Source organism: Chryseobacterium sp. RLHN22 (genome assembly GCF_051011795.1).
In the GTDB taxonomy this organism is placed as follows: domain Bacteria; phylum Bacteroidota; class Bacteroidia; order Flavobacteriales; family Weeksellaceae; genus Chryseobacterium; species Chryseobacterium zhengzhouense.
Genome location: NZ_JBPCHW010000004.1, coordinates 115,100 through 172,770, shown reverse-complemented (window position 1 = coordinate 172,770; position 57,671 = coordinate 115,100). Strand labels below are relative to the sequence as shown.

The window sequence follows — 57,671 nt, the reverse complement described above, 5'->3', positions numbered from 1 at the left end:
TTTTTCGCTTTAATACTAAAACCATTGGTCGCTAAAGCCAGGTTGTAGTCACGTAAATATTTCACAGACTTCATTTCGGTTTTATCAAAAACTTTTAAACCTTTAGCAACATTAAACCTCAACAATTCATGAGCAAATTTAAAAGCATCAATACTTGCACCCTGTTTTGATAAAATTCCGCCATAGGTATTCTGAAAACTGAATCTTTCCTCAATATCTTCAGTTCCAAGCCAAGCTACGTCAAAACCTGCTTTCTTTCTCGCTTCATACTCTTTTTCAAGCCAGATGGCATCTTTCTTTTTTGAAGCAAAATAAAGTGATTGCTTTCTCTTAAAACCTGAACGGGATTTAATTTCTTTTGTTAGTTTTGAAATCGTATCAATTGATTTTGAACACGCTTTATAGCTTTCTACTGCACCTTTTTCACCAATGAGCTCAATTAATTCATAAAGCGGAACATCAATTTCGTATTGCAGCATTGAGGTTGTTGCAGAAGTACTTCCGTTGCAGACTTCCCTTTTATCAATTAAAATTGTTTGGTATCCGTCTTTTATCATTTGATGGGCAATTAAACTTCCGGTAATCCCGCCACCGATGATGAGAACGTCACATTCTTCATCATTTTTAAGGGACGGATAGGAAGCAACCAGCCCATTTTTCAAAAGCCAGAAAGGTTCGTTAGATTTCAGGTCCATAGAAATTATTTTTCAAAATCTTATCAAGAATTGCGCCTTTAGTACTACAATTATACATTTATGGTTTAATTATTGATAAATTAATTTCACCAAAATCATTTAAAATATAAATTATGATAACGATTATTAATGACGCTCCTGAAAATGTAGCGGCATTCAATGCAACAGGTGATGTGACAAAGGAAGATTTTGAAAATCTTGTAATTCCCTATGTTAAAAGTAAAATAGAACAGTTTAATGAATTGAATTACTTATTGTATCTCGATACAGATTTGAGTAATTTTACAATGGGAGCATGGCTTCAGGATGTTTTTTTAGGGATAAAGAATCTCACCAAATGGAACCGCTGTGCTATTGTAACCGATAAAGAAGGAGTTCAGCATTTCACTGATATTTTCAGTGTATTAATGCCCGGAGAATTTAAATCTTTTCCAAAAGAAAATCTTGATAATGCTTTGTACTGGTGCGAAAACGGTAACGAAGTTGAAAGTTAGTTAGCAAAAAAAAGAGAAGCAACTGCTTCTCTTTTTTTATTTATCACACGGAATGCACTCTACAGAAACATCTTTTTGCGAAGTTTGTACTGAACGGTAGAGATACATATACCGAATGCTTATTATTAATCCAATTAACGTCATAAAAACACCGACTAATGACGGATAATTGTATGAAAATCCGCTTTCCAAAGGAATTCCTCCCAAAAATGCTCCCATTGCATTGGCAATATTAAATGCAGCCTGCATAAAAGCTGCCGCCATCATTTCGCTTTTCGGAGCTGCCTTCATCATCATAATATTAATTGGGGCTGCAACAGACATTGATAATGCGCCGCAGATAAACGTTAATCCTAAAGAAATATATTGATATTCTGACAGGAAAAATACGCCAGCCAAAGAAACCAACATTAGGGTAAGCAATAAAATACAGGTTTTTTCCGGACTTAATCGGTCTGACAAGTATCCGCCGACAAGATTCCCGACTACCATTCCCGCACCGGCAAGAATCATTACATACGCCATGTTACTTTCTGCAATTCCTGATACAACTGTCATTAAAGGTGTGATATAACTAAACCAAGTGAAAAGTCCCCCAAAACCGATTGCCGTAATCGCCAAAACCAACAGTGCCTGTTTTCTTTTTAAAAATTTAATTTCTTCTTTAAAGCGGGTATCCTGATTCGCTTCCATTTGCGGAAGCCAAAGTTTTAAGAATAATAAGGCAAGCAACCCTATTGCTGCAACAATTGCGAAGTACCATCGCCAGTGAAATTCATGACCGATATAAGTTACTAATGGAACCATAGCAAGATTAGCAACAGTCAATCCCGTAAACATCAAGGAGATATAAAATGCTGCTTTGCCTTTTGCCGCCATTCTCGTTGCCACGACCGTTCCTACTCCGAAGAAAGCTCCATGCGGAAGTCCTGAAAGAAAACGGATTATCATCATCGACGTATAATCGGGCATTATTGCTGAAAGTGCATTAAATAATGTGAATATCACCATCAATACCATCAACACTTTTTTTGGTGGAAATTTAACCGAATATCCAATTAAAATCGGTGCTCCCACAACGACTCCAAAAGCATAAGCCGAAATCAGATGTCCCGCTTCAGGAATACTGATTTGTAAACTTCTCGCTAAATCAGGAAGCAATCCCATAATGGTAAATTCTGTTGTTCCGATTCCCAAACCACCGATAGCCAGGGGAATTATTCTCTTATCAATCTGCATTATTTCTTAATTTATAAAAATCCTTTGCTGCAACTTTCATTGCTTCACTTGAAGTTGCAAAATTCGGTTTTAAAATTCAGCTGAACTTTAACAAAAATGACATAAATTTGCTCTCTATTAACTTTTTTAATTCAATTTAAACAAAATATTAATCAAAATAGAACAATGAAAATACAGAAAGAACTCATTCAGTTTGAAGAAGGCAAGTCTTTTAAGCTTTTTTCACCTTCATTAAAAGACTGTTTTTTCTGGCATTATCACCCTGAAATAGAGCTTGTGTATGTAGAAGCCTGCAAAGGAATCCGTCATGTCGGCAAAAATATTTCTGATTTTAAAGACAGCGAACTTTTATTGATTGGTTCAAATGTTCCGCACCTTAATTTTGATTATAAAATTCAGACAGAATGCAGGCAACTGGTTTTACAGATGAGGGAAAACTTTCTCCAGGAGCTTATTTTTCCAATTCCGGAATTTGATAATATTAAAAAGTTGTTGGAGCGCTCTTATCTCGGACTGTCTTTTTCAGGAGAAACAAAAGCTATTGTTGTAGAAAAACTTCATCAGATTAAAAATGAAAATTCGTTCAACTCCTTTATGGGTTTAATTGAGATTTTGCAGATTCTTGCAGGCTCAAATGAAATTAAAGAACTTAATTCTGAAGACACCAGAATAAAGTGGTTTTTGAATGATAAAATCAGAATGGGAACCATTTATGATTATATTCATGAAAATTATGATAAAAGTCCGAATGTAAATATTATTGCTGAAAATGTAAATTTGAGTACACCTGCTTTTTGTCGATATTTTAAAAAGCAAACGAATATGACTTTTACAGATTTTGTGAATAATTACAGACTTAATCAGGCAAAATTATTGCTTCTTCAAAATGAATGCGTGACGGATGTTTGCTTTCAAGTAGGTTTTGAAAGTCTTTCTTACTTCAACAAATTATTTAAAAAATATATTGGTGAAACACCTTCTGCTTTTAAGAAAAAACATTTGAGTAAGGTTGAATAATTTATTTTTTTCGCAGATTTAGCAGATTACGCAGATTTTCTTTGATTTTAAAATATAACGCAAACATCTGCGTAATCTGTAAAATCTGCGAGATATTTATATACTTTATTTATTAACCGAGATTGCTTCATCGAGTCTCTATCTGCCATGACACAAAAAAATCGCTCCAAAAAATTTGAAGCGATCTATATTTTAGTGAATATGTTTTTCTGCGTGATAAGAACTTCTTACCAAAGGCGAGCTTTCAACGTGTCGGAAACCTAAGCTTCTTGCAAAATCCCCAAATTCATCAAACTCTTCAGGAGTAATAAATTTCTTTACAGGAAGATGTTTTTTCGTCGGCTGTAAATATTGGCCTAAAGTAATTACATCAACATTGGCGTTTCTAATGTCTTCAATAGTCTGAAAAACTTCATGTTTTTCTTCACCTAAACCAAGCATTACACCAGTTTTTGTTCTTCTTTGTCCTGCCTCTTTAAGATATCTCAAAACTTCAAGGCTTCTTTCATATTTTGCCTGAATTCTCACTTCTCTCGTTAAACGTTTTACCGTTTCCATATTGTGAGAAATTACTTCCGGAGCTACATCAACTAATCTGTCAAGGTGTTTTGTTATTCCCTGGAAATCCGGAATTAGCGTTTCCATTGTTGTTCCCGGAGAAATTCTTCTTACCGCATTTACAGTTTCACCCCAAAGAATAGAACCCATATCTTTTAAATCATCGCGGTCAACAGAAGTTAAAACAGCATGTTTGATTTTCATTAATTTAATCGAACGTGCTACTTTTTCCGGTTCATCCCAATTCACATCCATTGGTTTTCCGGTTTTTACACCACAAAATCCACAGCTTCTTGTACAGATATTTCCTAAAATCATGAAAGTTGCTGTTCCTTCTCCCCAACATTCACCCATATTCGGGCAGCTTCCGCTTTGGCAAATTGTATTTAATTTATATTTATCAACCAAAGATCTCAATTCTCTGTAGTTCTTTCCGGTAGGAAGTTTTACACGAATCCATTTTGGTTTCTGAACGGTAGTATCCTGAACTAAATTCTCCATTTATTTCTAAAATTGACTTCAAAGTTAGTGAATTTTTTATCGAAACAATCAAAGACACAGATTGATGAAACGTATAATTTTGTATTTTTAAATACCATTTTAAAATTTTATGAAAAACACATTTTGCTTTCTATCAATTATTTTCAGCATATTATGTTTTGGTCAGAAAGAATTTCAACCTAAAAACTCTACTATTAACAAAACTGCTGATGGTGATTTAGACGGAGATAAAATTCCCGAAAAAGTAATTGTTTATGACATTCATACTAATGATGATTCGGGAGATATTCGTGAAATTCAGGTTTTGAAGAAAGTTAATAATAAATGGAAAATTTTAGAAAAATCAAGAAATGCAATTTTGGGAAGTGAAGATGGCGGAGTTATGGGTGATCCTTTTCTGTATTGTAAAATCGAAAAAGGCATTTTAATTATAAACCATTACGGTGGGAGCAGCTGGAAATGGGGTTTTACAGACAAATATAGATTTCAAAACGGGAATTTTGAATTAATTGGACACTTTTCAGAAGGTGGAAGACCGGGAGATTATTGGGTAACGACAGACTTTAATCTATCAACCGGAAAGATTGTTTATAAAAAGGAAGTTCAAAACACAACTATTCCCGAAAATGGAAGGTCTGAAAATGAAACTTACATTAAAAAAGGAGTAAAAATTAGTCTAAAAAATAGAAATGCAACCAATTCAAAACTTAAATTTAAGCTTCCAAAAACAAAAAAAGAGGTTTACATTTAGATATTATCTTCAAACTCATTATTCTTCAACAACTCAGCTAAAACTTTTTTAGCACGCATCACACGAACTTTCGTATTCGCAACTGAGATTCCCAATTCTTCAGCAATTTCCTTAATGCTTTTTTCCTCGAAAAATCTCAATCGGATAATATCCTGATAATTGGCATCTAAAGATTCAATGGTTTTTATGATTTTCTTTTGCTCTTCTTCAGAAATCATCAGTTCTTCTGGAGATTTTGCAAACTGATTTTTTACTTCGTCCAAGTTTTCCGTCGGATCTTGGTTTTCCCTTGATTTTCTTCGCCAAAAATCAATAATTGTATTTTGAGCAATCGTTAAAATCCATGTTTTAAACTGAAAATGCGGGTCATACATATCCAGTTTAGACAAAACCTTTGAAAAAACATTCACCGTGATTTCGTCCGCATCATTTTCGTCACGAACTTTTTTCATCACAAAAGAGAAAACATCCACCCAAAAAACATTGATGAGTTTTGTCTGTGCTTTCTGGTCTTTTTCCTTTGCATTTTGGATAAGAGGAAATAATAGCTCGTCTTTCATTATTAACAAATATAATAATAATTGCGGGAAGTTGGAAGATGGATGCTGGAAGTTTACAACTTTGAAAATAAACTATGACCGAATAATCTTGGATCTCGAACTTTGAATTTTGAATTTTAAACTCGAAACCGCAACTCGCAACCCGATTCAGAACTCGCACGAAATTATTATCTTTGCACCTTAAATTTTAAACTGAAAAAAATAATGAATTCCTTTATTGAAGAATTAAAATGGCGCGGTCTTTTTGCAGATATGATGCCCGGAACAGACGAACAACTGAATAAGGAAATGACAACTGCCTATATCGGTTTCGATCCTACCGCAGATTCTTTGCACATTGGTAGTCTTATTCAGATTAAAATTTTAGCTCATTTTCAGCAGCACGGTCACAAACCCATCGCTTTGGTGGGAGGTGCAACAGGGATGATTGGTGATCCTTCAGGAAAATCTGCAGAAAGAAATCTTTTGGATGAAGCAACACTTTTGCATTATGTTGATTGCCTGAAAAATCAGCTTTCCAGATTTTTGGATTTTTCAGGAAGTGGAGAAAATAAAGCTGAATTGGTAAACAATTACGACTGGATGAAAAATATTTCTTTCCTTGATTTTGCAAAAAATGTCGGGAAAAATATCACTGTAAATTATATGATGGCGAAAGATTCGGTGAAGAAAAGATTCTCAGGAGAATCAGGAGCTGATGGAATGAGTTTTACAGAGTTCACTTACCAGTTGATTCAGGGTTATGACTTTTTACATTTATACCAAAATAACAATGTAAAACTTCAGATGGGTGGTTCCGATCAATGGGGAAATATCACAACGGGTACAGAACTAATTCGTAGAAAAGCGCAGGGAGAAGCTTTTGCATTAACCGTTCCGTTGATTACAAAAGCAGACGGTTCAAAATTTGGAAAATCTGAAAGCGGAGAAAATTACTGGTTAGACAAAAAGAAAACTTCACCTTATAAATTCTATCAATTCTGGTTGAATGCAACCGATGATGATGCTGAAAGATTTATTAAATTCTATACTTTCTTAGGAAAAGAAGAAATTGAAGCATTAATTGAAGATCACAAAACTGCTCCACACGAAAGAAAACTTCAGAAAAAACTGGCTGAAGAAGTTACGGTTTGGGTTCATGGAAAAGAAGAATATGAAAAAGCGTTGAAGGCTTCTGAAATTTTATTCGGTCGTTCTACCGCAGAAGATTTGGTAAGCCTTGATGAAGAAACTTTCCTTGATATTTTTGACGGAGTTCCGCAGAAAGAAGTTGCAAAAGCAGATGTTTTAGGAATTAATATCGTTGATTTACTTTCAGAAAAATCAGGATTTCTAAAGTCTAAAAGTGAGGCAACAAGAGAATTGAAAGGAAATGCAATCTCAGTAAACAAAGAAAAAGTAAACGAAGTTTATACCGCAAACGAAAGCGATTTGATTGACGGTAAATTCTTACTATTACAAAAAGGAAAGAAAAATTATTTTATTGTAAAAGCAATTTAATCTTAAATATATAAAGAATCCGATTCATTTTTTGAATTGGATTCTTTATATATCCATGTGATAATTTTTTAGAATGTATAGCTTGTTGAAGCTGATAAAACCTGACCGCTTGTGACGCTTTCTTTTTTAAGCTCACCGTCTACAAAGATCTGAACTTTTAAAGTTGAAGTAGCATCAACTCCTGTTGCATTAACCACAATATTAGAATTGTAAACTACGCCCTCCGTGTTGATTTCAGGGCTACTCCAAGTCGCTCCGCTTAAACCGTTTACCGTAATAGGATTTCCGTCGATACCATAAACAGCTTTAGTGATATTAACTCCCGACGATGCTTCTGCTTTGAAAACTATTTTTTTTCTCTTAACATCTTCAGAAGTATCATCATTATCTTTGCGACAAGATTCAACAAAACTTAAAACCATAACCGTAATTACAGCAACAAATAATCCTTTAAACAGCTGATTTAATTTTATTTTTTTCATAATTTATTTTTGTTAATCTCATCCGGAATCTCTTCACTGAGCATCCGCAGGAATATGATAGACTAGAATTCTGTCAATCGTCAAATTTAAAAAAAATATTCTACCTTGTTTCAGGTATTTTCCAATTCATTCAGCAATAAAAAAAATCCGACTCGAGATTGAGCCGGATTTCTTTTCATCATCAGTTTAATTTTTAGAATGTATATGCTGCAGATGCCGACAAATATTGTCCGCTTGAAGTACCTTCTTTTTTAAGTTCGCCGTCTACCCAGATCTGAACCTTCAAAGTAGATGAAGCACTTGCTCCGATAGCGTTTACTGCCACATTTGCACTCATTGCTCCGGCTTCAGAAGTAATTTCCGGGCTTGACCATGTGGTACCGCTTAAGCTTGTTGCAGTGGTAGGGTTTCCGTCGATTCCATAAACAGCAATCTCAATATTACTTCCAGCAGATGCTTCCGCTTTGAAAACCACTTTGTGACTTTTTTTTGTTCCCGGAACATTGTCATCGTCATCATTGCTACATGATGTTACAAAGCCAAAAATCAATGCTGCCATCACCACTACAAATGATCCTTTCAAAACGTTTTTCAATTTCATTTTTTTCATAATTTCTCTTGTTAAATATTACTGTTATTTTAGATTCCGTAATCTCTTTGATTTAGTACCTGCAAAACTATGTTTGTCTGAAGCCGTAATCAATCCTTAGAATTAAGTAAAATTTCCTACCCGTTTTTAGGTATTTTTTCGTGTAAATTTTATCACTAAATTGTGGAGTTTTATTTTCAATAATGAAATTGATATAATGAAGAATCACCTCATCACCATTTGTATTTTTTTATCTCTTTGTTTACATTCACAGCAACTTATCCCGCTTAACGAAAAGGCTTATTCAGACAGTCTGAAAAATGTTGTCAACAGCAAAACTGATAACCAATCAAAAGCAACATCATATTTCTTGCTTTCAAGCTTTTACAGAAATACCGATTCACTTGTAAGTAAAAATTATTTACAAAAAGCAAATGCTTTAATTTTAAAAACCCCTTTAAACCAAGCGAAATATCATTATTATGAAGGGCAATATTTTTTAGAACGAAACAAAGAAAAAGCGGCACTCTCTTTTCAAAAAGCCATACAGGAATTTTCTAAAATTAAAACTAAAGAAGCCGACTTCTATATCGCTTCGTCATGGTACAACTATGGAGTTACCCAGAAAAACAAAGAAGGTTACCCTTTCCTGGTGAAAATTTTAGTTGAAAAAAGTATTCCGCAAGTTGAAAAATATAAAAATCACAAAACTTTAGGCCAGCTTTATTCTCAACTTGCTATCATTCTTACCTACAATGCTGAATTTGAAAAAGCTTTTGAATACAATACAAAATCCATTAAACTCTTAGAAAAAAATGCACCTCATTCGCCAGAATTATTTTTTGCTTATTTAAATACCGCAAGTAATTTCTGTTATCAGGCAAAAGGTGACGAAGCAAAAAAGTTTTTAGATAAAGCCGAAAAACTGATCCAGCCTTATCCCGAATCTTCTTCTAATGCTTCTTTTTATTACGGAAAAACACTTTATTTTATTACCAAACAAAAGAATGAAGAAGCACTTCCGATGATTGAAAAAGGGTTGATTTATGCTAAAAAATCGAATCAGAATCTTTTGACACAGATGTTTTATCTCAATAAATATGACATTTTGAGAAAACAAAACAAACTGAATGAAGCAAAAAAAGTTTTGGAAGATATTCTTTCGGAAAAGACCTTGATTATTGATGCAAATAACAGGAAAACGTTTTATAATCAGCTTTCAAGTCTTAATGAACAAATGGGAAATCTTCCTGAAGCTTTGCTTTGGGAAAAGAAATATTCTAAATTAAGTGACAGTTTAAATGCTGAAAATGTAAAAATTGAACTCAATAAACTGGAAACCAAATTCAGAACTGCAGAAAAACAAAAAGAAATTGCCAATCTGAATGCTGAAAAGGCGGAAAAAGAATTAGAAATTAACAAGAAAAACCAATATTTATGGATATTTGGTTTTGCAACATTATTTCTTATCATTTTAATGATTTTCATTTATTTTTACACTAAAAAATTAGCCAAGCAAAAGGAAATCAACCACAATCAAAAGCTAAAGGAAATTGCACAACAGGAAGAATTAAAAATCACAAAAGCAATTCTTGAAGGCGAAGAAAAAGAAAGAGAAAGAGTTGGAAAAGATCTTCACGACGGACTTGGCGGAATGCTTGCAGGAGTAAAAATTAATTTTTCGGCTTGGGCTTCGCAAAATTTAGAAACAAAAAGCAAAGAAAACTTCAATGAAATTCTTAATAAACTTGATAATTCTGTTTCTGAGCTGAGAAATATTTCGAGAAATCTCATGCCGGAATCACTGCTAAAATTCGGTCTGGAAACCGCCTTGAAAGATTTATGCGAATTTTACACCCGAAAAGACCTGTATATTGATTTTCAGGCAATCGACATCAATCCTGAACTTCCTTTGGCTATTCAGATCAATATTTTTAGAATCGTACAGGAAATTTTAGCCAATGCCGTGAAACATGCAGAAGCTGAAAATATATTGTTGCAATGTTCCCAATCGAATGATATTTTTATGATTACTATTGAGGATGACGGCAAAGGTTTTGATGAAGATTCTTATTCGAAGACAAAAAGTATGGGACTTCATAATTTACAAACCCGTGTCGATTATTTAAAAGGAAAAATGGAAATCAATTCAGACCATGAAGGAACGTCAATTAATATAGAACTCAACACCCATGCAATCTCATAAAATAAATATTGTTATTGTAGACGACCATCCTATTGTCATTGAAGGACTGAAAATTATGTTGTCTGACAAACCCTTCTTTCATATTTCTGAAACTTTCACCCACGGTTCCGAAGTGATAAGCTTTGTGAAAAACAATGAGGTTGATATTCTTTTGCTCGATATTTCGCTTCCCGACATCAGCGGAATACAATTGTGTGAAGACATCAAGAAAATTTCTCCCGATACTTCTGTGATTATGTTCAGCAACCGATCGGAACGAAGCATTATTATGCAGTGTATTCAAAACGGAGCAAGTGGTTACTTATTGAAAAATGTTTCCTTAGGAGAATTGATGGACTGTTTTCAGGGCGCGCTTTCCGGAAATATTGTTTTTTGCAATGAAACTAAAAATATCATCAGCAAACCTTCACCTCAGGAATTAACCTCTACTCCACGCCTCACAAAAAGGGAAAAACAGATTCTTCAGTTTTTAGCCAAAGGAAAAACAAGCAATGAGATTGCGAATGAACTTTGTTTAAGTCCGTTGACTGTTGACACGCACCGTAAAAATCTGCTCAATAAGTTTAGTGCAAAAAACTCTGCTGAACTTGTGAATATAGCGATACAGCAGAATATGATTTTGGAATAAAAAAACCTCCGAAAACATCCGGAGGTTTCTAAGAAAAATTAGTGCATGGCTTCACTCAGATCTATTTTCTCTTTGCTTTTTCTTTCTCTCACAAACAAGATGAAAGGTATACAAACGAGAAACGCAATCCCGAGATAAAGAAATACATCCATATAAGAAAGTACGGTTGCCTGTTTTGCCACAGACAGATCCAATACTTTATAAGCAGCATTCAGAGCAGCATCAGGAGTCATTCCTTTTGCCATGAAACTGGCTTTTAAACCATTTATTCTTTGCTGAACATCAAAATCGGTAGAATCTAAATGACTGATTAAATTCACACGGTATTTCTGACTTGCATTGGCAATAAAAGTTGTAATTGCCGCAACTCCGAAAGAACCACCAAGCTGTCGCATCATTCCGGTAAATGCAGCTCCCTGACCAATTTCCTGACCTTTTAAGGTGCTTAATGATAAAGATGTAATCGGAATGAATAGTAAACCCAATCCCATTCCCCGTACAATCAGCATCCAGAAAAAGGCATCTTTTCCGGTATCGGGCGTTAAAATCTTATAGCCCCAGAAACTGTATATAAAGAAAATGAGCAATCCTAAAGAAACGAGAATCTGTTGTTTTGCACCTTTCGTTAAAAGTCTTCCGATAATCGGCATCATAAAAGCAGTTGTTAAAGCTGCCGGAATCATTAAGGCTCCTGACTGAAGGGCCGTCCAACCCAAAATACTTTGCGTATATAAAGGAACAATAAACGTAGAACCATACAAACCGAATCCTAAAACGAAGGACATCACGGTTCCTATCCTTAAATTTCCGTTTTTCAGAACCCTGAGTTCCACAATTGGATATTTGAAGGTAAGTTCGCGCCAGAGGAATAATATAAATCCTAAAACGGCTGTCGAAGTAAATGTTACAATCATTCCGCTTTCAAACCAATCTTCTTCGTGACCTCTTTCCAGAATAAACTGTAGTGAACCGACCGTTAAAGCCAATAAAGCAATTCCAAGCCAATCCACATCGGAAGCTTTTCTTTTTTCTGCAAATTTCGGACTTCTTACAAACTGAAGTGTCATTAAAGTTGCGGCAATCCCAATTGGAATATTAATGTAAAATATATACGGCCAACTGTAATTATCAACAATATACCCTCCTAAAGGCGGACCTAAAGTGGGACCAATAATGACTCCCAAGCCATAAATCGCCTGAGCCATGCTTCTTTTTTCAACCGGATAAGATTCCGTAATAATCGTCTGTGAGGTTACTAATAAGGCTCCTCCCCCGATTCCCTGCATCAGTCTGAAGAAAACAAGTTCCCAGATATTCGTTGCATTACCGCATAAAAATGAAAATACGGTAAATATTATGATGGACGCCGCAAAGTAATTTCTTCTTCCAAACTGTTGTGAAAGCCAGCTCGTCATTGGTACAACGATAACGTTACCAATGGCATAAGCCGTAATCACCCAGCCCACTTCAGATAATGTAGCTCCCAAGTTCCCTTTCATTTCGTTTAAGGCAACGTTTACAATGGTGGAGTCTACAATCTCAAGCAGTGCGCAAAGAATGGCCGTAATCGTAATGATTACTCTTCGGGCTCCATATTCTACTAATGAATCTTGCATAGTTTTTATAATGTAAAAAGTGAATTGTCAATGGTCAATCAACTTCGTTGTCAATTTTACTACTTCATTTCCAACACAACATTAATCTTACTTCATTATCAATTCAAAATTGACTTGCTTCAGCAAATTGACAATTCACTATTTCAATATTATTTTAAAGAAACTTCTGCTTTTACATTCATTCCTGTTCTCAGTTTTTTTGCAATGTCTTTATCAAGATTTACAAAATCGATTTTTACAGGAAGTCTCTGCACCACTTTTACGAAGTTTCCACTTGCGTTATCCGGAGGAAGAATAGAGAATGTAGAACCAGTTGCCGGAGAGAAAGAGCTTACAACACCTTCAAATTCTTTATCGGGGAAAGCATCGATTTCGATTTTTACTTTCTGTCCTTCTACCATTTTATCAACCTGGGTTTCTTTAAAATTGGCCACAACCCATTTTTGATCGTTTTTAACCAAAGCAAACAATTGAGAACCCGCCTGTAAATACTGACCCGCCTGAATCGGAACTTTTCCTACAAAACCATCTTCAGGAGCAACAATTACTGTGTATGATAAATTTAGTCTCGCATTTTCAACATCTACTTCTCTCTGTTTAGCCACAGATCCCGCAACACTGATTTGTTGAGAACTTGCCGCAGTCTGAGAAGAAGCAATATTGGTCTGTTGAGCAATCTGGTTTTTCTGATCTACTAAAACCTGCAGCTGTCTGTCTGCAGACTGTTTTGCTGCCAAAGCCTGCTCATATTGTTGTTCTGTAATCGAGTGATCTTTTACAAGAATTTCATATCTCTTTAAATCCTGTCCGGTTTTCCAAACATTAACTTTTGCTGCTTCAATCTGTGCATTTGCAGTGGTAACTGCTGCCTGAGAAGAACCAATGTTTTTTGAAGTCGCTGTTGTAGTAGCTTCAGCGTTTGAAATATTACTTTTTGCTGTTACCAAAGCTGCTTCTGCCTGTTGAAGAGCCATTTTCTGATCTCTGTTATCCAAAATAACCAAAGTATCTCCTTTTTTCACAAACTGGTTATCTTTTACTTTTACTTCCGTTACATAGCCTGAAATTTTCGAAATCACGGGAGCCAAATTTGATGCAATCTGCGCATCATCAGTTTCTTCATGCACCTGTCCGTAAGAGTAAGATCTGTATCCGAAGATTCCTCCTCCTACTAAAACCACCGCTAAAATAATAGGAAAGACTAAGCTTTTTTTCTTTTTAGGTTCGGTTGCCTGTGTATTATTATTTTCCATTGTGGGTATCGTTCTGTTTTTATTTAATTGTTAAAGTTCCTGTAGTTTGTAATAGTTTTCTGTACGCTAGAGAAGCGTCTGCTTTGGCATTGATTACGCCAACGTTTGCTGCAATCTGTGCTGCGTCTGCATCCAAAAGCTCAGTCATCGTTGCTAAACCATTGTCATATTTATTTTTTGTAATTCTGTAATTTTCGTTGGCCTGTTCGGCAGATTTTTCAAATACAGCGATTCTCTTTTTAGAATAATCGGTATTTTGATATTCCTTGTTTACATCAAGCTTAATATTATCATTAAGCAATTCATTGGTTGCAGACAACTGCATTTCTCTTGCTTTAGATTGTTTTAAAGAAGAGTTTTCTTTCCAAAGATTAGATAGGTTGTAAGAAATTCCTACTCCAACATTTACCGCATTATATAAAGTCAAAAACTTCGGAACATCGGCTGCAACATAACCTCCCGTTAAAGCAATTGAAGGAAGATTTTCTGCTTTCGCCGCTTTCGTTCCCAGTTCTGCTGCTTTTCTCTGTTGTTCTAAAGCCTGAAGATCTTTACGGTTTTCTCTCGCTTCATTCAGATAAAAATCAACGGTTTTTACATCATCAGATTCATCGATATAATTTTGGTCAACTTCGATTTCCGTGGATTCAGGAAGTCCCAAAAGCAAATCCATGTTAATGTTGGCAATATTATAATTGTTTTTTGCTTCCAAAAGCTGCAATTCAATATTTGAAGTCTGAAGATTTGCCTTTAAACGGTCGTTTCTGGCAATCACTCCGTTATTTTCAAGTTTTAAAAACGTTTCGTCTCTTTTTTGAGAAGCAATAAGATTTTCTTCTAAAACTTTAATCGACTGATTTGCTTTAAATAAATTATTGTAAGCCTGTGCAACATTATAAGCAATGGCAATTTTATCGTTTTCAGTGCTTAGTTTTGATGCCTCCACCAAATATTTTGCCGACTGAATGCCGTATTTAATTCTTCCTCCGCTATACAGTGGAACACTCAGATTTGCCGAACCAAATGCAACTTGGTGAACTTCCGGTCCTCCTTCTGATGAAACTCCGGGAATTTTTAAATCAATGGTTGGTTTAATAGGTAGATACATATAACTTCCCGAAACTTTCAGCTCAGGAAGCTGTCTGTTTTTTGCTTCCAGAAGATCAGCCGTGGCTTCTTCAATTTTGGCAGCATCTATTTTTAAACTTTTACTGTTCTGGATGCCAAGCTGAACCGCCTCGTCAAGACTTAACTGCTTTTTCTCCTGAGCATGAGTGTACATCATTCCTGCGAGAAGGGACAATGCAATAACTGAGTTATTTATTCTCTTCATAACCTAAAAGGTCTTTTAGTATATATTTAATATGTTTATTAAGTTCTGAGTAATATTTTTCTTCGAAAACCTCTTCTTCTTCGGTATTATTAAGGAATTCTTTATACATTTCTTTTGCATTGGATGCATAAAATAAAGTTCCGCTTACTGTAGAATGCAACAAATAGATCGGCGGATTTTTGGTAAAAATTCCTTTTTGGATTCCGCTTTCGAGAACTTTAGAATACATCGAGATGAAAGCCATTTTTGTTTCTTTCAGAAACTGAACAATTTGTGGATTTTCTGTATGAAGCTGCTCTCTCTGCATAATTCTGTAAAAACATTTATGATGTCTTACTCTTCCTGCAAACTGATCTACTATTTTTTCAATTTTCTCCCATTCGTTGATATCTGTTCTTTCCAAAATATCTTTTGAAAAAAACTGCCCTTCACTCATTCTGTATTCTACCAATTTCTCATAAAGCTTCTCTTTTGAACCGAAATAATAAGAGATCATCGAAATATTTACGTTGGCTGCCTTAGAAATCTCTCTCGTAGAAGTTCCTTCGAAACCTTTTTCGGCAAAAAGTTTTTCGGCAGCAAATAATATATTTTCTTCTTTTGAAATCATATCTGATAATTTTCGGGTGCAAATGTACAATGCTTTTTTGATAAAATCAAACGATTGATTGAATTTTTAATTTTATTTTAATTCTTAGTATATTTTGAATTAATTTTATATTTACTTAAAATCAATTTTTATGGGCTTTTTCAGTTTTCTTTTCGGCAAAAAAAAACAAACAGAGAAAATCAATTCTTCTGTAGAAGATCAATCATTCAAAATGTCGGAATCCGGAGCAAAGTTCGATGTAGAAATTGTAGAAGCCTATAAAAGATATTATTCGGATCCCGCTTCAGATATCAGTCTTGACAGCAAAGATCAAAACGGAAAAAGTGTCCCGTCATACTTAGCCTATCCTCAAATATTTTCGAAGTGGGCTGAAATTCAGTCTAAATGGGATAGAATGTCTGTACTTTATGAATTTTGGGATCATTCCCAATTGGAAAAATTACAAGACTGGCAAATCATGGAACGCTTTACAAAAGACAGATATGCTACAAAATCTCTGAATTACTTCAGAAAAAAGGTCGAAGTTAAAAATCAGTTGACTGTAGAAGAATTAGTAGCTGCCTCTAAACTTCACAGAATTTTACTGGATAATGATTCTGCAATGATTTACGCAAAAAAAGCCTATGAAAATGCTCCCAACAATGATTTGGCAAAAGTGGAATATGCCAGTGTACTTCATTTATCTAAAGATACCGTAAAAAGGGAAAAAAGCCATCAGATTATTGGTGATGTTCTGGAAAAGAAAATGAAACAAAATGATTCACAAAATATATTTGACTGTTTTATTTTTTCAGAAAATTATTTAGATTCATCGGTTTTTGCAATGGCCTATCTTATTAACAGCGATGCAGATCTTGAAACATGGGATTATGTTGCAGAGGAATATTATTATTGTCCAGTATTTCGTTATGAACACGCCGTAAAATTATCCGAATCTGAAAATACAGGTCTGCGCGCACTTGCCAAACTCACTTCTTTAAGTCAGGAATTCCCTTGGTTTACAACTGCACTGCAGTCTACAATAAAAAATATAGAATCGATGCGCATTCAGCTTGGTAAAAACGATTTTATGGAAAAGGAATATTTAGAGTTCAAAAATAATCTTCAGCAATAATTTAAAATTTAAGATTAAGAATTCTTGTGAATATACCTTGAAAGCTTTATTCCTAAATCAGTCCAGACAATTTTAGGGTTTCCGTTTCTTGTTAAATGAAGATCCGCATCGTTAATTTCATCTAAAATACTGATGATATTTGCTCCACTGATGAATTTTGAAAAACCTTCCCAATTGAAGCCGTTTGCCTCGATTTTTTTGTAAACCAAATCCTGCGACTGATAGTTCTGCAACAAAGCCAATCTGAAAATCTCCGAAGCATAATTAAGAAAATTTTTCTGCTTTTCTCTATTCCAGCCGGCAATTTCTCTTGCCCACAGAATAATATTTTTAAGAAATTCAGGTTTCTTTTTTACCATAAATGCATCACGAACCCATTGTACAAAAAGCTTTTCAAACTCCGGATTTTTATTTTCCGATTTTAAAAAATTAATAGCATCATTAAGATTTCCTTGCGCCTGATGAACAATTTCTTTTATTTTTTCTGTTGAAATCTGAAAATTATTCTTCAGATAAGCTTCTATATCTTCATCATTGATTCTCGGAACTTCGATCAGCTGAGTTCTTGATAAAATGGTAGGTAAAATATCGTCTGTACTTTCTGCCGTAAGAAGAATAATCGTTTTTGCAGGTGGCTCTTCAAGAAATTTCAGGAATTTATTCGATGCAGCAACATTCATTTTATCGGCTCTCCAAACAATCAGAATTTTTGTGCCGCCTTCAAAACTTTTTAGAGCAAATTTTTGATTCTGGTCATCAACTTCATCCGCTGAAATAAAAAATTGCTTATTTTCAGATTCCAAATGAGTCGTCCAGTCATCAAAACTTGCATAGGGAGAATTAAGAATCATTTCACGGAAGTCATCAAACCTGTTTTTGCTGACCGCCGTTTTTCCTTCTGTAAACACGGGAAAGCTGAAATGCAAATCAAGGTGATTAAGATGCTCAACTTTAGAAGCAGCATGCTCACTTTCGTTTTTCAGAATCTCTCTTGCGTAAGCTAAAACCAATGGCAAAGTACCATAACCTTCTTTTCCGATGAAAAGCTGGGCGTGGCTCACACGGTTTTCGGTGATGCTGTCTTTCAGTAATTTTTTAAGATTTTCCTGTCCGGCAATGTTTTCCCAATTCATGCTTCAAAGATAAGAATTTTTAGAACGGATAATTTACCAATGGGCAATTTTGCTTTGCAAGTTAATTGTCAATTTACTCTAAACATTTTCTGTTATTAAATATTAGAAATTCATTATTCACAGTAAAGCTGATTCACTATTTAACATATACAATTCGCACCAAAATCCCCCTTAACAAACTTTAACCTCAGTAAATTTTTACAATTCATTAATATTTAAGATATTTGCGCATTATTTTAAAAATATAGAATGAAAAAAATTCTTGTAGTATCATTTATTTCGGTTGGGTATTTCCTGAACGCACAGAGTTTAAGTAACTCTCCTTATGCAGTTTATGGAATTGGAGATGTAAAATATGATAATACGATTGAAACCTCTTCTATGGGAGGTATTTCGACTGCTTTCATAAGTGATTTCACGAGTAATTTTAATTTCGGAAACCCTGCAAACAACAGCAATTTTGAACTGACAAGCATCAAACTTGAGGCAACCAACGAAAACAATTACTTTAAAACTGATTATAACAATACGAAGTCTACAAAACATTCTACGTATTTATCTAATATATCAATTGCTTTCCCTATTTCTTCAAAAATAAAAATGGGGCTTTTGTATCAGCCTTACAGCTCTAAAAGCTATGAAATTATCCATACAGAAACGATAAAGGATCCAATAACGGAGCAGGAAACGATTTATGGAAATAAATTTAAAGGAAGTGGAACTTTAAATACAGCTCAGGCTGCTATTTCTTATAAAGTGAATTCAAACTTTTCCGTAGGAGCAAGAGCCAATTTCTATTTTGGGAATCTTTATGACCTTAATGAGTTTACAGCATCAAATGCTGAATTGATTAATGGCTATGAGACGAAGAACAGTATAAAAAACTTCAATTTCACTTTAGGATCCAGCTATCAGAGTATAGATCGTAATGACCATAAACTAACGATCGGTGCTACAGCTACATTCGGAAACACCAGTAATATGACCACTGAATACGTAAACAGTACCTATTATTACAGCGATGTAGATGTAAAAGCTAACGAATCAATCATAGAAAAAAGAAGCACGAGCTCAAATAATCTTTTACCGTTACAGGCTTCTGTCGGAGTTGGTTATGGAAGCGAGAACCAATGGTTTGTTTCAGGGCAGATCGATTATAAAAAAGGAGAATCTGTAAGCTATTTCGGAAATTCATTCGACTTTAAAGATTCTTACAGAATTTCTGCGGGAGGTTGGTATTTGCCAAACTACAATAACTTCAGAAGTTATTTCTCAAGAGTTGTTTACCGTTACGGAGCTTTTTATGAAAAAGGAAGTATAGAACTTGCCGGGAACAGCATCAATAAATTCGGTATTTCTGCAGGGGTTATGTTGCCATTCAAAAACAGCAACATCTCGAGAATGAGTGGTCTTGAAATCGGTGTAGAACTTGGAAAAAGAGGAACGCTTAAAGATAACCTGATCAATCAGAACTTCTTTAACGTAAAAGTTGGTTTCAATTTTGCTGACAGATGGTTCAGAAAGCAACTTTATAATTAATAATGAATTTAATTTCACATAAAGCATTTAAAAATATAGCATACCTTTTAAGTTGTGCTATATTTTTTATATTGACTTCCTGCGAAGAAGATCTTACCAAAGTAAAGGGGAACGACAATAAAAATTTCCCTTCACAGGTTATTCATAATGCCGTAATTATACAGAGAGATTCGGGATTTATTACGTTGAAAGCAACTGCTCCTATCATCGAAAAATACGAATTGATTGACAGCCAATATACGGTTGCCAGAAAAGGGATGAGAATTGAATTTTTTGACAAAAAGAAACCCAAAAACCCGGGAAATATTACGGCAAAATTTGCTAAAATCTACGATTACAAAAAGTTTTATGAGGCACGCGGAAATGTAAAAATCCTTACCAGCGACGGACAAAGATTTGCTACACAAAGCGTTTTTTGGGATCAGAATAAAAAAAGAATTTATACAAGGGATACCGTTTATGCAACAATGGAAGACGGTTCTACAATGGTACATGCCAATGGGATGACTGCAAAAGACGATTTCTCCGAATATAAATTTTTCAACAATTCAGGAGATCTTGATGTAAGCAAAACGCAGATTGCCCAACCAAAACCGTAACGATGACTGCTTTAAAAGCCATAGGTTTAATGTCCGGAACCAGCCTTGATGGTCTCGACATTTGCTTTGCAGAGTTTTGGAAAGAAAACTCCAGGTGGAATTTTAAAGTATTAGAAGCCGAGACTCTTCCCTATCCTAAAGATTTAGAAACGCAGCTAAGAAATTCGATACATCTTTCTTCACAGGATTTGTTGACTTTACATTCCGAATATGGTTTCTATTTAGGTAAAGCAGTCAAAAATTTTATTAAGACCAATCAACTTGACGAAATTGATTTGATTGCTTCCCACGGTCATACCGTTTTTCATCAGCCGCAAAGAAAATTTACCCTTCAAATTGGCGATGGCAGAGCCATAAAAGCAGAAACACAAATTCCTGTCATCTACGATTTCCGTTCTCAGGATGTTTTATTTGGTGGAAATGGTGCCCCTTTAGTTCCTATCGGTGATCAATTACTATTTTCCGAGTATGATGCTTGTCTTAATTTGGGCGGATTTTCTAACATTTCATTTATTAAAGAGCATAAAAGGATTGCTTTTGACATTGCTCCGGTGAATATTATTTTAAATAAACTCGCCGAAAACTTCAATCAGAATTATGATAAAAACGGTGATTTAGCGAGAAAAGGTAACGTTAATGTTCAACTTTTAGAACAACTTAATGCTCTTGATTTTTACGCTCAATCCAATCCTAAATCTTTAGGAATTGAGTGGTGCAACAAAAACATCTTCCCTTTATTTCCGATAGCTGAGAATTTAGATCTATTAACTACTTTCACAGAACACGCAGCGGAACAGATTTCGAAAACAATAAATGAAAATCAGCTGAAAAAAGTATTGTTTACCGGAGGAGGAACTTACAATGAATTTCTTATCGAAAGAATTAAAGCTAAAACCCAATCTCAAATCATTATTCCTGAAACACAGATTATTGATTTTAAAGAAGCTTTGATTTTTGCTTTTATGGGAGTTTTAAGGCGGAACAATGAAATAAATATTCTGGCTTCAGCAACGGGAAGTTCACACGATCACAGCTCAGGAATTATTGTATAAAAAAACCTTCATTTCTGAAGGTTTTTGTTTTATTTATAAGCTTCTATCTTATCGGTAAGCGTATTGATAAAATTTTGAAGCGGCTTTTCAACCATCATTTTAATGAAAGGATTAAATTTTCCTTCAAAAAGCATCTGAACCTCAGTCTGATTTTCATTCAACGGTTTTAAAGTCGCCGTAAGAGCAAAATCTAAACTTGAGCTGGCTGATTTTAAAACTGCCTTTTCGTCGGTAACTTCATCGATTTTCAATGCAATTTCCGGCATTCCCTGAAGTCCGAATTTGAAACCATCTTCTCTGGTTTCGAACTTCTGAAGACCATCCGGCATAAATTCTTTATAATTTTCAGGAGATTTCAGCAACTCAGACAAATCTTTAGATGATTTATTGACAATAATTTTTCGTCCTTCTAAATTCATTTTTTATTTTTGTATTTAAATTACTACAAATGTATAAAGTTTTTGTGAACGAAAAAAAATTATTGATATCTAAGAACTCTGAAAACTTAGAGAAAACCTTAAAATATGAAAGTTTCACAACTTTAGAAATTGCGCTTGATCTCTTACAGAATACTTCAACTTCAGAACTGAATGTTTTTGGTGAACCAATCGATGAAATATGGTCTGAATTTAAAAAGCTTTTCAGAATTATTGAGGCAGCGGGAGGAATTGTGAACAAGCCCAACGGAGACATCCTCTTCATCAAAAGACTCGGTAAATGGGATCTCCCGAAAGGTAAAATGGAAAAAGGCGAATCCCGTGAAGAATCTGCAGTAAGGGAGATTGAAGAAGAAACAGGCTTAACCCATGTGGAACTAAAAGATTTTATCAATACAACCTACCATATTTACACCGAAAGAAACGGTGATCGTGTTCTGAAATACACCCATTGGTTTGAAATGTTTTTTGATGGTGAAGATACTTCCAAACCTCAGATTGAAGAAGGAATCACTGAAGTTGCCTGGAAAAACACCGATCAGATAACCGATGAAGTCTTTCCAAGCACTTTTAAAAATATAAAACTGATTATAAAAGAATTCTGGGATTCGAAATCTAAATAAAATCGATTGCTTTTTCCAGAGAAATTCCGCGTGAAGCTTTAAGCAGAATATTATCCGACTGAATTTTATTTTCCTTTAAAAACTCGATTAAATCATCTGTCTTTTCAAAAGAAGCAGAATGTATATTGACGTTCTTAAACTGTTTTCCAACGGTAATGATTTGGTTAAACCCTAAGTTTTCAGCCAAATTTAGAATGTCCTGATGTTCTTTTTCGCTCTCTTCTCCAAGTTCTAACATATCACCGATAATAATGGTTTTTGAGCCTTCAAATGTTATAAAATTGTTTAAAGAAGCAGACATCGAACTTGGATTGGCATTGTAAGTATCTAAAACTAATGTCTTACCGTCCTTTTTTACGATTTGAGAACGCATATTGGTGGGCGTATATTTCTCAATTGCCTTTTTAATCAGCGTAAAATCGACTCCAAAATGAAAACCTAAACTCACCGCTGCACAAAGATTGGTAAAGTTATAATCACCTGTAAGCTTAGATAAAACCTTTTCATTCTGATATTTCAACCCAACAAAATGATCTATGGAAACCAGCTCGAACTGGTAATCTGAGCTTTCTTTTCCGAAAGTAATTTTATGTAAGTAGTTTTCTGTTTTTTCAACCTGAATCGGATCATTTTCATTAACTACAATTGTTTGTTGATTCGTTTTAAGATAATCATACAACTCAGATTTACCTTTGATAACTCCTTCGAAACCACCAAAACCTTCTAAATGAGCTTTACCAAAATTGGTAATGTATCCGAAATTCGGTTTTGCAATATTACTTAACAGCTCAATCTCCTTCTGATGGTTTGCTCCCATTTCAATTACAGCCATTTCATGTTCAGGTTTAATGGAAAGCAGCGTTAAAGGAACACCAATATGATTGTTTAAATTTCCAAAAGTATACTGAACATTATATTTCTCTGAAAGTACAGCATGAATAAGCTCTTTGGTAGTCGTTTTACCATTACTTCCGGTAAGCCCGATAATTGGGATACTTAATTGATTCCTGTGATGAATAGCGAGTTGTTGTAAAAACTCAAGCGTAGACGGAACATAGAAAATATTCTTTTCTGAATTTTCAAACTCCTTATTTTCAACAATTACAGCCCAAGCACCTTGTTCAATCGCTTTTTCAGCCACCGTTGCAGCGTCGAAATTTTCTCCAGAAAAAGCAAAGAAAATGTCATTTGCAGTAATTTTTCTACTGTCGATCGTAACTTTATCTGCTTTTAAATAGATCGGATAAAACTGTTCTGTATTCATTTGAAAATAGGGTATTACTTTTTCTAAAATTTTCGAAAAATGTGCGGTAAAATCTATTTAAAGACAACTTACTATCGACATATTTTCAGCATTCAAAAATAAAAAACCTCCCGGAAATTCGGGAGGTTTTTTTTAAGTATTTTGATAAATATTATCTTCTCGTTCTAGATTTGTCGTTTACTCTAGCATCCTGAGCTACACGGAAACCGATCCAACCATAACCAGCCGACTGGTTTTTGTATCTTCTCTGTCCCGGATCCAACCAATATGCTGAATCTTGCCAAGAACCACCTTTCACAACTCTGATATCATTAGAGATTGCAGAGGTTCTGTCTTTGGTATCTTTCTGCATAACTACTCTACCGTTTGCATCAACGATAAATTTCTTAGCAGGAGCATTATACATATTATAAGATGCAGCAGAATCGCTTACATTTCTATAGTCTAATGAAGACTGTCTGTCACCATCTCTATAGTTTCTGTAATCTGCAATAGTTTTTCTTTCAAACTGACCTGGTAGATTTTTGTAAACTAAACGTCCGTCTGCCAAAGTATCGTATTGAATTGAACCTTCGTCTACCATTTTGTAAGTTCCGTCACCATTTCTTACGATAGCCTGAGGCATATTTCCTCTGTAATAATTGAAATCACTTGCTTCTTCATCAATGATTGGTCTGTATACATCAGCAGTCCATTCTGCAACGTTACCAAACATACCGTAGATACCAATGTTGTTTGAAGGGAACTGTCTAACATCTGAAGTTTGAGCAGCACCATCATTTTTCCAACCTGCAGGTCCTGAATAATCTCCTCTTCCTTGTTTGAAGTTTTCAAGGATCATCCCTCTGTTTTTACCTTTGGTACCTCTAAGAAGGTCGATCTGAGGTTTTTTATCTAAATAATTATTATATTCTCTGTTTTTCTCCATGCCTAGAGCAGCATATTCCCATTCAACTTCAGTTGGAAGTCTGAACTTTGTAACCATTGCTGCATTTGGAGCTCCATTCGCAGCTAAAAGTCTCTGGTTGGTTGTTTTCATACCAGTTCTTTGCTGCATTCTTTTTTCATTGATGTAACCTTGCATTTCAGGATCATTCGATTTGAATTTATCCATATTGAATGCAGTTCCACCTTGGTTGTTTGATTCGTTGATGTACAAATCTTTTGCAATAATACCTGCCTGCATCAAAGCTTTTTCGTTTGCTCTGTCAGTCAACCATTCGCAGTATCTGTTTGCCTGAGTCCAAGAAACTCCTACTACGGGATAGTAATCAAATTCAGGAGAACGGAAATACGTTTCGTTATAATCGTTTCTTGAAAGTTTGTTATCCCATAACAGCGTATCAGGTAAAGCACCGTTGTAGATTTCTTTGAAGCTTGGGTCACTTGGTGGGAATACATACTTCAACCATGTAAGGTATTCGCGGTATTCGTAGTTAGTAATCTCAGTTTCACCGATAAAGAATGAACTCACCTGCATTCTTCGCGGTGTGTTATTCCAATCGTGCATTACATCATCTTTCACTAATCCCATGGTAAAAGTTCCACCTTCTACATATACCATCCCCGGCCAACCTTTTTGTTTCTGTTGCTTTCCTGCAAAAAACCAACCCTGTTTTTCGTTTGGTTTCCAACCTGTCTTGCTGACAAACTTTTTAGTACCGCCGCCTCCGGAAGTGCCTGAACCACCACAACTGGTTAATGCAAGTGTAGAACTTAATGCTATTAATGAAAACAACTTTAGTTTTTTCATAGTCGATATAAATATTATTCAAAGTACAAAGAAAAAATAAATTATTCAATAAATCAAATAAAGATTTGATTTTTTTGAAAAATCTTAACAAATTAATTTTATGGTATCACAAATTAATTATAAAATTTTCATTTATTTTGTAATTCAGAAATTTCAAACATAAACATGAGACTAAAATTAACTCTCTTATTTGTATTTGCTTTTGTATCAATTGCTTGGGCTCAACGAGTTTCTATCAGCTGGGAAGGAGCTAAAATCCAAGATTATGGCGATACTAAATTAAATCTTCCGAATTTTAAAAATGAAGGTTTTTCTTACAGCCAAAATAATATTTTTATAATTAATCAGCAAAAGGCAGGAGAAAAACAGCTTCGTGTCTCTAATCTTATTTGGGAAACGGTATCTGCTAAGGATTTATTTGATCTGGATAAAAATTTAATTCAGGATTATGATATTGCAGATATAAATTATTATTACTCTGAAGGAGAAAGATATGCAAGTGTACATGTTGGTCTTTTTAAGAAAGTAAAAGGAAGAATTCAAAGACTTTCATCTTTTGATGTTACTGAAGTAAATAATTCGTTATCCAATGTAGTTGCTGCTAAAGTTGGAACAACACAAAACCCGCTTTCCAGTGGAACTTTTTATAAAATCAAGGTTGACAAATCGGGAATTTTTAAAATTACGAGCCAATTTTTAAGAGATAATGGGATGAATCCGTCCAACATCAATCCGAAAAATTTTAGAATTTACGGAAATGGGGGAATTATGTTACCTGAATTCAATCAGGATGTAAAATACAGTGCGCTTCAGGAAAATGCCATACAGGTAGTTGGAGAAGATGACGGCGTGTGGAATGATGGTGATTATGCACTTTTCTATGCACAGGGACCTAATGGCTACAATCTTTACAACAAATCGAACGGAAACGGTATTAAAAGAACTGATAGCAGAAATGACCGCAGTGAAAATCTGAAAAATATTTACGAAGACTTTTCTTATTATTATATCAATTTTGATAAGGGAGAAGGGAAAAGAGTTCAGAATATTGATTTAAACTTACCTGCAACCCCACTGATCACGAGATATGATGACTATCAGGTTATCAATAAAGATGAAAAAAATTTAGTGAAGGTGGGAAGAATTTGGGTAGAAGATCAAAGCTTTATTGATGATAAAGCTGTTACATTTAATCTCAATTCACCCATCCAGAGTGGAGATATTATTCGCTACAGAACAAATGTTGTTGCCTGGAGATCACAGAATAATAAAATTGATTTTGACATCAACGGCCAAAATCCTTATTCTCAAAGCCTTGTGCCACCAGGAACGACTCCGCTCCCCGATTTTTATCCTATTCAATATACAGGATTTGCCAATAATCTTTCAGGGAATCAGATTACGATCAATTATAAACCAAGCATTACGACCAATCCTAATGGTACTTTTTATTTGGATTATGTGGAAGTACAATATAAGGAAGATCTGAAATACAATGGCTCGCAAATGAGCTTCAGAGATTTTTCACTGGCAACAGGAACGGGAACCCAGTATGGATTCAGCATTTCAAATACAGGAAATATGGAACAGGTTTGGGATGTTACCGATATTACCAATGCCAATAGAAGAGTAAATAAAGCTACAGGAAGCGGAAGTTTTAATTTTGGGTATGCTGCCAATAATGTTAATTTTAACAATGAATTTGTAGCTTTCAGAGCAGATGCAGCGTTTTCTCCGCAATTTGTGGGAAGAGTTGCCAATCAGAATCTATCGGCATTACAGAATGTGGACTATTTGATCATTACTACTCCACCATTTATGGCTCAGGCTCAAAGAGTAGCTAATTACCATCAGACAAAAAACAACTACAATGTTCAAATTGTAGATACGGACAAAATTTATAATGAATTTGGCAGCGGAAGCAGAGATCTTACAGCCATAAGAGATTTTATCACCAAGCTAAATACACCTTCAGGAACTTTGAAGTATGTACTTATTGTAGGCGATGCTTCTTATGATTATAAGAACAGAGTTCCTAATAATTCTAATATTGTCTCAAGTTATCAAAGTGAGGAATCTGCAGATTTTGTAGGTTCTTATGTAACTGACGATTACATTACATTGACTCTTCCTCAGACATCTGAATACATTTACAATAATATTCCTGCCATGCCGATAGGCAGAATACCCGCAGCTAATCCTACCGAAGCTGCAAATATGGTTGATAAAACATTAGCTTATTATAATTCGTTACCTGGTCAGTCAACACCTTTCGGAGAATGGAGAATGAAACTTGATTTTATCGTTGACGATGATAATGATAATACGATACCTTTTCACAACACCATGAACAACTCTCTGGTCGCTACGTTTGAGAATCCTGCTACAACAGATCTTAAGGAGTACAACGTAAGAAAATTGTATCTGGATGCTTTTCAGGCGCAGAGTACGGCTGGTGGTCAAAGATATCCTCAGGTAAATCAGGCAATATCGAACGATATCGGAAACAGCCTTTATATGTTCTATTTTGGGCATGGCGGTATTAACGGATGGGCACAGGAAAGAGTATTAACAACGGATGAAATTCAGAATTCTAATAATTTCTCAAATGTATACAGCAGATTTCCTTTTGTTTCAACCATTACTTGTGAATTTACATTGTGGGATGAGCCTTCTACTTTTTCAGCAGGAGAACAGTTCATCAAATTAAAACAGGGAGGCCCTGCCGCAATGATTACTTCAAGCAGGGCTGTAAGTGTTTCATATGGTGAGTTGTTTACTGATCTTTACACAAAAGAAATGTTTAGAATGACCAGCGACGATTTCAACACCATCGGAAATGCTCATTTGAATGCAAGAAAATTAAAACCCGGCGATTCAAATCATTTAAAAGTAAATGTTTTGGGAGATCCGGCGATGAAGTTGAGCAGACCGCAAAGATTATTGGTGATCGATAACATAGAATCTCCGGTTCCGGGATTGATCAGAGGTCTGGATTTTGTGAAAGTAACAGGACATATTAATAATCCAAACGGAACAGTAAATACATCATTCAACGGAAGAGTTGTTATTAATATTTTTGACAAAAGATTAAATAAGACTACTTTAAATAATGACGGAGGTCTCACTCCGCAACTGCAATACACAGAAGAAGGGAGTGCCATTGTAAAAGCTTCCGGAACTGCCGTAAACGGCGTATTCACTGTAGAATTTTACGTTCCGAAAGATATTAATTATGCTGTAGGAGATGGTAGAATTTTAGGATATGCAGACAATAAATCTATTGATGTATTCAACAATCAGACGGTGAGAGTAGGTGATCTTAATCCTAACGGAATTAATGATAACGAACCTCCAAAAGTTAAACTTTATATGAACAACACCAATTTTGCAAACGGTGGAATCACAGATCAAAACCCTATGCTTTTGGCTTGTTTAACAGATGATACCGGAATAAATTCAACAGGATCTGGTATTGGTCACGATATTACTGTATATTTGGACGGACAAATTATTAACACGGTCGTTTTAAATGACTTTTTCTCTTCGGGTGAAGGAAACGGATGTATAAATCCTGCTTTGGCAGACTATCAGAAAGGGAATGTATCTTACCCTTTCAGAAACCTTGCAATAGGACAACATCAATTAACATTTAAAGTTTGGGACATAAACAATAATTCGACCACCGAAACGTTAAACTTTGAGGTTAAAGACGAAGCCGATCAGCATTTGATCATCAACAGACCGTTGAACTGGCCGAATCCTTTTACCAATAAGACGTACGTACAGTTTGAACACAACTGTGATGATATTCTGGATGTAAATGTTCAGATTTATACAATTACAGGAAAACTGGTAAGAACTTTAACAAATGTTGTAGTGGCAGAACCGGTCCTACAGGGCTTTAGAACCCCACGTCAGGCAATAGAATGGGACGGAAAAGACGATTTTGGTGACACAGTTGCAAAAGGTACGTATATTTTTAAGATATTTGCAAAAAGTCAAAATCAAGAAAAATGCAAAGGTAGTGCTACAGCTGTAGAAAAAATGGTACTTTTGAAGTAAATAAATAATTAAATAGGAATATCAATAAAAAACTGATAATATATAAAAGACAACATATGAATTTAACTACTAAACTGCTTTTAGGGATTGGTTTGAGTGCCGGGTTTTTAGGCTATGCACAAGATTTGAGTCAGGTAAGACCTGTATTAACCGGAGCTCCATTCCTTAGAATCGCACCAGATGCAAGATCAGGAGGTATGGGAGATCAGGGTGTGGTAACTTCACCGGATGCTTTCTCACAATTCTGGAATGCGGCAAAATATCCTTTTAGCAGAACAAGTTCTTCTGTAGGTTTAAACTACACTCCATATATGGGAAAACTGACCAATGATGTATTTTTATTGTATGGTGCTTTCCATAAGTTTTTAGGTCAGGAAGAAAGATCTACCATCTCTGCAAGTATCTATTACTTCAATATGGGAGAAGTAGAACTTACTGAACTGGGAGTAGACAACACTGTAACTTCAAACGGGGTTTCAAAACCAAACGAATTCTCAATTGACGTTGCTTACGGTCTGAAATTATCAGATTCTTATTCAATGGCGGTTACCGGTAGATTCATCCGTTCAGATTTATCCGGCGGATTCAACACAGATACTACATTGAAGCCTGCAAATACTTTTGCAGTAGACGTTTCAGGATACTATACCTCACCAAGATTCTCAAGCATTGGAGGGATGGATGGTAAAGTGAATGCAGGTTTTGCGATCAGTAACTTAGGTCCTAAATTAGATTACACAGGAGACGAAAATTCAAGATCTTATCTTCCTACAATGGCAAGATTAGGAGTTGGGTACGATATGTATCTTGACGATATGAACAGAGTGGGAATTTCTGTAGAAGGTTCTAAAATCTTAGTACCCGGATCAGAATTTGTAGGTAATGACCCGAATACAAGACAGCCGATCTACGCAGTTCCAAACGTTGGGGTAATGTCAGGAATCGGAAAATCATTCAAAAATCCTAATTCAATCATGATGAGTGGTGCATTAGAATATTCTTATGACAATGCATTCTCTGTAAGAACAGGTTATTTCCACGAAAGTGAAGAGCAGGGAGCAAGACAGTTTGCAACTGCAGGTATTGGTTTGAAATACCGTTCTTTCGGTCTTGATGTTTCTTACCTGATTAATATGTCTAAAATTAATACTGCTTTGGATAACACACTTCGTTTCGGTCTTACCTGGAACATCGGTGACGAGACTTCTAATGTAGATTATTAAAAAATATCATATAAAATTCTGAAAAGTCTCATTTTTATGAGGCTTTTTTTATTTTCAATAATTTTGAAAACATCTCAATACCTTTTGATAAATTAAATAAAAATTCACAATTGACTTACGAAGTAAAACTGACAATTCACATTTAACCCTTATTTTTGCAATATGAACTATTCTTCGGAGCTTAAAAAAATCGTTACCAGCCAATATGTCTATTCTTCCATAAGAATAACATTGGCCACGGTGATCCCGTGTTTAGTTCTCTCCTACTTTGGAATCCTGAAAGAATATTTCCTTTTTCCTTTGGGAACCAGCTTTGTAGCATTAACCGATCAGCCGGGACCATTTATCAGACGTAGAAATTCACTTACGTTTGCTATTTTCTGTTTTGTAGTCGTTGCGTTGATTGCAAGTTTGGTCAAGGGAATTATTCCGCTTGTACTTTTAGAAATTGTTGTCTTTGGGATGTTTTTCTCTTTAATCGGAGTTTACGGACAAAGATTGGCGGCAGTAGGTTCTTTGGCATTGGTAGTTTTGGCTATTTTTATTGACGGACATTTAACAGGAGCTAATATTCTGAAAAGTCTGGTAATATTTGCTGCGGGATGCATCTGGTTTTTATTGATTTTCCTTGTTGTTACGACAATTCAGCCGTACAAACTCGCCAGTCAAATGATTGGTGAAAATTATCTTCAATTGGCAGAATTTCTTAAAATTAAAGCGAACTACTATCAGAAAAATCCTGATTTTGATAAGCTAAGCTTGCAGGTTATTGCAAAACAGATCGAAATAAAAAATCTTCAGGAAGAAACCCGCGAAACGGTTTTTAAAACCAGAACAATCGTTAATGAATCCACTACAATAAGCCGATTATTGATGCTGATGTTCCTGAATTCAATGGATCTTCACGAAAAACTGATGACCTCTGAAAGCGATTACAAAAAATTACAGGAAAGTTTTGAAGACACCGAAATTTTAGTCAAAATACACGATTATCTTAATATTCTTTCTGAGGAAATTGCCAACATCGGAATTTCGTTGCAAAGCAGCACAAGAGCAAGACCTATCGCAAATTTGAAGGATCGTGAGCATGAGCTCAATGTACATTATTTTGAACTTAGAAACAGACAAATGACACCAGATAATCTCGAGAATTTTATGATTCTACGTCAGATTATGATGCGCATTAACGAAATTACAAAGGAAATCAATGAAATTTATAAAGTATTTTCCCAGAATGTAAAGCTGGCAAAAAGTCTTTCTACTGGTTTAGATCTGAAAAAATTTATGCCCAGTGAACAGAAAATCAACTTTAAAGTTTTAAAAAGTAATATTTCTCTTACCTCATCTCATTTCCGTCATGCGATAAGAATTACCGTTGCTCTTTTGTTGGGATACCTGGTTTCTTTACTTCCGTTTGTAGAAATCGGTCACACCTATTGGATTTTGATTACAATAACGGCGATATTAAAACCGGCCTATTCTATTACGAAACAACGAAACTTTCTGCGTTTTTTCGGAACGGTTGCCGGTGCGGTAATTGCCTACGCTTTGCTGTATTTCATTCATGTAAATGCGATTCTGTTTGCGATTCTTCTGTTGAGTATGATATTATGTTTCAGTTTACTGAAAGGAAGATATTTCTGGGCGGTTTTATTTATGACGATCTATGTCTTTATGAGCTTCAATTTTCTGAATCCGGGAAATGTGAACGTTATTTTCAAAGACAGGATTGTAGATACAGTTATTGCAGGAATTATTGCTTTTCTGGTTTCTTATGTTGTGCTTCCTGTTTGGGAGCATACGCAGAATTTAGATTTAATGAAAAAATCTGCAGAAGCGAATCTTACCTATTTCCACAGTGTCATGTCTAAATTTCTCAATGAAGATTTCGATGTAGAAGATTATAAAGTAAGGCGGAAAAATGCAATCATCTCTTTGGCCAATCTTTCGGATAATTTCCAGAGAATGATTTCCGATCCTAAAAATCAGCAGAAAAAACTGGAAGTTGTGCATCAGTTTGTTGCTACTTCACACTTAATTACAGCTTATACCGCATCCCTGTCACAATATGCAAATAACAATCACGAATATCCTGAAATTGATTCTGAAAGTTGGGTGAAAAAAATTGAATCTGAAATGAATCAGGTTTCAGCAATTCTTAACGGCGAGAAAATACCGGAAACTTTAAGAATGGACAGCCGCCTTGAGCCGGAAGATTCTTCTATTGAAGATATGCTCCTCAGAAGAAAAACTGAGCTTATGGAAAACGAACATTTGGACACAAGAGATCCGAATAAAATTTCACATTTAACGGAACTTAAAAATATTCACGATGTTTTGGAGCTCATCTACGATGTTGCCAAAGAACAGCGAAAAGTAATTGAAAAATACAGAAACGAAGAAATTACTCCTCAACAATCGTAAAGCAGTACTCGTCGAAAAACTCCACTCTCGCTTTTAATTCGTCAGAAATTTTATCATCGTGAACTCTGCATTTGATGTGATGAAGATGTTTTAATTCAAAAGGTCTTACTTCATAATGTTTTTTCAGCGACCAGTGTTTGGAATGATGAATTTTGTACATACTTTCCTTTACGCTCCAGATAATGGTATAGAAAATAACTTCGGTATCAAAAGGAATAAATCCGCGCTCATTTTCATAGGTGAATTTATCGATCACCCTTAAAATTTTAGGATGGAATTTTTCAAGATCAATACCTATCTTATTTTTTGAAATGGCAATTGCCGCAAACGGATAAGAATGCGTAATCGAAATTTCAGCATCTTTTGGAGACAAAAAAGGTTCTCTTTCTTTATATAGAATTTTAGAATCAGGTTTTAAACTTTTCAAAAGTTTTCTGACCATTAAAACCTCCAGCAATTTTTTAGGATGATAATCTTTTACTTTCTCGGCATTTTCAGGCTCTAAAAGTTCATCTATATTCAGCTCATCATTCTCGTCGTATTTCCATACGAGAATCGTAGCGTTATCATCAGAAAAATCCCGGTAAAGAGGCATGGTTTTATATTATTGGGTAAAAATAGTGAAAAAAATTTTGGTTGGATGATGGAAGCTGGGTGATGGAAGTTTTTGAGCTGGGTGTTGGATGTGTGATGCTGGATGTTTTGTGATTAGTATTCTGAAGCGAAATTCTCAATTGAAATCTAATATTAACACAAATTTGTCATGCTGAAAGCATCAAAAATAATTACATAAACCGCAGAAATGTTTTCAGCACGACAATCAGACCATGAAATTTTACTAAATTTAATTATAAAAAAACGCTTAATCATAACATTTTAGTGAACTCAATATTTTTTAAAAGTTAAAAACCTACACGCAAACATTTAAACATCCTGCACCCAGCTTCCAGCACCCTACGTCAAAAAAAATCCACTTAAATCTAAGACTCAAGTGAATTCAATATTATTTAAAGCTAAAAAACTAAAGCAGTTAGTTGTAAAACATCCCGCATCCAGCTTCCAACATCCAGCTTATTTAGATTGGTGATTCTGATCGTTTCTATGCTCCATGATTTCAAGATTTTCATCTACGAAATAAGCGCTTCCAAAACCGTTTACATAAGAACCTTTTATTGGGTGAAGACCTATTAGAATAAAATCTTTCATCTCGGCAATTACATCAACTACTTTACCGTGATTCTCTTTCAATTGAGAAACAACTGCATTCCATGTTTCAGAATCTCTTTCAATCTGAGAAGTTGATGCTTCGATTGTTAATCTTTCTCTTGCGTAGATTTGTTTTGTTGCAGACTCGTCTTCGATGAACATGACAGAAGTTTTTCTTCCGTCTGCAAGATTCTTCGTATGTTTTGCCATAAAAGACACCAATACGTAAAATGTATTTCCAACCTGCACAAACGGTGCATAGCTCGAATTCGGAGTTCCTTCTGCATCTACTGTTGCCAGAATAACACTTTTACTTCTTTCAATAAGTTCTTTCACTTTTGGAGCCAATGGCTTCGCCTGTCTTTTTGCTTCTTCCTGAGTATTTGTATGATTCATAAAATAGATTTATCTACCACAAAAATACACTATTTAGATTTAAAATAAATAAACTTAAGCCTGCAATATCTCATATAACTGATTTTTTGCTGTTTTTTTATCTTAATTATTAGTTGTAATTTTGCGTTTTAAAATTCGAAATAAAATATTCATACGATATGAGTACAACAACACAATACGTTCCTTATAAAGTTAAGGACATTTCTCTTGCAGAATGGGGAAGAAAAGAAATTACATTGGCTGAAGCTGAAATGCCGGGCTTAATGGCAATTCGTGAAGAATACGGGCCATCTCAACCTCTTAAAGGGGCAAGAATCGCAGGATGTCTTCACATGACTATTCAGACTGCAGTTTTGATCGAAACTTTGGTTGCTCTTGGGGCTGAAGTTACCTGGTCATCTTGTAATATATTTTCTACACAGGATCACGCTGCTGCTGCGATTGCTGCTGCCGGAATTCCGGTTTATGCCTGGAAAGGTCTTAACGAAGAAGAATTCGACTGGTGTATTGAGCAGACTATTTTCTTTGGAGAAGACAGAAAGCCCTTGAACATGATTTTGGATGATGGTGGTGATCTAACGAACATGGTTTTTGATAAATATCCTGAGCTTACTGCCGGAATCAAAGGACTTTCTGAAGAAACTACAACGGGGGTTCACAGATTGTACGAAAGAATGAAGAACGGAACTTTGGTAATGCCTGCTATCAACGTAAATGATTCGGTGACTAAATCTAAATTCGACAACAAATACGGATGTAAAGAATCTGCAGTAGATGCTGTAAGAAGAGCGACTGACGTAATGCTTGCCGGAAAAAGAGTGGTAGTTTGCGGATACGGAGACGTAGGTAAAGGTACTGCCGCATCTTTCAGAGGAGCTGGTTCTATCGTTACGGTAACTGAAATTGATCCAATCTGTGCTTTACAGGCTGCAATGGACGGTTATGAAGTTAAAAGACTGGATACTGTAGTTGATAACGCAGATATCATTATTACAACAACAGGTAACTTCAACATCGTAAGAGGAGAGCATTTCCTTAAAATGAAAGATAAAGCGATCGTTTGTAACATTGGTCACTTCGATAACGAAATCGATATGGCTTGGTTAAACAAAAACTACGGTCACACAAAATCTGAAGTGAAGCCTCAGGTTGATATCTACACCATCGAAGGCAAAGAAGTGATTATTCTTGCTGAAGGTCGTTTGGTAAACCTTGGTTGTGCTACAGGTCACCCTTCTTTTGTAATGTCTAACTCTTTCTCTAACCAGACTTTGGCTCAGATCGAACTTTGGAACAACTCTGAAGCTTACGGAAATGAAGTTTATATGTTGCCTAAACATTTAGATGAAAAAGTAGCCGCTTTGCACCTTAAGAAATTAAGCGTAGAACTGGAAACTCTTTCTCCTGAACAGGCTGATTATATCGGTGTTTCTGTTGAAGGACCATTCAAGCCAGAATATTACAGATACTAAAAAATTGTCATCCTGAGCTTGTCAAAGGATCTCATATAAAATTAAATCCCATTATTCAAAATAGTGGGATTTTTTGTTAAATACTTTTTCTAATTTAACAAGGAATTTCTATTGTTGAAAAATTAAAAATAAAATGAAGGGGCATTTTTCCTTGCTCAATCATGCCTATTACACAGTATTAAATAGCTGCAATGGTAAAAAATTAAAATGAGATTATTATTGATATTTTTCCGTAAACAAAAAAGGATATCGCTTCTATAGATAGCAAAGGTTTAAAGTTACTTTAGGAAATTTTCAACCTGACAGGAAATAAATAACCCCATCAATTCAAAAAAAAACATATATTTGATTTAATAATAAACTTAAAATTACAAGTAATGAAAAAACAAGGAGTTTCAAATGCATTTATCGCTGCATCATGGATCGCTTTAGCGGCAGGAATGATTGGTTTCATTGTCGGTCTTGTCAGAGCAGAAATGCAGCTTAATGAAAAGGGATACTACTTTACCATCCTACTTTACGGATTGTTTGCCGTAGTTTCTCTTCAAAAAGCGGTTCGCGACCGTTTAGAAAATATTAAAGTAACCGACATCTATTACGGAATATGCTGGTTTGCAACAATATCATCTATTGTTTTGCTGGCAATCGGACTTTGGAATGCCACTATCCTTCCGAGTGAAAAAGGCTTTTATGGCCTTGCTTATCTTCTGGCTTTATTTGGTGCCATTGCCGTCCAGAAAAATACCCGGGACAACATGATGCAGGAATAAACTACTCATAACCACCTTAAAAGGTGGTTTTTTCATGTTTTATCTCACAATAAAATGAAAAATAAATTACTATATTTGACTGTTATTTTACAGCATCTGTTTAATAACAGAAAGTAAAGAATTCAGACATTCCAGAGACTGCTTACCCAATGTAAACCTGGAGAAACTGAACGGCAAAGGCATGCCAATAAAGGAAATTATAGCCACTAAACATGATCATGGATACTAAAATTACTAATACTTAACACCAGACAGAATATACTATGAAAAAATTTACTTTACTGTTAATCTTCGTCTTATGTTGCGTCTCTGTTAAAGCACAGGATGAATTTATCACCACCTGGAAACCCGGAAATCACCAAAATCCACTACCAACTTCTCCACCTTTTCCATCATCCGACACACAGGCATGGGCCCCTTTCCGCGGAACAAACTATACGGTGTACTGGGAAGAAGTGGGCTATCCTTCCCACAATTCCACGCTCACTGGTGTCACTTCCCAAAATCAGATTTTGCTGGATTTTGGAACACCATTAAATCCCATCCCCACCAACGCCACATACACCGTAAAGGTGACGAACGGCGCAGGAAACTTTCACCGTGTAGTTTTTAGAGACAATGAAAGTGGACTTTCTGACAACTCAATGGGGGACTTCTTAAAAATTACGGAAATCAATCAATGGGGTTCTGTACTATGGTCTTCGATGAATGGCGCATTTACCGGATGTCTAAACCTGAATATGACTGCTACAGACACTCCCAACCTCAGCAATGTTACCGATATGGCGGGGATTTTTTCCGGCTGCACGTCGCTAATTGGCAACGCTACTATCAACAACTGGGATATTTCCGAAGTAACCAACCTGTCGGGAGCTTTTACCACATGTATTCTCTTCGATCAGCCCCTCGGTAACTGGAATACTGCTAAAGTGCAGAATATGGGTGCGATGTTCCTGATGTGCCAAAACTTCAATCAACCTATCGGAAACTGGAACACCTCCCAAGTTATTGCGATGGATGCAATGTTTAATAATGCCAGAAAATTTAATCAACCTATCGGCAACTGGAACGTTTCAAATGTTGCAGAAATGGAATTTATGTTTTCCCATGCTTGGGCCTTTAATCAGCCTATCGGAAACTGGAATGTATCCGGAGCTTGGCAAATGAATCACATGTTTCTGAGTGCTAAGGCATTCAACCAGCCTATCGGAAACTGGAACACTTCCGCTGCCACCACCATGGAAGGAATGTTTTATAATGCCTCTTCATTTAATCAGCCTCTAAGCAGCTGGAACACTACAAATGTCGTCAACATGGCGACAATGTTTCAGGGCGCACTTGCTTTCAATCAAAATATCAGCACCTGGAACACTTCACAGGTCACCTTCATGCAAAATATGTTCGCTGGAGCTTCCAGTTTTAACCAAAATCTCGGTACATGGAACTTGGGTGCTCTTGTTAACGCTTCAGGTATGCTGCAGAACTCAGGGCTTAATTGCCAAAATTATGACAAAACTCTCTATGGCTGGAACCTAAATCCTACGACTCCGAATGGCATCAATATCAGCAGCGCAGCGCCACTGATTTATACTCACAGTGCAGCAGTATCAGCAAGAAACAACCTGATTAATGCTAAAGGCTGGACAATCACCGGAGACTCTTATGACGACAGATGTGAATCAGTACTTACCGCACTAGAGTCAACTCTACCCGACAATTTCAGTATTTATCCAAATCCCGCATCTGATTTTATTTATGTGAAAAATCTAAAAAGTGGTCTGAGCTATAAAATTTATGATGTCGCAGGAAGACTGATTGTAAAGGATAATCTAAACAAAAATCAAATTGACATCAGGAGTTTATCGAAAGGAAATTATATTCTTCAGATAATTATCGGTAATACAATAAAAAGCCTTAAAATTGTAAAGAAATAACAATCAACAAAATACAATATGAAAAAGGCTTTCTATACTTTGATCATTTCTCTCCTTGGCTTTTTTCCAAAGGCGCAAAATGAGTTTATTACGACCTGGAAACCGAGTAATTATTCAAATTCATCCCTGCCTGATGCGCCATATCCATCTTCACAGAATCAGGTGTGGGCTCCGTTCCGTGGAAATAATTATACCATTTATTGGGAGGAAGTGGGTTATCCGTCCCATCATATGACGATGAATAACGTGACATCTGCCTACCAGATACTTTTAGATTTTGGTACTCCCCTCAATCCTTTGCCTCAGAGCGCAACATATCGAGTAAAAGTAAGTAACGGAAACGGTAATTTTCAGAGGATCGCATTCCGAGAAACTCAGGGCAGCACCTATTTGGCTAAGGGCGATGTCCACAAGATTATAGAAATCAACCAGTGGGGCACTATAGCGTTCACGTCCATGAACAACGCTTTTCACTCGTGCAGATTCCTGCAGATTACAGCAACAGACAGCCCTAACCTGAGTAATGTGACCGATATGTCTCATATGTTTGAAAACTGTGAAACACTGACAGGAAATAGTTCTTTCAATAACTGGAATACCTCTTCGGTGACTGATCTCTCCAATACCTTCACCGGCTGTCTCCTCTTTAATCAACCCATCGGAAACTGGAATACATCAAATGTTCAGAACATGAGGGGCACTTTCACAATGGCTCAAAATTTCAATCAGCCCATCGGAAACTGGAATACCTCTCAGGTAATCACAATGGAAAGTATGTTTAACACCGCAAAAAGTTTCAACCAGCCTATTGGCAACTGGAATATGGCAAATGTGCAGAATGTAAAATATATGTTTTCCAACGCATGGGCTTTTAATCAACCTCTTGCAAATTGGAATATTTTACAAATTACTTCACTGGAAGGCATGTTTGCATTCGCAAAAGCCTTTAATCAACCCATCGGAAGCTGGAATACCTCATCAATTACGGATCTTCGCACTATGTTTTTTAATGCAACCGCATTTAATCAGCCTCTCGGAAGTTGGAACACTTCAAATGTCACTTTATCAAACGGAATGTTTGCTGGCGCTTCCACTTTTAATCAGCCTTTAGGAAGCTGGGACACTTCCAATATTACCAATATACAGAATATGTTCAATGGAGCTACAAATTTTAATCAAAATTTGGGAAGCTGGAATTTGTCATCTCTTACTTTAGGCGAGATGATGTTTTTTAATTCCGGTTTAAACTGCCAGAATTATGACAGTACACTCTACGGATGGAGCCAAAATCCCGCAACCCCAAACAACATCAGCATTATGAATGCTTCACCTCTCAATTACGCTCATCCCGCAGCTATTACTGCCAGAAATCAACTGATAACAGCAAAAGGCTGGACAATTGTGGGAGATGTCTACAATGCAAACTGCGAATCTAATTTGTCGCTATCTGAAATCAAATTTAAAAACGAGTTTTCGATCTACCCTAATCCCGCTTCAGATTTTATTTATCTAAAAGACAGTAAAAACACAGAGTACTACAAAGTTTTTGACAGCAATGGAAGATTGGTTATACACGGAAAATTAAATGAAGCAACCATTGATGTACAAAATCTTGTAAAAGGAAGTTACCTGCTCGAAATTACCGATAAAATGTCTATAAAGAATTTTAAGTTCATCAAGAAATAGAAACTCGAGATCTTGCTCTTCACCTTAAAAACTTTCACTTTCACTATAATTAAGAGTAAAAGTTCCCAAAAACCTTTACCGAACCAGCAACTACAGAAAACTTCGGCGGTGGTGGGAAAATGCAAAGAGGCACGCAGCAGCTCTTTTCACCTACTTAAAAGTAAACAGTAAACCCGCTTTTTCAGCGGGTTTGTGTAATTATTTATGAATCGTAATGATTGGGATGTTTAGATTTGATATCATCCACCGTTCCTAAAACTTTCTCCTTCAAAGAATCCTGATATTTCTGAAGATCTCCGGCAATCTTTTCATCTGCGCTTCCTAAAATTTTAGCAGCTAAAATTCCGGCGTTCAGCGCGCCGTTCAATGCAACGGTTGCCACAGGAATTCCGCCCGGCATTTGCAGGATAGACAAAACCGAATCCCAGCCGTCGATAGAATTGCTCGATAAAATCGGAACCCCGATTACCGGTAACGTTGTGCAGCTTGCCACCATACCCGGAAGATGAGCCGCTCCTCCTGCTCCGGCAATAATTACTTTCAAACCTCTTTCTTTTGCTGTTTTTGCATAGTCGAACATTCTTTCAGGAGTTCTGTGCGCCGAAACAACTGTTAGTTCGTACGGAATATCCAAAGATTTCAAAAAAGTTGCTGCCTGTTCCATGATTGGTAAGTCGCTCTGACTTCCCATGATGATTCCTACCATTTTTCTTTCGTTTATTAGATTCTTCAAAGATAATCATTTTAAAAGTGAATGGTAAATTATGAATTGTGAATCGTCAATTGTGAATTTGCTTCACTGTAAATCTTAATAATTTCGAATTTATTTTAATATTAAAAATTACCATTGACTTGCAAAGCAAAATCCACAATTCACCTTCAGAAAGCACTATCTTTGCACTTTATTTCTATCTTTTGAAAAACTACAAGCTTACTTTAGCCATTTTTACGGTTGCCATTGTTTGGGGTACTACATTTCTTGCGATCAGAGTTGCCGTAGAAACTATTCCGGCTTGGTTTGTTGCAGGAATCCGTCAGTTTTTGGCAGCGATGATTATGATGATCATTCTTTTGTATAAAAAAGAGTTTAAATGGATTGGCTGGAAAAACTTAGGATATCAGCTTATATTTTCAACATTGATGCTAATTGTTGCCAACGGAATGACAACTGTTGCAGAGGAAGAAGTAACAAGCAGTTTAACATCGTTGATCAGTGCTTGTTCGCCCATTGTTGTGTTTCTCGGAAGTGTTGCTATTGGTCTTCAAAAATTTACACTCAGAACATTTTTTGGTGTTTTACTCTGTTTCAGTGGGATTTTGTTTATTTTCTGGGATGGTTTATCCGACATGGCAAATTCCGATTACCGCATGGGAATCATTTACCTTTTCATTGCTATCGGAGGTTGGGCTTCAGGAACGATTTTCACTAAAAAACTCAATATTCAAAGCCGGAATATCTCGCTCAATCTTTTCTATCAGTTTATTTTCGCAGGAATCGTACAGCTTTGTTTTGCATTTCTTTTTTCCGAGTCGTATAATTTTGAAAACTGGAGCGTAAAAAGTATCTCAGCCATGATTTACCTTGCCGTTTTCGGTTCTGTGGCAGCGTTTTTTGCATTTCATTATGCTTTAACGAGGGTTTCACCGGTTCAGGTTTCTATTTTAGCGTATGTAAATACGATTATTTCCATATTTTTAAGCTGGCTGATTCTGAATGAAAAAATTTCTGCTAAATTTATCAGCGCAGCGGTGCTGATTATTGTAGGTGTTTTTATAATTAATTATAACAAAGAGCTTTTTAAAAGGAAAAAGATTGAGAAACAATCAATTTAATATAGTAATATTTAAACTGTTACGAATAACACTCTAAACTATGAAAAAAACACTCATAACCTCCATAACCCTAATTATTTTAATAATTATTTCATTTACAATTTATTGGAATCTTCCCATAGAAATCACGAGAAAATCTGATATAAAAACCGGAAATGAAATTATTGAAAACATAGAAAGTTACCGTACAAAAAACTATAAACTTCCGGAAGAAAACGATTGGCAAACTTTGGAGCAATTAGGATTAGAAAAAGACAATCATGCGAAACCGGTTTATACGAAAGATGAAAAAGGAAATTATGAATTATTTTATGATGACGGTTTAGGAGGACCTTATCTATTATGGAATTCAACCGAGAAAAAATGGACGATTGATTTGCCGAAAATCATATCAAAATAAAGAAAGACTGCCCAAAAGCAGTCTTCCTAAATAATAATTTAAGCAATTACTTTTACCATCGATTTCACCTGAATCAGTTTTTCCATCAATTCTTCTCTCGAATCTGCCAAAACATTGATATGGCCCATTTTTCTTCCCGGTTTAGTCTCTGTTTTTCCGTATAAATGAACGTACGTTTCAGGTAATTTTAAAACTTCTTCCATCCCTTCATAAATTACTTTCCCTGAAAATCCTTCTGCTCCAACCAAATTCAGCATTCCGCTGTAAATAATCGCATCCGTATCTGCCAAAGGAAGATTTTTCACGACACGGTACATCTGCTCAAACTGTGAATTGGCATTTCCTTCCTGACTTTGATGTCCTGAATTGTGTAATCTCGGAGCCGTTTCGTTAACCCAAACTTTTCCTTCTTTATCCAAAAACAACTCGATAGCAAATAATCCGGGAGAATTAACTGCAGCCAAAAATTTTTCAGTGATTGCATCAATTTGCTCTTCAATTTCTTTCGCTAAATGAACCGGACAAACATTGAAATCCAACAAATTTAATTTCGGATCTGCAACCATTTCTGTTACCGGGAAAGTTTGCGTTTCACCGTTTTCATTTTTAGCAACAATTATCGAAAGTTCTTTGTCGATATCCACCAATTTTTCAAGAACAGAATCCTGAGTCCAAAGATTTTTCATGTCTTCATTGGTACGGATTACCTGAACTCCTTTTCCATCATAACCTCCTGTATTCATTTTCTGTACAAAAGGAAGGGGCATTTTTATTTCGTCTGAACTTCCGTCCATGATTTCAAATTCAGGACTTGGGATATTGTGCTCTTCATAAAATTTCTTCTGAAGAATCTTCTGCTGAATCGTTTTAATAATCTGAGAATTCGGAACTACTTTGATGCCCTGATTTTCAAGTTCGGCCAAAGCATCTGCATTCACTTGCTCAATTTCAATCGTGACAACATCTTTATCTTTTCCGAATTCTAAAACGGTATCATAATCATTGAAATTCCCTTGTGTAAAATATGAAATATTATGACAAGGCGCATCTGAAGCCGGATCTAAAGTATAAAACTCATCATCGTATTTCAACGCTTCCTGAATCAGCATTCGTCCTAACTGACCGCCTCCTAAAATTCCTATTTTCATTTTTTATTTTAATTTTTATTAGATTTAAGTTCAATTTAAACGCAAAGTGCGCAAAGATTTATTCAAATTACTCTGTGTATTTTTCGTTCGCAAAGGCGTTTGACTACGTCGAATCTATGATTTCACTCAGCGAAGAACATAATGTATACTAAATTTTATCAATTTTTAAATAACCCAATCCCATTGGATTTTGCTGATTTTCTGCTTCAGATTTAATCAAAACAATAGAATATTTTTCTTTCATTTTTTCAGGTAGAATATCATTCACGTTGAAAATATCATCAATATCGACTCCGTGCTTATCATCGATGTGGCTCACTGCTCCTTCAAAACCCATTGTTTTGTAAAAATCAGTCTGTTTTGCTTTTTTCACAATATCTGCCATTGAAGTTCCCACCATTAAATGTTGCTCATGAAACTCCTCAAAATAACCTTTCTTATATCCTCCTAAATTGATAAAATACAGTTGATTTTCTGAAACCTTATCCCCTTTTTCAACAATTTTCACCTCAAAACCATCTGCAAATTTAACTTCCTGATAACAATCTAGATGAATTTTCCCTTCCGCTTCTTTCCAGAATTCTTTGATGTCGGGAACGAGATCTTTCAGGCTTTCTGCAATTCCGAAAAATACGTCGTGCTGCTCGATATTTCTACCTTTCGGAGTAGCTCCGAGGATCATGTAAAACAGTTTCATTGAGGTTTCCATTCTGCAAAAATACGGCAAAAAATAATCTTTATTTAAATGTTTGCCCGAAAACCGCAATAGTTTTGATTAGAAAGAAAAAATGAAAATTAAAAAATTAAATTAAAGTTTTATCGTTAGATGAAGAAACTGATAAACTATACCATGAAATTATTCTTTAAAACTATTTTTCTTATCCCATTTATTTTTTCTCAGAATTACTTTTCACAATCTGATTATTCATTGGGATTAACTTTAGGTTCGGGAATCAACTTTTATAAAAAAACTCTTCCTGTTGATAAAAACCATTTTAGTTCAAATAAACCTGTTTCACTTTACATTGGTTTAAAACTTATGAAAAATTTAAATGAAGAAAATAAATTGTTTGCTGATCTTTTGCTTACAAGGAAAAAAATAGAATATGATTACAATCTAAATGAACCCGAAATACCTTTTACTAATAAAGAAACTTTCGGACAAAAATATGATTGCATCTCTTTATTTGTTGGTTACAGAAGGTTATTTCCACTCAGAGAAAATTATTTATATGCTGAAGCAAGTGTAGGTACCGATTACAACAATAATGTCATGAGTTACAATGAAGGAATCGGAGAATCGCAAGAAAATTTTAATGGAAGTATCAATTTTGAAAATACTTACAACACCAATTTAGGAGAAAAAAGCTATACCATAAGTTCAAATATTGGTTTCGGGTTAAATTTCGGAGCAAGAAATCAATATGATGTTGGAGTAAATATGAATATTCCTATTCAAAAAATCCAGACAAAAGAATCCGATTATCAATACACATGGAATTATAAAAACAAAGAATATATTCATCAGTTAAAATATTTTGGAACTATTTATTATCCAAATCTAAGATTAACTTATTACTTTTTTTGAGGATTTAATTTGCTTTAATTTGATTAAAAGACAGCTTAAATTGCCTTTTATAATCTAAAAAATAATATTAAGTTAATGTTTGCCCGAAAACCGCAATAGTTTTATATTTGTAACATGTCGGAGATCATCATTCTTTTTCTTGGCGCCATCTCAGCCGGACTTTTAGGTTCGCTTACCGGTTTGGGAGGAGGTGTTATTATCATCCCTTTATTAACCCTTGGTTTCGGAGTTCCTATGCATTATGCAATCGGTGCTTCGCTGATTTCGGTAATCGGAACTTCTTCCGGAGCTGCCGTAGCTTTCGTAAAAGAAGGTTTTACCAATATGAGAATCGGGATGTTTCTTGAAATTGCCACCACTGCAGGTGCTATTGTGGGAGCTTTGGTTTCCGGAATGCTGAATCCGAATACGATCGGAATTATTTTCGCAAGTATCCTTTTGCTTACCGTTATTTTAAATCTAAAAGGCAAACCGGATCACCAAGAACCTTTAATTAAAGGAAGTCTGGAAGACAAATTAAAGCTTTATGGAACTTTTCCTGATAAAGGGATTGTAAAAAGCTATGCTGCAAGAAATACCATTCCTGGATTTTTCATGATGATGTTTGCGGGAGCAATGTCCGGACTTTTAGGAATCGGTTCAGGAGCTTTGAAAGTTTTGGCGATGGATAATATGATGAGGCTTCCATTTAAAGTTTCTACTACGACCAGTAATTTTATGATTGGTGTAACGGCGGTTGCAAGTTCACTGATCTATTTCCAGAGAGGAGAAATTATTCCGGTAATTGTGGCACCGGTTTTAGTGGGTGTTGTCGTTGGAAGCTTTATCGGTTCTAAAACTTTAATGGTATCAAAAACTAAAAAACTGAAGACATTTTTTGCAATTGTCATCACCATACTTTCAGTTTACATGATGTATAACGGTATTAGAAGCAATTTCTCATGAGAAAGAATTTTACAGATGTTGATCTTAACCGTTCTGTCGGAAATCTTCTTCGTTTGGGCGTTATTCTATCGGTTACCACTTCTCTGATTGGTTTTATTAAACTTTTCACGGAAGGCTTTAAAATGCCCCGAAAGTATAAGCTTCTCGATATGGGAACGTCTTCCGAAAAAGTTTGGGGACATTTTTGGGACACGCTTTGTAAAGGAGAAGGTATGGCTATCATCCAACTCGGAATTCTGATGCTGATTTTTACACCCTTAATGAGAATTATCTTTGCATTAATCGGCTATCTGAAAGAAAAAGATTATGTTTACGTAGTGATTTCATCTATTGTTTTGGCGATTATGGCGGTGAGTTTCTTTACGGGTTACGCACATTAATTTTATTTTGAAAAAATCAATGATTTTATTGAAAAAAGCATTACTGCTTATTATACTTTTTCAATTTATTGTAATATTTAGTCAGTCTAAAATTTCAAAAAGAGAACTTGAAATAATATTCAGAAAAAGTATTTCACAAACTAAAAAATCAAAGATGCACATTGGCGAAAATTCCTGGAAAATATGCATTGATAAAGATAGTAACGAAATAAATCTTTATGAAACGAAATTTGAAAATTATTCAGATTGTTGTAGATATAACAATTGGACTTTTTACAAAAAAAACAAGTTCATAAAAAATGAATCGTATATTTGCTCTGAACCACTATTATCAATAGTAACAACAGGTGATGACTGGTATGAAGTTGATTATATTGACGATGAAAATTTAATTCTTATTATTAAAAGTAAAAAGAAAACTGAAAATTTTATTGTTAAAGAAATTCAGAAGAGAAAAGATAATTTGCATATCATCAAACTTATTAAAATTTAGTCTTTACAATTCATAAAACTCCAATGGTAAATCATCCGGGTCCTGTGTAAAGAAAAACTCTTTTCCGGTAAATTCATCAATGCGGATTTCTTCACAATTTAAACCTTTTTCAATTAATTCTTCACGCTTTTCATTCACGTTTTCAACAGAAAAAGCCAAGTGCCTTAATCCGCAAGATTCTGGTCTGGAAGGACGCTTTGGAGGATCTGGAAATGAAAATAACTCAATGACATAATGATCTCCGATTGCTAAATCTAATTTGTAAGACTGTCTTTCTTCACGGTAGACTTCACGGATGATATTCAATCCTAAAATTTCAGTATAGAATTTTTTTGAAACTTCATAGTCTGAACAAATAATGGCGATGTGATGGATTTGCATTTAATTTATTTTTTGCAGTTTTCTTTTCTTCTTGTATCGATTAAATATTGAATTTTCCAAACATTGTTTTGTTTTACCAGCTGAAAACTATTGGCTCCGCAATGTGAAAATTTCCCTCTAAAATAAAATTCATACGGTGTAAAAACACTCGCTAAGTTTCCGTCAATCTGAATGGAAGAATACTTTATTTTCTCATCTAAATCATTCTTTTTTAAATTAGAAATTGAGGAAACAAAATTTTTCAGTTCATCCGTTTTCACTGTTTCATCTTTTGAAATGGTTTGCAGAATAGCATTTTCATAAAAAACTGAGCTTACCATTTTTGCATCAGCATTCTTCATTCCGAGAAAAAGATTATTAATGGTTTCTTTGATTTGATTTTCCTGAGAAATTTGTCCGAAACAGAAACAAGTTAGAAACAGCAGAACGATAAAAGCTATTTTTTTCATTTTGGGAATATTAACGATAAAATTAATGAAATTTTATTTCGGAATCTCTGTTAATTATACAATTTTTAAGAACATTTGAACTTGAATAAAGGCAAAAATATCTTAATTTTATATCTTTATCGAACGTATATGCCGATCATTTATTATACATTTATCTCTTTATTATTCATTTTCACCATCTTACCAAAAATCCCAAGTTCACATTGGATTTTTCGTGTTCCTGATTTTGGTAAAATTCAGATTACTTATCTTACCATTATTATTTTTGGTTTTGGTTTTTTTATAGAAAGAAATGAATATTTCTGGTATTCTCAGTTTTTTTTATTGGTGTTATTTATCTATCACGGGATAACATTGGTAAAATATACTCCGCTTTATCCTGTCAAAAAACATCAGAGAAATTCACATTCATCAAAGAAAATCCATTTTATTTCGGCAAATGTTTACCAATTTAATAAAGAACACAATCGCTTTATTGATTTGATCAATCGAAACAAACCTGAAATGTTTTTAACGATGGAAAGTGACAGTCACTGGGAAAATGCATTGCAGGTTTTAGAAAACGATTACCCGTATCAGCATAAAGTGACGTTGGAAAACACCTATGGAATGCATTTTTATTCTAAAATAAAAATTGAAGATTCAAAAACGCATTTTTTTGTCGCAGACGATATTCCTTCTATTGAAGCACATTTGAAAACACAAGAAGGTTTTGAATTTGTATTTTTTGGCGTTCATCCGCCACCTCCAAGTCCCACTGAGGAAGAAACTTCCAAAGAAAGAGACGGAGATATTTTGAGTGTGGCAAAAAGGGTGACAGAAATTAAAAAACCGGTTATTGTTGTAGGCGATTTCAATAATGTTGCATGGTCTAAATCTTCTATTTTATTTAGAAAAACAAGCGAACTGATCGATCCACGGGTTGGTCGTGCTTTTGTGTCTACTTTTCATGCGAAATACAAGCTTTTCAGGTTTCCGATTGATTTGATGTTTCATAGTGAAGATATTTTCATTGAAGAATTAAAAACCCTTGAAAACTTCGGTTCTGACCATCTACCAGTTTATTGTGAGTTTTTTATTGATGAAAAAAACAACCAGCAAGGAGAACGCATTGAAACGGCTGATTCTGAAGAAAAACAAGAAGCCGAAGAAATGATTCAGGAAGGAAAAGAGGAAGATGGAGAACGTGATGCTGTTGTGACCGAGGATTGATTTATTGTATCATTCTCAATTTAGAGTTACTAAATCAAAAAAAGCGAACCAAAGTCCGCTTTTGTTACTTACTTAAAAAGGCCAAAGATTTCGCCAATCCCATTCCCAATTGATTGTTCTGTTTCTTCCCCAAGTTTCGATGACTTCGCCTTTTTGATATTCTACTAAAAGTAAAGATAAGATCAAAATAACGAGAATAACGATGAAGATTTTCTTTTTCATTAAATGGTTTAAAAATTTTCAATAAGACATTTTCGCATAACTATCGAAAGAATAAATATTTAAGTTATACTCCTTGATAATTTTCATAATTCCATCGGTATCATCTCCGAAACTTGTGCTACAATCATCTGCCAAAAAGATTTTTCCATTATCGAAAATAATATCATAGTATGGATCTTGAGGATTTTGAGGAAGAATATAAGGTACCAAAGTCCTCACTTTAAAACTGTCAGAAAATGATTTTGCAATAAACATCGCTCTTTCATTTGAATTTTCATCTGGAGTTCGGTAAATTGAAATGGTAAATCCAAATTCAAATTTTTCTTTTTGATAATATGTATTAAAAAAGATTTGATTTGAATTTTCAATATCCAAATCTGTTGGAGGAATATCTTTAAAATCATAATAAAACACTGAAAGACTTGGAAATAGATTGTGCAGTTTTTTCCCTATTTCTTCTGTATCTACTTTTCTATCTAAATAAATATCTTCCATATTTAAAACTAAAAGAAGGGATTTCTTACCATTTCATCACATCTTTCACCACTCCATTTTTCTGAGTATGCTGTAAAAATTCAGCTTCAATAAATGATTTTATCTGATCTTCAGAACCATCATTTGGGAACAACAAATGAACGTTTGCACCTGCATCTAAGGTAAAGAACAGAGGTAAATTTGTTTCTCTTCTAAAGTCCCAGATTTTATTAATGACTTCTAATGTTCCGGTTTTCATCAGAATAAAAGCAGGTTCGCTCATCATCATCATGGCGTGAAGTGTTAAAGCTTCATGTTCCACCAATTTGATGAACTCTTCCATGTTCCCGGATTTCAGAATTGCTTTCATCGGAACAAAATTTTCTCTCGCCTCCTGAAATCTTCTTTCCGCGTACGGATTGGTATTCATTAAACCATGGCCAACCGTTGAAGAAACACTTTTTACCCCTTCATGAATCAACAGAACCCAATCATTAAAATCTTTAAAAACAGGATGGATTTCGTCGTCAGAATATTTCACGGCAAATAAATCAGAACTTCCTTCAACCTCATCCGATTTCCCCCAAACAACCAAGCCGTTGTAAAGACTTCTGCAAGCACTTCCGCTTCCTAATCTTGCCAGAAAAGATGCTTTTTTGAGCATGAATGATGATTGATCATTGATCATGGATGATTCTGAAAATTGTTCATCTAATTTCATCAGACATTTTGCAATCGCTCCGAAACCTGAAGCTGAACTTGCAATTCCTGAACTGTGAGGAAAAGTATTTTCTGTTCTGATGATATATTTTCCTTTTAAAATCCATGGTAAATATTGCTCAATATTTTTGAAATATTTCTCGATTTTCTCGGCAAATTTTAATTCTTCATTTCCTGCTAAAAAAGTCTGAACAGAAAATGGCTCATTTGCTACAAATTCCATTTCTGTATTGGTTTTACAGTGATTTAAGGTAAAACTGATACTCGGATTTGCGGGAATCTGGTCTGTATATTTCCCCCAATATTTTATCAACGCAATATTGGATGGACAGCTTTCTGAAACTGTTTTATTCTGTATCGTAAAATTTTCTTTTCCTAAAAAATCGTTTGTTGTCATAATTTTAGTTTAAAATGGTAAACTTATTTTAACCTTGATTATTAAAGTATTTTATTAACTCTTGATCCTCTTCTACCATATGATCTGTAATATGAAAAACATCTTTAATCCAAGGATGTTTTAATGCCTCCTCCCTCTGTAATAATTTACCCAAAATTTCAGAATTCCATGGAGATTCATTACCGTCTAAAATACTTACATTCCAATTTTCTTTGTCAACCCACAATTTAAATAAAAATGACGTTCTATTTGATGGAATTTCGTCTGTTCCCCAATCTCCTAAAGATATCAAACCCAAAAAATCATCATGATCTTTAGTAAAACGAACATAATAAATTGCAAAAGCACTATCATTTTCGTATACAAAACGTGTAAGTTTTATGGTTATATTTCCACAACAATCACAAATTTCACTAACTGGTTCTTCAAATTCGATTTCAAGCATATTTTGTAAAAAGGCTAATACATTTTTTCAATTACATCTGCATATTTTTTCAGCACGATGTTTCTTTTCACCTTTAAAGTCGGCGTGATTTCTCCGCTGCTGATTTCAAATTCAGAGGGCAATAAAGTAAACTTCTTCACTTTTTCAAAATCAGACAAATGTTGCTGAAGATCTTTTATTTTTTCTTTATAAAAACCGACAATTTCATCTTTCTGAACAATCTTTTCCCAATTTGTAAAGCTGATATTGTTTTTCTTCAAATAATCTTGCAGAAATTCAAAATTCGGAACAATTAAAGCTGAAACAAACTGCCTGCCTTCTGCAATCAAAACAATCTGCTGGATGAAGTTATTATTGGTCAGCAGATTTTCGATCATCTGTGGCGCAATATATTTTCCGTTGGAAGTTTTCATTAAATCTTTCAGGCGATCTGTAATGGTAAGATTTCCATTGGAATCTATTTTCCCCGCATCTCCGGTTTTAAACCAACCATCTTGGGTAAAAACTTTTTCGGTTTCTTCAGATCGGTTATAATATCCTTTCATAATTCCGTTTCCTTTCGCCTGAATTTCATCGTTCTCTCCGATTCTGATTTCTACTCCGGGAAGAGGCTTTCCGCTTGTACCGTGTTCAAAATGAGTAAATGGAAAAAGTGTTAAAGTCGCGGTAGTTTCAGTTAAACCATAGCCAACCGTCACATGAATTCCGATCGACTCAAAAAAACGGGTAACTTCCGGTGAAAGAGAGGCTCCGCCACAAGGTAAAAACCAGAGTCTTCCACCCATTTTTTCTTTTACCTTACTGAAAACCAAAAGATCAGCAAGCGTTTCTTTTATTTTTAAACCAAAAGGAATTGGTTTTTCATTTCTTCTTAGTTCTGCGGTTTCCCAACCTGTTTTTAATGCCCAGTTGAAAATTTTCTTTTTTGATGAAGAACTTTCTTCTGCTTTTTCTAAAACTCCTGCATATATTTTTTGAAAAAACCTTGGTACAGCACACATCATCGTGGGCTTAACCTCTTCCAGAGTTTTGGCAATATTTTTTGGATCTTCCAGAAAATAAACTCTTGCTCCGCCATATAAACAAAGCAGGCTCCAGCTTCTTTCAAAAACGTGGGTTAATGGTAAAAATGCCAATGATAGCTCTTCTTCAAAATTTTTAAATTTAAAAAATTCAAAATGCGCATTGAAAGCTTTAATAAAATTTCCGTGGGTCAACATTACTCCTTTTGGTGTTCCTGTTGTTCCGGATGTATAAATTAAGGTGGCAATATCTTCATATTCTTTCTTGCAGAACTCGATTTTTGGAGATGCTTTAGCAATAAAATCTTCAAGATAAAAACTGCTGAATTCTTTCTTGATCCAGACTGCTTTTTTAGAAACAACAATCGTTTCCAGGGTACTTTCTTCTTTTTTCACAAGCTCCAGACAAGCATCATACTGAACCTGATCTCCCGCTAAAATTAACTTTGCACCAGAATCGTTAATGATATATTCTGCCTGTTCTGCATTATTTGTAGAATAAATGGGAACCGTGATGGCTCCGATCGTCATTGCAGCCAAGTCAAAGATCATCCATTCGGAAGAATTATCCGAGTAAATTGCTACCTTATCATTTTCCTGAATTCCTGCATTTTTCAATGCATTTGCTGTTTTAAAAACAATTTCACCGAATTTTTTCCAACTCAGTTCTTTCCATCCCGCATCTTTTTTATTAAAGCCAATTGCTGATTTTAAAGGATGTTTTTCTACATTTTTTCTAATGATTGCCTCTGCAAGATTCATTCGTTTTTATTCAGCTTTTTATCGTTAATATAATTATTGAGATGAAAGTTGATGCTTTCAGAAACAGGTATAAACTGGTAATTTAATTCTTCCTTTATTTTTTGATTAGAAATCTTAGTCATTGTCGAAATAGACTCGATATTCGTTTTGGTAATCATTCTTAATTGAGGAATGAGCCATCCTAAAAGAATGTTGGCAACTCTTCCCAAATTTAGTTGAGATTTTGAAAGAATTTTGGCTTCTTTTAATCCTAATTTTGTCCGAATCTGTCTTCCGAGATCAGCATATTTTTTACCTTCGGAAACAACCACAAATCGTTTTCCGAAAGTATTTTTCTCCATTAACTGAATTGCAATTTCGGCAACATCTCTTACATCCACATAATTGGTTCCACCCGAAAAAGTAAAACTGTTTTTTTCAAAAGTCGGAAATATATCGCCGCTGCTTTTGCCCCAATTTCCGCTTCCGATAATCATTCCCGGATTGATGATGATAATATTCATTCCTTCTGCAGAAGCTCTCCAAGCTTCCATTTCAGAAAGATGTTTTGAAATGGCATAAGCAGAATGCTCTTCTTTGGCATTAAAATCCGAACTTTCGTCAAGTTCTCCTTTTTCGTTCAATACATCTAAAACGGCTATTGAACTTACATGAAGAAATTTTTCAACGGAAGATTTTTCACAAGCATACAGAAGATTTTCTGTCGCTTTGATGTTGGTATGCTCCATTTCTTTTTTATCTTTCGGATGAAAACTTACTTTGGCAGCACAATGATAAACTTCTGTAACATCTTTTAAAGCGAACTCAATAGAATGAATATCGTCAAAATCAACATCAATCCATTCGATTTTATTAAAAAAATCGTTCGGATTTTCGGTATAAAACCGATAAGAATGTTTTACTTCGTCAATATTGCTTGAAGGTCTTTTGGCAGCCCGTACTTTTCTTCCTTTTTTCAGAAGTTCGAGAACGATGACTCTGCCTAAAATTCCTGTTGCTCCTGTTACAAAAACCATTTATTATATTCCTACTTGATTGCTCACTAAATTAAAATAATAATTTCTTTTTTCCAGCAGTTCTGCATGATTTCCTTTCTCTACAAAAGTTCCTTCATGAAGTACCAGAATCTGGTCTGCATTTTTTATGGTACTGAGTCGGTGCGCAATAATAATGACGGTTTTTCCTTTAAAAAAATCAAAAAGATTTTCCATGATTTCTTTTTCGTTTTGCGCGTCCAAAGCACTTGTTGCTTCATCCAAAAGAAAAACTGCAGGATTTTTATATACCGCTCTTGCAATTAAAATTCTTTGCTTTTGCCCTGTACTCAGACCCATTCCGTCATTTCCGACAACTGTATTTAAACCTTGCGGAAGCTGACTGATTAATTTCTGCAAATTTGCAACTTTTACGGCATAATTCAGCAGATTTTCATCAATATTATCCTGTTTAAGAGTTATATTGTGGCGGATGCTTTCAGAAAAAACAAAACCTTCCTGCAAAACCGTTCCCGTAATATTTCGCCATTCATTAAGAGCAATATCGGAAAGTGAATGTTCTCCAAAATTAATTTGTCCGGAATCAGGCTCGTAAAATCTAAGCAGGAGCTTGAAGAGTGTGGTTTTTCCGCTTCCGCTTTCACCGACAATTGCCGTCACTTTTCCTTTTGGAATAATTGCATTCAAATCTTTCAGAATCAGAAAATCTCCAAAACCGAAACTGATATTATTAAGAATTATATCCTTACTTGTATTAATTTCTTTGATTTCCTGATTTGTATTCTCTACAGGCTTTGTGTGAACTTCAGAAATTCTTTCGAGACTTAATTTAGCATCCTGAGAAATTTCGATAAAATATAAAAGCTGGTCGAAAGGCGAATTCATCTGACCGACGATAAAACTTATCGCAAGCATCATTCCCAAAGTCAAATTACCTTCGATAACGGCAAAAGCAGAGAAACCTGTAATCAGAATATTTTTTAACTGTGAAATGAAACCTGACCCAATCATCTGGTATTGAGAAAGTTTCAGAGCTTTTTTATTTCTTTCAAAAACATCATGCTGTAAATTTTCCCATTTTAATTTTTGAAAATTTTCTGACTGGTTGATTTTGATTTCAGACATTCCCGAAACCATCTCGTTCAGAATATTCTGATTTTTGCTGTTTAAAACAAATTCTTTCTGGTCTAAAATTTTTCTCCGGTTTAAAAAAACGGAAATCCAGATCACTGAAAGTGCACTCAAAACGAAAAAAATCAACAAAATAACAAGATTGTAAATTCCTAAAACCACCGAAAAAACGATGAGATTTAAAAATGAAAAAAGTATGGAAAGTGTATTCGTTGAAAGAAAGGAGTTTATTTTTTGATGATCTAAAATCCTCTGCTGAATATCGCCCAGTTTTTTAGATTCAAAATAAGAAACCGGAAGCTTAATCAGTTTTTCTATAAAATCACTGATGAGTTTAATATTAACTTTCGTATTGACTTTCAGCATAACCCAACTCCGGATAAGTTCCATAAAACTGTTTCCCGAAAAAAGAAAAATCTGTGACGCAATAATCATCAAAACAAGATTTTTATCTTTCGAATTGATTCCTTTATCTACCAAATTCTGGGTAAGAAACGGAAAAGCCAAAGTAATAATACTCGTCAAAAGCAAAGTGAAAACCAATACAATCAACGATTTTCTGTGAGGTTTTAAATAAGAAAAAAGAAAGCTGAATCCTTCCTGAACTTTCTCTTCTTTTTTTTCGAAAAACTGCTGAGTAGGTTCAAGCAAAAGCGCTTTTCCTGTTTCATTATTCTGAAGCCAGCCGTTTTTAAATTCTTGTTCGGAAAGCAGAACTTTGCCATATTCCGGGTCAGCAAGCAGGATTTTATTGCTTTTTTCCTGTGGAAGCAAAACCACAAAATGTTCTTTTTTCCAATGTAGGATACAAGGTTTCGGAGCCTCTAACATAAGCCTTTCAAAATCCGTTTCTACGGCAAGTGTTTCAAAACCCAGTTCGTGAGATGCAGAAATTAAATCATGAAAACTCACTCCCGTTCTGGACTGGAAGGTAATCAGGCGAAGATATTCCGCAGAAAATTTTTTCCCGAAATATTTGGTAATGATCCTGAGACAGGTCGGTCCGCAATCCATCGAATCGAGCTGTCTGTAAAAAGTAACCTTCGCCACGCTGAAAAACTATTTTAAAACAGTATTATTCCTTCTCGGAACTTTTCCACAAAGAATATCGGCAATACTTTTCGAAATCGCATGGTCATCCAGAAGATTATCGAGCCAGAAAAATTCGCCGGCTGCATTAATTTCAATAAAATAATAGTCATCTTCGGGCGAAACAATCATGTCGACCGCACCATAATCAACGTTATAAACATCAAGCAAATTCAAAAGTTTTTGCTCTATTGATGACGGAATTTTTGTTTTTTTCCATTTGTCAATCAAATTAACACCATCTTTTCTCCAATCGGTTTTTCCGTCTTCGGATTGCTGAGAATCGATTTCGAAAGCATAAACTTCCTGCCCCACAATCGTAATCCGAAGTTCTTTTTTCTTTTCAATTTTCTTCTGAAACTGCATCGGACAATACACCAATGAATCTAATCTTTCCAGACTTTCTTCATCAATCACATTCGTGAAAACCACATTTTCAACGCCATCTTCATAGATGGCAAAACCGGTCTGCATTTTTCCAACCACATTCTGATATTCCAGAATAAAACGTTTTGCTTCTTCAGAATCATTTGTAATGCAGGTCTCAGGGATTTTGAAACCTAATTTATTGGCAATTTTAAGCTGCTCTTCTTTGCTGTCGATTCTTCGGTAAACGCTTGGTTTTCCTAAAGAATAACAATCCAGAGATTCCATAAATCCGAAAAGTGTATGTCTGATTTCTCCCATTGCAGGACCGAAAAATTTGGTTTCCAATTCTTCTTTCAAACCTGTTCCGATGTTGTATGCTCTGCGATACCAAACCGCAGAAATATCATCAAGACGGATTTTCTGATCTTCAGTTTTCAGATAAGAAATCCATTTTCCATTTTCAAAAATGGTGGATAATTGGTTTTTTAAAGGAT

At 35.0% G+C, this 57,671-nt stretch carries 54 protein-coding genes (2 of these 54 running past the window's edge); 25 read left to right on the top strand and 29 right to left on the bottom strand.

The features are described from left to right. A protein-coding gene (locus tag ACR1PN_RS06105) for an NAD(P)/FAD-dependent oxidoreductase (RefSeq protein ID WP_433979282.1) crosses the window boundary here: on the bottom strand, positions 1-695 show its 5' portion. The gene continues 511 nt to the left of window position 1, outside the view; 695 of the gene's 1,206 nt are visible here — the first part of the coding sequence; the start codon lies at positions 693-695; its stop codon lies beyond the left edge, outside the window. Between the two features lie 113 nt (positions 696-808). Here ACR1PN_RS06105 and ACR1PN_RS06100 point away from each other — a divergent pair, with 113 nt between their 5' ends. Continuing rightward, positions 809-1,189: an STAS/SEC14 domain-containing protein gene (locus ACR1PN_RS06100; RefSeq protein WP_433979281.1), complete on the top strand. Its 381-nt coding sequence runs from the start codon at positions 809-811 to the stop codon at positions 1,187-1,189. Between the two features lie 36 nt (positions 1,190-1,225). Here the strand turns inward: ACR1PN_RS06100 and ACR1PN_RS06095 are convergent, their stop codons facing one another. After that, positions 1,226-2,428 (bottom strand): MFS transporter, encoded by a 1,203-nt coding sequence (locus ACR1PN_RS06095; protein WP_433979280.1) that lies wholly within the window; start codon positions 2,426-2,428, stop codon positions 1,226-1,228. Positions 2,429-2,593: 165 nt separating this feature from the next. Between ACR1PN_RS06095 and ACR1PN_RS06090 the strand changes: the two genes are divergently transcribed. Next, positions 2,594-3,445 carry an AraC family transcriptional regulator gene (locus tag ACR1PN_RS06090; RefSeq protein ID WP_378174807.1) on the top strand — a complete coding sequence of 284 codons (852 nt, stop codon included), beginning with the start codon at positions 2,594-2,596 and terminating at the stop codon, positions 3,443-3,445. A 192-nt stretch (positions 3,446-3,637) separates the two neighbouring features. Here the strand turns inward: ACR1PN_RS06090 and lipA are convergent, their stop codons facing one another. Further along, positions 3,638-4,504 carry a lipoyl synthase gene (lipA, locus tag ACR1PN_RS06085; protein WP_378174810.1) on the bottom strand — a complete coding sequence of 289 codons (867 nt, stop codon included), beginning with the start codon at positions 4,502-4,504 and terminating at the stop codon, positions 3,638-3,640. 109 nt (positions 4,505-4,613) lie between these two features. Here lipA and ACR1PN_RS06080 point away from each other — a divergent pair, with 109 nt between their 5' ends. Beyond that, on the top strand, positions 4,614-5,255 hold the full coding sequence (locus ACR1PN_RS06080) for a hypothetical protein (RefSeq protein ID WP_433979279.1): 642 nt from the start codon (positions 4,614-4,616) through the stop codon (positions 5,253-5,255). On the opposite strand, the gene ACR1PN_RS06075 is transcribed toward ACR1PN_RS06080, so the two are convergent. Continuing rightward, positions 5,252-5,815, bottom strand: coding sequence for an RNA polymerase sigma factor (locus ACR1PN_RS06075; RefSeq protein ID WP_433979278.1), 564 nt, complete (start codon positions 5,813-5,815; stop codon positions 5,252-5,254). The two genes, ACR1PN_RS06080 and ACR1PN_RS06075, sit on opposite strands and share 4 nt — an antisense overlap. 204 nt (positions 5,816-6,019) lie before the next feature. Here ACR1PN_RS06075 and tyrS point away from each other — a divergent pair, with 204 nt between their 5' ends. After that, entirely contained in the window at positions 6,020-7,315 is a 1,296-nt protein-coding gene (gene tyrS, locus ACR1PN_RS06070) for a tyrosine--tRNA ligase (RefSeq protein ID WP_433979277.1), read from the top strand. A 68-nt stretch (positions 7,316-7,383) separates the two neighbouring features. On the opposite strand, the gene ACR1PN_RS06065 is transcribed toward tyrS, so the two are convergent. After that, complete coding sequence (locus tag ACR1PN_RS06065) at positions 7,384-7,797, bottom strand: hypothetical protein (protein WP_433979276.1); 414 nt, start codon at positions 7,795-7,797, stop codon at positions 7,384-7,386. A gap of 193 nt (positions 7,798-7,990) precedes the next feature. Next, positions 7,991-8,398 (bottom strand): hypothetical protein, encoded by a 408-nt coding sequence (locus ACR1PN_RS06060; protein WP_378174825.1) that lies wholly within the window; start codon positions 8,396-8,398, stop codon positions 7,991-7,993. A gap of 205 nt (positions 8,399-8,603) precedes the next feature. Between ACR1PN_RS06060 and ACR1PN_RS06055 the strand changes: the two genes are divergently transcribed. Both ACR1PN_RS06055 and ACR1PN_RS06050 read left to right on the top strand, forming a co-directional pair. Beyond that, entirely contained in the window at positions 8,604-10,592 is a 1,989-nt protein-coding gene (locus ACR1PN_RS06055; protein ID WP_433979275.1) for a tetratricopeptide repeat-containing sensor histidine kinase, read from the top strand. Then, positions 10,579-11,220, top strand: a complete 642-nt coding sequence (locus ACR1PN_RS06050) for a response regulator (RefSeq protein WP_433979274.1) — start codon at positions 10,579-10,581, stop codon at positions 11,218-11,220. The genes ACR1PN_RS06055 and ACR1PN_RS06050 overlap by 14 nt, the downstream gene beginning before the upstream one ends. A 38-nt stretch (positions 11,221-11,258) precedes the next feature. Here ACR1PN_RS06050 and ACR1PN_RS06045 read toward each other — a convergent pair whose 3' ends face one another. The 4 genes from ACR1PN_RS06045 to ACR1PN_RS06030 all read right to left on the bottom strand — a co-directional run bounded on the left by ACR1PN_RS06045 (position 11,259) and on the right by ACR1PN_RS06030 (position 16,032). Further along, positions 11,259-12,836 carry a DHA2 family efflux MFS transporter permease subunit gene (locus ACR1PN_RS06045; protein WP_433979273.1) on the bottom strand — a complete coding sequence of 526 codons (1,578 nt, stop codon included), beginning with the start codon at positions 12,834-12,836 and terminating at the stop codon, positions 11,259-11,261. Between the two features lie 149 nt (positions 12,837-12,985). After that, positions 12,986-14,089: an HlyD family secretion protein gene (locus tag ACR1PN_RS06040; RefSeq protein ID WP_378174837.1), complete on the bottom strand. Its 1,104-nt coding sequence runs from the start codon at positions 14,087-14,089 to the stop codon at positions 12,986-12,988. 19 nt (positions 14,090-14,108) lie between these two features. Beyond that, on the bottom strand, positions 14,109-15,422 hold the full coding sequence (locus tag ACR1PN_RS06035) for a TolC family protein (RefSeq protein WP_433979272.1): 1,314 nt from the start codon (positions 15,420-15,422) through the stop codon (positions 14,109-14,111). After that, positions 15,406-16,032: a TetR/AcrR family transcriptional regulator gene (locus ACR1PN_RS06030; RefSeq protein WP_378174843.1), complete on the bottom strand. Its 627-nt coding sequence runs from the start codon at positions 16,030-16,032 to the stop codon at positions 15,406-15,408. The genes ACR1PN_RS06035 and ACR1PN_RS06030 overlap by 17 nt, the downstream gene beginning before the upstream one ends. 130 nt (positions 16,033-16,162) lie before the next feature. On the opposite strand from ACR1PN_RS06030, the gene ACR1PN_RS06025 reads away from it, so the two are divergent. Continuing rightward, positions 16,163-17,146 (top strand): hypothetical protein, encoded by a 984-nt coding sequence (locus ACR1PN_RS06025; protein ID WP_433979271.1) that lies wholly within the window; start codon positions 16,163-16,165, stop codon positions 17,144-17,146. A 14-nt stretch (positions 17,147-17,160) separates the two neighbouring features. Here ACR1PN_RS06025 and ACR1PN_RS06020 read toward each other — a convergent pair whose 3' ends face one another. Further along, positions 17,161-18,279, bottom strand: coding sequence for an ATP-binding protein (locus ACR1PN_RS06020; protein WP_433979270.1), 1,119 nt, complete (start codon positions 18,277-18,279; stop codon positions 17,161-17,163). 249 nt (positions 18,280-18,528) lie between these two features. Between ACR1PN_RS06020 and ACR1PN_RS06015 the strand changes: the two genes are divergently transcribed. Genes ACR1PN_RS06015 through ACR1PN_RS06005 form a run of 3 tightly spaced genes read left to right on the top strand, consistent with a single transcriptional unit; the run spans position 18,529 to position 21,469 of the window. Beyond that, the gene (locus ACR1PN_RS06015) at positions 18,529-19,818 is read left to right on the top strand and encodes a hypothetical protein (RefSeq protein WP_433979269.1); all 1,290 of its coding nucleotides are present in this window, start codon (positions 18,529-18,531) and stop codon (positions 19,816-19,818) included. A 2-nt stretch (positions 19,819-19,820) separates the two neighbouring features. Further along, positions 19,821-20,417 (top strand): LPS export ABC transporter periplasmic protein LptC, encoded by a 597-nt coding sequence (gene lptC / locus ACR1PN_RS06010; protein WP_378174856.1) that lies wholly within the window; start codon positions 19,821-19,823, stop codon positions 20,415-20,417. A gap of 2 nt (positions 20,418-20,419) precedes the next feature. Further along, positions 20,420-21,469: an anhydro-N-acetylmuramic acid kinase gene (locus tag ACR1PN_RS06005; protein ID WP_433979268.1), complete on the top strand. Its 1,050-nt coding sequence runs from the start codon at positions 20,420-20,422 to the stop codon at positions 21,467-21,469. Positions 21,470-21,498: 29 nt separating this feature from the next. On the opposite strand, the gene ACR1PN_RS06000 is transcribed toward ACR1PN_RS06005, so the two are convergent. Further along, complete coding sequence (locus tag ACR1PN_RS06000) at positions 21,499-21,888, bottom strand: hypothetical protein (RefSeq protein WP_034674362.1); 390 nt, start codon at positions 21,886-21,888, stop codon at positions 21,499-21,501. A 29-nt stretch (positions 21,889-21,917) separates the two neighbouring features. On the opposite strand from ACR1PN_RS06000, the gene ACR1PN_RS05995 reads away from it, so the two are divergent. Beyond that, a complete protein-coding gene (locus ACR1PN_RS05995; RefSeq protein ID WP_433979267.1) occupies positions 21,918-22,529 on the top strand; it encodes an NUDIX hydrolase in 612 nt (203 codons plus the stop codon). On the opposite strand, the gene ACR1PN_RS05990 is transcribed toward ACR1PN_RS05995, so the two are convergent. Then, a complete protein-coding gene (locus ACR1PN_RS05990) occupies positions 22,522-23,793 on the bottom strand; it encodes a UDP-N-acetylmuramoyl-tripeptide--D-alanyl-D-alanine ligase (protein ID WP_433979266.1) in 1,272 nt (423 codons plus the stop codon). The two genes, ACR1PN_RS05995 and ACR1PN_RS05990, sit on opposite strands and share 8 nt — an antisense overlap. A 151-nt stretch (positions 23,794-23,944) precedes the next feature. Continuing rightward, positions 23,945-25,546 carry a gliding motility lipoprotein GldJ gene (gldJ, locus tag ACR1PN_RS05985; RefSeq protein ID WP_378174871.1) on the bottom strand — a complete coding sequence of 534 codons (1,602 nt, stop codon included), beginning with the start codon at positions 25,544-25,546 and terminating at the stop codon, positions 23,945-23,947. Between the two features lie 165 nt (positions 25,547-25,711). Between gldJ and porU the strand changes: the two genes are divergently transcribed. From porU to ACR1PN_RS05970, 3 genes are all read left to right on the top strand, one after another. After that, on the top strand, positions 25,712-29,611 hold the full coding sequence (gene porU / locus ACR1PN_RS05980) for a type IX secretion system sortase PorU (protein WP_433979265.1): 3,900 nt from the start codon (positions 25,712-25,714) through the stop codon (positions 29,609-29,611). A 56-nt stretch (positions 29,612-29,667) separates the two neighbouring features. Next, positions 29,668-30,834 carry a type IX secretion system outer membrane channel protein PorV gene (gene porV, locus ACR1PN_RS05975; RefSeq protein ID WP_378174877.1) on the top strand — a complete coding sequence of 389 codons (1,167 nt, stop codon included), beginning with the start codon at positions 29,668-29,670 and terminating at the stop codon, positions 30,832-30,834. Between the two features lie 162 nt (positions 30,835-30,996). Continuing rightward, a complete protein-coding gene (locus ACR1PN_RS05970; RefSeq protein WP_378174880.1) occupies positions 30,997-33,258 on the top strand; it encodes an FUSC family protein in 2,262 nt (753 codons plus the stop codon). On the opposite strand, the gene ACR1PN_RS05965 is transcribed toward ACR1PN_RS05970, so the two are convergent. Both ACR1PN_RS05965 and ACR1PN_RS05960 read right to left on the bottom strand, forming a co-directional pair. Further along, a complete protein-coding gene (locus ACR1PN_RS05965) occupies positions 33,239-33,853 on the bottom strand; it encodes a 4'-phosphopantetheinyl transferase family protein (RefSeq protein WP_433979264.1) in 615 nt (204 codons plus the stop codon). The two genes, ACR1PN_RS05970 and ACR1PN_RS05965, sit on opposite strands and share 20 nt — an antisense overlap. Positions 33,854-34,329: 476 nt before the next feature. Further along, a complete protein-coding gene (locus tag ACR1PN_RS05960) occupies positions 34,330-34,860 on the bottom strand; it encodes a HugZ family protein (RefSeq protein WP_433979263.1) in 531 nt (176 codons plus the stop codon). A 158-nt stretch (positions 34,861-35,018) separates the two neighbouring features. Between ACR1PN_RS05960 and ahcY the strand changes: the two genes are divergently transcribed. The 4 genes from ahcY (at position 35,019) to ACR1PN_RS05940 (ending at position 40,722) form a co-directional block, all read left to right on the top strand. Further along, positions 35,019-36,332, top strand: a complete 1,314-nt coding sequence (ahcY, locus tag ACR1PN_RS05955; RefSeq protein ID WP_378174889.1) for an adenosylhomocysteinase — start codon at positions 35,019-35,021, stop codon at positions 36,330-36,332. A gap of 377 nt (positions 36,333-36,709) precedes the next feature. Next, positions 36,710-37,102, top strand: a complete 393-nt coding sequence (gene yiaA / locus ACR1PN_RS05950) for an inner membrane protein YiaA (protein WP_433979262.1) — start codon at positions 36,710-36,712, stop codon at positions 37,100-37,102. Positions 37,103-37,365: 263 nt separating this feature from the next. Beyond that, positions 37,366-39,036, top strand: coding sequence for a BspA family leucine-rich repeat surface protein (locus tag ACR1PN_RS05945; protein ID WP_433979261.1), 1,671 nt, complete (start codon positions 37,366-37,368; stop codon positions 39,034-39,036). An 18-nt stretch (positions 39,037-39,054) separates the two neighbouring features. Next, positions 39,055-40,722, top strand: coding sequence for a BspA family leucine-rich repeat surface protein (locus tag ACR1PN_RS05940; protein ID WP_433979260.1), 1,668 nt, complete (start codon positions 39,055-39,057; stop codon positions 40,720-40,722). Positions 40,723-40,924: 202 nt separating this feature from the next. Here the strand turns inward: ACR1PN_RS05940 and purE are convergent, their stop codons facing one another. Then, the gene (gene purE / locus ACR1PN_RS05935; RefSeq protein ID WP_433979341.1) at positions 40,925-41,428 is read right to left on the bottom strand and encodes a 5-(carboxyamino)imidazole ribonucleotide mutase; all 504 of its coding nucleotides are present in this window, start codon (positions 41,426-41,428) and stop codon (positions 40,925-40,927) included. 209 nt (positions 41,429-41,637) lie between these two features. On the opposite strand from purE, the gene ACR1PN_RS05930 reads away from it, so the two are divergent. Beyond that, entirely contained in the window at positions 41,638-42,555 is a 918-nt protein-coding gene (locus ACR1PN_RS05930) for a DMT family transporter (RefSeq protein ID WP_433979340.1), read from the top strand. A gap of 40 nt (positions 42,556-42,595) precedes the next feature. Next, positions 42,596-42,955: a hypothetical protein gene (locus tag ACR1PN_RS05925; RefSeq protein WP_433979259.1), complete on the top strand. Its 360-nt coding sequence runs from the start codon at positions 42,596-42,598 to the stop codon at positions 42,953-42,955. A gap of 38 nt (positions 42,956-42,993) precedes the next feature. Here the strand turns inward: ACR1PN_RS05925 and ACR1PN_RS05920 are convergent, their stop codons facing one another. Then, positions 42,994-44,103: a 5-(carboxyamino)imidazole ribonucleotide synthase gene (locus tag ACR1PN_RS05920; RefSeq protein WP_433979258.1), complete on the bottom strand. Its 1,110-nt coding sequence runs from the start codon at positions 44,101-44,103 to the stop codon at positions 42,994-42,996. Between the two features lie 148 nt (positions 44,104-44,251). Further along, positions 44,252-44,800, bottom strand: a complete 549-nt coding sequence (locus ACR1PN_RS05915) for a DUF1543 domain-containing protein (RefSeq protein WP_433979257.1) — start codon at positions 44,798-44,800, stop codon at positions 44,252-44,254. Positions 44,801-44,929: 129 nt separating this feature from the next. Between ACR1PN_RS05915 and ACR1PN_RS05910 the strand changes: the two genes are divergently transcribed. The 4 genes from ACR1PN_RS05910 (at position 44,930) to ACR1PN_RS05895 (ending at position 47,509) form a co-directional block, all read left to right on the top strand. Next, positions 44,930-45,691: a hypothetical protein gene (locus ACR1PN_RS05910; RefSeq protein ID WP_433979256.1), complete on the top strand. Its 762-nt coding sequence runs from the start codon at positions 44,930-44,932 to the stop codon at positions 45,689-45,691. Between the two features lie 114 nt (positions 45,692-45,805). Next, positions 45,806-46,636, top strand: a complete 831-nt coding sequence (locus tag ACR1PN_RS05905; RefSeq protein ID WP_433979255.1) for a sulfite exporter TauE/SafE family protein — start codon at positions 45,806-45,808, stop codon at positions 46,634-46,636. After that, positions 46,633-47,016 carry a DUF1634 domain-containing protein gene (locus ACR1PN_RS05900; protein ID WP_378174916.1) on the top strand — a complete coding sequence of 128 codons (384 nt, stop codon included), beginning with the start codon at positions 46,633-46,635 and terminating at the stop codon, positions 47,014-47,016. Before ACR1PN_RS05905 ends, ACR1PN_RS05900 begins: the two co-directional genes overlap by 4 nt. A gap of 28 nt (positions 47,017-47,044) precedes the next feature. Next, on the top strand, positions 47,045-47,509 hold the full coding sequence (locus ACR1PN_RS05895; protein WP_433979254.1) for a hypothetical protein: 465 nt from the start codon (positions 47,045-47,047) through the stop codon (positions 47,507-47,509). A 3-nt stretch (positions 47,510-47,512) separates the two neighbouring features. On the opposite strand, the gene gloA2 is transcribed toward ACR1PN_RS05895, so the two are convergent. Both gloA2 and ACR1PN_RS05885 read right to left on the bottom strand, forming a co-directional pair. After that, a complete protein-coding gene (gene gloA2, locus ACR1PN_RS05890; RefSeq protein ID WP_433979253.1) occupies positions 47,513-47,890 on the bottom strand; it encodes an SMU1112c/YaeR family gloxylase I-like metalloprotein in 378 nt (125 codons plus the stop codon). Positions 47,891-47,895: 5 nt separating this feature from the next. Next, on the bottom strand, positions 47,896-48,339 hold the full coding sequence (locus ACR1PN_RS05885) for a nuclear transport factor 2 family protein (protein ID WP_433979252.1): 444 nt from the start codon (positions 48,337-48,339) through the stop codon (positions 47,896-47,898). A 129-nt stretch (positions 48,340-48,468) separates the two neighbouring features. Between ACR1PN_RS05885 and ACR1PN_RS05880 the strand changes: the two genes are divergently transcribed. Further along, entirely contained in the window at positions 48,469-49,551 is a 1,083-nt protein-coding gene (locus tag ACR1PN_RS05880; protein WP_433979251.1) for an endonuclease/exonuclease/phosphatase family protein, read from the top strand. Between the two features lie 72 nt (positions 49,552-49,623). On the opposite strand, the gene ACR1PN_RS05875 is transcribed toward ACR1PN_RS05880, so the two are convergent. The 8 genes in view from ACR1PN_RS05875 to ACR1PN_RS05840 are tightly spaced (at most 28 nt apart) and all read right to left on the bottom strand, a layout consistent with a single transcriptional unit that may run on beyond the window. Further along, complete coding sequence (locus ACR1PN_RS05875) at positions 49,624-49,773, bottom strand: hypothetical protein (protein WP_378174929.1); 150 nt, start codon at positions 49,771-49,773, stop codon at positions 49,624-49,626. Positions 49,774-49,791: 18 nt separating this feature from the next. Continuing rightward, positions 49,792-50,268 (bottom strand): hypothetical protein, encoded by a 477-nt coding sequence (locus tag ACR1PN_RS05870; protein WP_433979250.1) that lies wholly within the window; start codon positions 50,266-50,268, stop codon positions 49,792-49,794. 25 nt (positions 50,269-50,293) lie between these two features. Beyond that, the gene (locus tag ACR1PN_RS05865; RefSeq protein WP_433979249.1) at positions 50,294-51,364 is read right to left on the bottom strand and encodes a diphosphomevalonate/mevalonate 3,5-bisphosphate decarboxylase family protein; all 1,071 of its coding nucleotides are present in this window, start codon (positions 51,362-51,364) and stop codon (positions 50,294-50,296) included. Between the two features lie 28 nt (positions 51,365-51,392). Then, positions 51,393-51,809 (bottom strand): hypothetical protein, encoded by a 417-nt coding sequence (locus ACR1PN_RS05860; RefSeq protein WP_433979248.1) that lies wholly within the window; start codon positions 51,807-51,809, stop codon positions 51,393-51,395. A 14-nt stretch (positions 51,810-51,823) separates the two neighbouring features. After that, positions 51,824-53,593 (bottom strand): AMP-dependent synthetase/ligase, encoded by a 1,770-nt coding sequence (locus ACR1PN_RS05855; protein ID WP_433979247.1) that lies wholly within the window; start codon positions 53,591-53,593, stop codon positions 51,824-51,826. Further along, positions 53,590-54,609 carry an NAD-dependent epimerase/dehydratase family protein gene (locus ACR1PN_RS05850; RefSeq protein WP_433979246.1) on the bottom strand — a complete coding sequence of 340 codons (1,020 nt, stop codon included), beginning with the start codon at positions 54,607-54,609 and terminating at the stop codon, positions 53,590-53,592. The genes ACR1PN_RS05855 and ACR1PN_RS05850 overlap by 4 nt, the downstream gene beginning before the upstream one ends. A gap of 3 nt (positions 54,610-54,612) precedes the next feature. Beyond that, entirely contained in the window at positions 54,613-56,769 is a 2,157-nt protein-coding gene (locus tag ACR1PN_RS05845; protein ID WP_433979245.1) for a peptidase domain-containing ABC transporter, read from the bottom strand. A 9-nt stretch (positions 56,770-56,778) separates the two neighbouring features. Then, positions 56,779-57,671: the 3' portion of an MvdC/MvdD family ATP grasp protein gene (locus tag ACR1PN_RS05840; protein ID WP_433979244.1), read on the bottom strand. 115 nt of this gene lie beyond the right edge of the window; only the last 893 of its 1,008 coding nucleotides appear in the window; its start codon lies off the right edge, out of view; it ends in the stop codon at positions 56,779-56,781.

Excerpts from the sequence above, each read along its gene's own strand:
- ACR1PN_RS06020 (WP_433979270.1), bottom strand. The coding sequence starts at position 18,279 with ATGAATTGGGAAAACATTGCCGGACAGGAAAATCTTAAAAAATTACTG.
- purE (WP_433979341.1), bottom strand. The coding sequence starts at position 41,428 with ATGGTAGGAATCATCATGGGAAGTCAGAGCGACTTACCAATCATGGAA.
- ACR1PN_RS05850 (WP_433979246.1), bottom strand. The coding sequence starts at position 54,609 with ATGGTTTTTGTAACAGGAGCAACAGGAATTTTAGGCAGAGTCATCGTT.
- ACR1PN_RS06055 (WP_433979275.1), top strand. The coding sequence starts at position 8,604 with ATGAAGAATCACCTCATCACCATTTGTATTTTTTTATCTCTTTGTTTA.
- ACR1PN_RS05880 (WP_433979251.1), top strand. The coding sequence starts at position 48,469 with ATGCCGATCATTTATTATACATTTATCTCTTTATTATTCATTTTCACC.
- ACR1PN_RS05990 (WP_433979266.1), bottom strand. The coding sequence starts at position 23,793 with ATGAATACAGAACAGTTTTATCCGATCTATTTAAAAGCAGATAAAGTT.
- ACR1PN_RS05915 (WP_433979257.1), bottom strand. The coding sequence starts at position 44,800 with ATGAAACTGTTTTACATGATCCTCGGAGCTACTCCGAAAGGTAGAAAT.
- ACR1PN_RS06050 (WP_433979274.1), top strand. The coding sequence starts at position 10,579 with ATGCAATCTCATAAAATAAATATTGTTATTGTAGACGACCATCCTATT.
- lipA (WP_378174810.1), bottom strand. The coding sequence starts at position 4,504 with ATGGAGAATTTAGTTCAGGATACTACCGTTCAGAAACCAAAATGGATT.
- ACR1PN_RS05860 (WP_433979248.1), bottom strand. The coding sequence starts at position 51,809 with ATGCTTGAAATCGAATTTGAAGAACCAGTTAGTGAAATTTGTGATTGT.
- ahcY (WP_378174889.1), top strand. The coding sequence starts at position 35,019 with ATGAGTACAACAACACAATACGTTCCTTATAAAGTTAAGGACATTTCT.
- ACR1PN_RS05970 (WP_378174880.1), top strand. The coding sequence starts at position 30,997 with ATGAACTATTCTTCGGAGCTTAAAAAAATCGTTACCAGCCAATATGTC.
- ACR1PN_RS06080 (WP_433979279.1), top strand. The coding sequence starts at position 4,614 with ATGAAAAACACATTTTGCTTTCTATCAATTATTTTCAGCATATTATGT.
- ACR1PN_RS05910 (WP_433979256.1), top strand. The coding sequence starts at position 44,930 with ATGAAGAAACTGATAAACTATACCATGAAATTATTCTTTAAAACTATT.
- ACR1PN_RS05965 (WP_433979264.1), bottom strand. The coding sequence starts at position 33,853 with ATGCCTCTTTACCGGGATTTTTCTGATGATAACGCTACGATTCTCGTA.
- porV (WP_378174877.1), top strand. The coding sequence starts at position 29,668 with ATGAATTTAACTACTAAACTGCTTTTAGGGATTGGTTTGAGTGCCGGG.
- ACR1PN_RS06025 (WP_433979271.1), top strand. The coding sequence starts at position 16,163 with ATGGGCTTTTTCAGTTTTCTTTTCGGCAAAAAAAAACAAACAGAGAAA.
- ACR1PN_RS05885 (WP_433979252.1), bottom strand. The coding sequence starts at position 48,339 with ATGAAAAAAATAGCTTTTATCGTTCTGCTGTTTCTAACTTGTTTCTGT.
- gloA2 (WP_433979253.1), bottom strand. The coding sequence starts at position 47,890 with ATGCAAATCCATCACATCGCCATTATTTGTTCAGACTATGAAGTTTCA.
- yiaA (WP_433979262.1), top strand. The coding sequence starts at position 36,710 with ATGAAAAAACAAGGAGTTTCAAATGCATTTATCGCTGCATCATGGATC.
- ACR1PN_RS05855 (WP_433979247.1), bottom strand. The coding sequence starts at position 53,593 with ATGAATCTTGCAGAGGCAATCATTAGAAAAAATGTAGAAAAACATCCT.
- ACR1PN_RS06100 (WP_433979281.1), top strand. The coding sequence starts at position 809 with ATGATAACGATTATTAATGACGCTCCTGAAAATGTAGCGGCATTCAAT.
- ACR1PN_RS05875 (WP_378174929.1), bottom strand. The coding sequence starts at position 49,773 with ATGAAAAAGAAAATCTTCATCGTTATTCTCGTTATTTTGATCTTATCT.
- lptC (WP_378174856.1), top strand. The coding sequence starts at position 19,821 with ATGAATTTAATTTCACATAAAGCATTTAAAAATATAGCATACCTTTTA.
- tyrS (WP_433979277.1), top strand. The coding sequence starts at position 6,020 with ATGAATTCCTTTATTGAAGAATTAAAATGGCGCGGTCTTTTTGCAGAT.
- ACR1PN_RS06000 (WP_034674362.1), bottom strand. The coding sequence starts at position 21,888 with ATGAATTTAGAAGGACGAAAAATTATTGTCAATAAATCATCTAAAGAT.
- ACR1PN_RS06095 (WP_433979280.1), bottom strand. The coding sequence starts at position 2,428 with ATGCAGATTGATAAGAGAATAATTCCCCTGGCTATCGGTGGTTTGGGA.
- gldJ (WP_378174871.1), bottom strand. The coding sequence starts at position 25,546 with ATGAAAAAACTAAAGTTGTTTTCATTAATAGCATTAAGTTCTACACTT.
- ACR1PN_RS06030 (WP_378174843.1), bottom strand. The coding sequence starts at position 16,032 with ATGATTTCAAAAGAAGAAAATATATTATTTGCTGCCGAAAAACTTTTT.
- ACR1PN_RS06045 (WP_433979273.1), bottom strand. The coding sequence starts at position 12,836 with ATGCAAGATTCATTAGTAGAATATGGAGCCCGAAGAGTAATCATTACG.
- ACR1PN_RS06035 (WP_433979272.1), bottom strand. The coding sequence starts at position 15,422 with ATGAAGAGAATAAATAACTCAGTTATTGCATTGTCCCTTCTCGCAGGA.
- porU (WP_433979265.1), top strand. The coding sequence starts at position 25,712 with ATGAGACTAAAATTAACTCTCTTATTTGTATTTGCTTTTGTATCAATT.
- ACR1PN_RS05940 (WP_433979260.1), top strand. The coding sequence starts at position 39,055 with ATGAAAAAGGCTTTCTATACTTTGATCATTTCTCTCCTTGGCTTTTTT.
- ACR1PN_RS05945 (WP_433979261.1), top strand. The coding sequence starts at position 37,366 with ATGAAAAAATTTACTTTACTGTTAATCTTCGTCTTATGTTGCGTCTCT.
- ACR1PN_RS05920 (WP_433979258.1), bottom strand. The coding sequence starts at position 44,103 with ATGAAAATAGGAATTTTAGGAGGCGGTCAGTTAGGACGAATGCTGATT.
- ACR1PN_RS05960 (WP_433979263.1), bottom strand. The coding sequence starts at position 34,860 with ATGAATCATACAAATACTCAGGAAGAAGCAAAAAGACAGGCGAAGCCA.
- ACR1PN_RS06060 (WP_378174825.1), bottom strand. The coding sequence starts at position 8,398 with ATGAAATTGAAAAACGTTTTGAAAGGATCATTTGTAGTGGTGATGGCA.
- ACR1PN_RS05995 (WP_433979267.1), top strand. The coding sequence starts at position 21,918 with ATGTATAAAGTTTTTGTGAACGAAAAAAAATTATTGATATCTAAGAAC.
- ACR1PN_RS05925 (WP_433979259.1), top strand. The coding sequence starts at position 42,596 with ATGAAAAAAACACTCATAACCTCCATAACCCTAATTATTTTAATAATT.
- ACR1PN_RS06040 (WP_378174837.1), bottom strand. The coding sequence starts at position 14,089 with ATGGAAAATAATAATACACAGGCAACCGAACCTAAAAAGAAAAAAAGC.
- ACR1PN_RS06005 (WP_433979268.1), top strand. The coding sequence starts at position 20,420 with ATGACTGCTTTAAAAGCCATAGGTTTAATGTCCGGAACCAGCCTTGAT.
- ACR1PN_RS05900 (WP_378174916.1), top strand. The coding sequence starts at position 46,633 with ATGAGAAAGAATTTTACAGATGTTGATCTTAACCGTTCTGTCGGAAAT.
- ACR1PN_RS05905 (WP_433979255.1), top strand. The coding sequence starts at position 45,806 with ATGTCGGAGATCATCATTCTTTTTCTTGGCGCCATCTCAGCCGGACTT.
- ACR1PN_RS06075 (WP_433979278.1), bottom strand. The coding sequence starts at position 5,815 with ATGAAAGACGAGCTATTATTTCCTCTTATCCAAAATGCAAAGGAAAAA.
- ACR1PN_RS06090 (WP_378174807.1), top strand. The coding sequence starts at position 2,594 with ATGAAAATACAGAAAGAACTCATTCAGTTTGAAGAAGGCAAGTCTTTT.
- ACR1PN_RS06015 (WP_433979269.1), top strand. The coding sequence starts at position 18,529 with ATGAAAAAAATTCTTGTAGTATCATTTATTTCGGTTGGGTATTTCCTG.
- ACR1PN_RS05870 (WP_433979250.1), bottom strand. The coding sequence starts at position 50,268 with ATGGAAGATATTTATTTAGATAGAAAAGTAGATACAGAAGAAATAGGG.
- ACR1PN_RS05865 (WP_433979249.1), bottom strand. The coding sequence starts at position 51,364 with ATGACAACAAACGATTTTTTAGGAAAAGAAAATTTTACGATACAGAAT.
- ACR1PN_RS06065 (WP_433979276.1), bottom strand. The coding sequence starts at position 7,797 with ATGAAAAAAATAAAATTAAATCAGCTGTTTAAAGGATTATTTGTTGCT.